Below are 57,671 nucleotides of genomic sequence, written 5' to 3'. Positions count from 1 at the left end.
TAAAATGGCTGATTTTTTTCTTATTAAAATAATTTGGACTCAGATAGGTTCACCAAAGAATATTTACTAAATGACCATAACCTTCTTGTAACATTAAATAGGATGAACTATAGAGCTGCACTGTTAATGCTCTTGTCTCTTGATTAACTCTAATTTTGAATATCACTAGTTGTCCACAATAAACCTATTTATTATAACTACTCACTTTCTATGAGTTTTAATGTTTCCCCGATTTTCAAAACATATAACCGTTGTTCATCCAAAGCATTTTTCTTCCATTCATTTAGTAAGCGATCAAGGGCTTCTTTTGGTGTGTCATCAGCTAAACGAAAAGCACCGTAATGCATAGGAATCATGACATTTGACCGGGTATCTAAGAATGCCTTTACAGCTTCTTCCGGATTGACATGCTGCATACCCATGAACCATTCAGGTTCGTATGCACCAATTGGCATGAGACAATAATCAATATTGTATTTATCCCCAATATCTTGAAAACCTTTGAAATAACCGCTATCCCCTACAAAGTAAAGTGTATAGCTAGTTTCTTGTATGACCCAACCACCCCAATGTGAGGTATTTGTATCTGTAAGTGTCCTTTTTGTCCAGTGCTGTGCAGGTACAAAAACGAATATTAGGCCATCTAGCTGTTTTTCATCCCACCAATTAAATTCAATGATTTGTTTAAAACCTTTACGTATGAAACCTTTTTTCAATCCTTCTGGTACAAGAAATTTCGGATTTCCCAGTAATTTTTTAATCGAAGTGTAATGGAGATGGTCGTAATGGCTATGTGAGATCAGTACATAGTCGATTGGTGGTAAATCTTTAATTGCTATTCCTGGAGGCATGAGACGCTTATCAGATCCAAGCCTATTCGCCCATACAGGATCAGTGAGGATATTGAGACCATTCAACTGAATCAGAAATGTAGAATGTCCAATCCAGGTAATCGTGGGAATTGACCGATTTGTTTGGAGAAAAGTTTCATCAATATCCTTTGCCACTGGAATTCTATATGATAAATCCTTCTTTTTTGATAATCTTTCTTTTCTCCACCGAATTAATTCTTTGAACGATGCTGTTGCAGTGATATTTATGTTTTCATAGCGTCTCTTTTTCAATATAAACCACCTCTTCGGTTTGGAAATGGGGAATTATGTTATACATAACTATAACTATAACTAATATTTACCGTACTACCAAGTTAAAGTCACATGGATAAAATTTATACATTTTCTGTAAGAGGAAACTAGTGAAATCATAAATGGACAATATAAAAAAGCGATTAGTCAGATATCAAAATGACTAATCGCTTTTTGTAGTATTTATTAATGCTTAAAGTTTGTTCTGCGATAACTCCATTGTTGGTATTGAAAACGTATAAAACAACCGATACAGAACCCTAGTATTGCAATAAGTGCGGCCAGACCAACCATGACTGTAGCAATATTAAATAACAAGGACCACTTTAATAGTGAACTAACACTTGCTATTATTAGGAATCCGACAGCCAGCCATTGGTTAAACCTTAATTGAGCATAGTCTTCTTGAACGTACTGATTTGCGGGTTTGGTGAGAAATCTTTTAACAATTACCAAAATAGGATGGAAGCCTGTCAATAAACTTGATAGATTCGCGATTAAAGGGATAAGTAGTATCCAAGCTGACTGTGTCAAAAGTGCAATAATTACCGCCAATACAATTGTCCATTGATTTACCATAACTAAAGGCTTCGGAATTGTTTTCATTTTAAACCTACTATTCTTATTGGATTTTATATAATTATATATCTAGTCAATCAAATTGTAAAACGTTCAAGCAACTAATCAGCATGTGAAATTGTGAGTTACTATGCATAATTCAGAGTCGGAAAGGACATATTGATAATTAAAAAAGAACTTGAAGTATTAAGCATAGGGGGATTTCCATGACAACTATAGTCAGGATAACCAATGTAGAAATATACAATCTAAAAAATGTGAAGAGAGGTGAATTTCATACAAATTCAACTTTCGATACTTTGGAAAAAGCTGATGTCATAGGATTTTATGGTCAAAATGGTTCTGGAAAAACAGCTGCGGTAGAAGCTTTCAACCTATTAAAAACGTTGTTATCAGCCCGGCACGATGCATCACTTCCTAAAATAACATTTAACTTGCTCTATTTTGGAGAAAAGACAATTCGTTTGGTTTTTCGATTTATTGTGGAAAACAGTTTTGGTGAATTTTACGTTAATTATTCCGTTTCCTTATCTGCAGGAAAAACAAAATATCAGGTGCTTGAAGAAGAATTGGTATACCGAAAAAACAAAGAAGAAGATCCATTCGAACTTTTGATTTCAAAGAAAGAAAACAATATCGTCATTGGAAATAGAAAAATTCATGAAATGAATGAATCGGAAAGAGTCTCCGTTATTGTTGCCAATCGGATGGCTGCTAGCAACGCAACTTCCCTAGTTTTTAGGGACGAATTGAAAGAGGTGTTTAGCAACGCCCTTGGTGACCATGAAATTGAAATTATAAAAAGTCTATCCTTCAACTTTAATCAAGATCTACATGTAATTGATACGATTCAATATGGTTTGTTAATCGCTAATCTTGTCATGCCATTTAGTGTTCACCTTGAAAAAAAGCGTGGTCATATACCATATGAGATGACAGACACAATGGTGTTGCCAATCGATTTATTTGAAACAATAGATCAAGTGGTTACCCAAACGAATATTGTTTTACAGACAATAATTCCAGGTCTTCGAATAATAGTTAGACAAATCAATAAACAGAAGTTAAGTGATGGCAATGAAGGGATTCGCTTTGAGTTTCTTGCGAGAAAAGGGGAGATTGAACTACCGCTACGAAGCGAGTCTGAAGGTACTTTGAAAATCATCTCAATTTTAAGTACATTAATAGCCGTTTACAATAGACCAAACGCTTGCGTAGTGATTGATGAGTTGGATGCGGGGATTTTTGAGTATCTACTTGGTGAAATATTGGAGGTATTGAATGAAAATGCACAAGGACAACTTATTTTCACTTCACATAATTTGCGTATATTAGAAGTTCTCCCCATTCGAAACTTATGGTTTACGACACTAAACGAAGAAGACAGGTACCATCAACTAAAAGGCGTTAAAGAATTGAGCAATGCGAGGGATGTCTATTTACGTGCTGTACAACTAGGAGGACAGGAAGAAGCAATATATGAAGAAACAAGTTTGTTCGATATTAAAACAGCATTCCGAAAAGCAGGAAAAGTACATGACGAATAGTAAAAAGAAAGTTGTAATATTAATTGTCGAAGGAAGTTGTGAAGAGGTTTTACTATATAATCGGTTACGCAGTCTCTTTGAGCAGCATAATATACGATTCCATATACAGCGTGGTGATATTTTATATGATTTAGACAAGCCGAAAGAACCAATCACGTCTGTAATTGATAATGCTGTGAAAGAGTTTATGATAAAAAGTAAATTTCGAATCGATGATATATTTTGTGTTGTGCATATTACTGATATGGATGGTTGTTTTATTCCAGAAGAGGCTATTATTATAGATGAAACACAAAAAGAACTAACAGTTTATCATACAGATCGAATTACTGTGCCCCATGATAAGCAGAAACAGCAAATAGCAGTTAGGAATGTGGATAGAAGCAGAAATATCAATGAGATGAAATCAACAGTTAAAATACTTTCTGGAGAAATCAATTATCGGATGTACTATTTTTCAAGAAATTTAGAGCATGTTTTATTTGAAAATCTGAATCCGGAAAAAGGCGGGAAATTTCCTGAAGTTGAACGTTTTATTGAACAGCTTGAGATTCCGATTGAAGAATTTCTGCAGGATTCAATGCCAGAATTGAAAGGAATCGATCCTTATTCGGAAAGCTGGAAAAGAGTAACTGTGGATACAGCATCACTGCAAAAATACAGTAATGTGCCTTTGTTATTTGAATTCATAAAATTACAATCTGAACAACTTTGAGGTTATTGAAAGTCGTGCGAGTAATCTACTGGAAATGCTCATAATTAGTGTCCATTATCATGAACATTAGCGTATAAAAGATGTGTAGTATGGCAATACTGATGTATCACTATGCGAATTTAGAAAGGAGAGTCTAATTTTGAGCGAGAAAAAACCTCAGCATGAACAGATGACGACTAAAAACAATGGTTTGAGTTCGATGCAAGAAGTGGTGTATCATGAAGAATTTAAAAAAGCAGATAAAGCTATTAAAAATGGAGAAAACAAGGATAAAGAGAATAAAAATTGATATAGTAAAATGAGCATCAAAAAACGATTGCAATATAACTGCAATCGTTTTTTGAATTGATAAAACTATTTCTGTTGACGATAATACTCATCGATTGGTACAAGTAGACCTACATTACCATATGTATCATCATTCGATGTAGCGAATACGATGCCAATCACTTTGCCATTACGATTAATAACCGGACTGCCGCTGTTCCCACGATAGACAGGGGCCTTCATCATAACGACAGGTACATCCCAATCTGGTAGTTTTAGATAATCAATAATCTTTCCTTGGTTTGCAATGCCAGTAAAGCTTAAAGGATTTCCAATGAAGTAAACGGATTCGTCATCTCCAAACTCCGTTTTTTCGGCGAGTTGTAGAAATGGGAAATTACTACCTTTCACTTTTACTACAGCGAGATCGACGGATGGATATGTATGTATGACTTCAGCATTGAAACGGCCCTCATTTGGAAATAGAACCGTTACAGAATCATTTCCTTCGACAACATGGTAATTTGTAAGGATTATTCCATCATTTGATATTGAAAAGCCGGTGCCTTTGCTGTCTTGTGTCTTAATAACAACAACAGACTTTTTATATTCCGTGATATTATCTTGTTGGGATAGTTTTGAGGATGTTATTAAAAAGTCAATAGCAGGAATCGAATAGATTTGAAAAATCATTCCAAAGGTATTGAAGAACAACACGATTGAGATAAGCCAGAAAAGCCATTTTGGAAAGGGGCGTTTAATTTTGTGTTTCTCTCTCTCTTCTGTCGCTCTTGTAAGGGCTTCATGTTGTGCTTCTAAAACGAGTACTTGTAATTCTTCATCATCTATTTCTTCCAAAATGTCTTTATCTTTCAAATCACTCTTATGGCTATCATTTAAGTCCACAAGTTCACACCCTAACCATTATCATTATAGACATTATACACATATGCATGAACTGCGATTTTCATATGGAGAAACTCTATTTCAATATCATTTTTCTTCGTTTTCAAAAAAGTGTTATTGAAACGTCATCAATTAATGATTCTCTCTGGATGAGTATACAGGTTGAAGGATTTTTGTCGAACAAAGCCGATAATGGTAATACCGAGTTCTTCCGCCAGTTCAAGCGCCAGTTCGGTAGGTGCTGACTTTGAAAGTACAATTTCACAGCCGATTTTTGCTACTTTCAATAAAATCTCAGATGAAATTCGACCGCTAAACACAATAACTTTGTCGCGTACTGGAATATTATTTTTCAAACAATGCCCATATATTTTATCCAATGCATTATGTCTACCAATATCCATCCTTGATAAAACAATACCGCTTGGTTCACACAAAGCAGCATTATGGACGCCGCCCGTTTGGTGGAAGAGGTCTGCAGTTCTATCCATCTCCTCCATCAAGAAGAAACAATCTGCGGGTGTTAGGTTAACATGGATTTCCGTCATCTTTTTTGCTGTCAATGCATCGTTGGCGAACACAAATCCTTGTCTACTCATACCGCAACAAGAGTTGATGTAGCGCTTGTTCAGTAGTTTTTCGTAAAAGGGATACATTTTGACAGTTTTGATATGAACGACGCCCAACTCTTCCTGCACCCAAATTTCTTTGATATCATCATACTTAGGAATGACGCCTTCAGAGACCAAAAACCCAACAGCCATATCTTCGATGTACTCAGGCGAGCAAACGATTGTGGCAAATTCTCGATCGTTGATTTTGATGGTGACTGGATGTTCGACTACAACTAAGTCTTCTTGTTTAGAAAATTGTTCGTTTGAATAACGAGAAACAGTCCGTTTCTTATCTAGTTTCAACTATCTTTCCTCCCTCATGGCCAATATTTCGGTCGAAAAGGAATACGGATACAGCAATGTCATCTTCAAATTTGATGTCCGAGAATAGGTGGACAAACTTAGCACCGACGAGCTCTTCCATGCCTTCAGGTGGTGATTTTTGATAAACTTCCTGGATCATTCGGGTCCTTGCGGTATGGACCATTTCTTTTCCTTCCTGTGTACCAGCAATAAAATTTTCGGTCGGTGTCAAATTCCCATAAAGTGTGGAAATTATCATATTATCGACAAAAACCGTATGGATTCTTTCAGGACCTTTACCAAATAAATCCTTTCTGAGTTTTCTGATGATATCGTTAAATTGATGTATCTTTTTCGACATTTATTTATTCCTCCTCTGTAAGTAAAAGTAAAATAGATTAATAGAAAAAGTATTGATTGATTATTCTTACATGTTCAAATATACTAGTATTAAAGAGGGCGGTACAGTATTAACTGCTGTGACGTTATTGAACGTTATGAAAAAAATGGATTGGTAATTTAACATGTCCTGTTAGAAGACTATTCCACTATGAAAGTGCACTTGTCAAGTTAGTGTATTTTTTCATGGTGGTTTTTTATTGATAAAATAGGAGGCGCCAATATGCCAATTAAGATTAACGGTTCCGAATATGACTTCGTGGAAGGCAAGACAATTCTTGAGGTAATCAATCATTATCAAATTTCTCATCCGCAAATATGTTACTTACCAGAAGTAGATCCAATTGAGACGTGTGATACGTGTATCTTGGAAGTGGATGGTCTTCTAGTGCGTGCTTGTTCAACAAAAGCAGTTTCTGGAATGAACATTGCGCTTTCTTCGACTCGAGCTAAAGAAGCCCAGACCGAGGCGATGGATCGGATTCTCGAAAACCATCTGCTGTATTGTACAGTATGTGATAACAACAATGGCAACTGTAAAATACATAATACAGTGGATATGATGGAGGTCGAACACCAAAAGTATCCTTATGAACCAAAGTGCACACAAGATAGTGTTGATTTTACGCATCCGTTTTACCGATACGATCCGAATCAATGTATTGCTTGTGGTCAGTGTGTGGAGGTATGCCAAAACTTGCAGGTAAATGAAACCTTGTCGATTGATTGGGAGAGGGACCGTCCAATAGTCCTGTGGGATGGGGGAGCGAAAATCAACGACTCATCCTGCGTTGGTTGTGGCCACTGTGTTACCGTATGCCCTTGTAATGCGCTAATGGAAACCTCAATGCTTGGCGAAGCTGGTTTCATGACTGGGCTGAAAGAGGAGCTTCTAACGCCGATGATTGAACTAGTTAAAGATGTTGAGCCAGGGTATAGCGGAATTATGGCAATCTCGGATGCAGAAGCAGCGATGCGCGATACAAGAACGAAAAAAACGAAAACAGTTTGTACATTTTGCGGTGTTGGGTGCTCATTTGAAGTGTGGACAAAAGACCGGGAAATTTTAAAAATACAGCCGGTTTCAGATGCACCGGCAAATGCGATTTCTACATGTGTTAAAGGGAAATTTGGATGGGATTTCGTTAATAGTGACAAACGCATTACGAAGCCACTTATCCGTAAAGATGATTCTTTTGTTGAAGCTACTTGGGAAGAGGCACTGAACCTGGTTGCACGGAGACTCGGAACAATCAAAAATGAGTATGGAAAAGACGCTGTTGGAATTATTTCTTCGTCGAAGATTACGAATGAGGAGAACTATGTGATTCAAAAGCTTGCTCGTCAAGTTTTTGAAACGAATAACGTCGACAACTGTTCACGTTATTGCCAATCCCCAGCAACGGACGGCTTGTTCCGTACAGTTGGCATGGGAGGGGACGCTGGAACAATTAAAGATATTGCTAATGCAGGTCTAGTGATTATTGTTGGGGCTAACCCAGCTGAAGGACATCCTGTACTTGCCACACGTGTAAAGCGAGCTCATAAATTACATGGGCAAAAACTAATTGTTGCTGATTTACGAAAACACGAAATGGCGGAACGCTCGGATATTTTCATTAGCCCGAAGCAGGGGACAGACCAAGTGTGGCTAATGGCAGTTACAAAATACATGATCGATAATGGATGGCATGACCAGTCATTTATTGATGAAAATGTCCATTACATGGAAGAATTCAAAGAAGTATTAGAAAAATATACACTTGACTATGCCGAAAAAATTACTGGCGTGTCGAAAGACATGCTCATTCAAACAGCTGAAATGATTCGTGATGCTGACGGTACTTGTATTCTTTGGGGAATGGGAGTGACACAAAATACTGGTGGATCGGACACTTCAGCTGCCATATCCAATTTGTTGCTTGCGACTGGTAACTATCGTCGATCCGGAGCAGGAGCATATCCTCTTCGCGGGCATAATAATGTACAGGGTGCATGTGATATGGGATCACTACCAGGATGGCTTCCAGGGTATCAGCACGTTACTGATGATACAGCGCGTCAGAAATTTGAGAAGGCTTACGGCGTTAAAATAGATAGTAAGCCAGGGCTCGATAATATTCAGATGCTACATTCCGTTGATGACGGAATTATGAAAGCGATGTATATTGTAGGTGAAGATATGGCGCTTGTCGATTCTAATGCGAACTACGTACATGACGTCTTGTCTAAACTCGACTTTCTCGTGGTACAGGATATCTTTTTCTCGAGAACAGCACAATATGCAGATGTCATTTTACCAGCGGTACCATCACTTGAAAAAGACGGTACATTTACAAATACAGAGAGACGCGTACAACGTTTATACAAAGCACTACCAGAACTTGGCGAAGCGCGAGCGGACTGGTGGATTGTTCAAGAAATCGCTAATCGACTAGGTGCAAAATGGAACTACAGTCATCCTAGCGAGATTTTTGCGGAAATGGCAAGTCTCTCACCATTATTCTCTCAAGCAGATTTTAGTGTGATGGAAGGCTGGGATAGTTTTTTATGGGGCAGTTTTGACGGTGCTAGCACACCACTCCTATATGTGGATGGTTTTAACTTCCCGGATAAAAAAGCACGTTTTGCTTTGTCAGACTGGGTTGAACCTGTAGAGTTTCCAGAGGAATATGATCTTCACATTAACAACGGACGTTTACTTGAACATTTTCACGAAGGTAATATGACAAATAAATCAGATGGGATACAAGAGAAATTGCCCGAGGTTTTCGTTGAAATTTCACCAGAGCTTGCGAAAGAACGCGGCGTGTTAAGTGGTTCTCTCGTCCGTCTAGTTTCTCCATATGGAGCATTGAAGTTGCCGGCTCTCGTGACGGACCGCGTCAAGAACAATGAATTATTCTTACCGATGAACTCGGTTGAAAAAGAATCAGCCATTAACTTCCTAACTGGTCCCGCTGTCGATCAGCGTACAAATACACCTGCTTATAAACAAACGAAGGTACGAATGGAATTACTTCAAAGAGGCGGTGAAAACCCATTGCCTAAGTCGAATCACCGTAATAAAAGTCGTCATCCACAAAATGGTGTAGAAGTGGAGCGTAAATGGGCACGTCCAGGATATGTTCAATTAACTGATAAAGAGTGAGGTGATGTTTAATGGCAGTACCCATTACTTCTATTCGTATAGAAGAACTACCACTAGAAGAAAACAAAAAGAAGAAATTAGATGAACTGCAATCATTGATTATCCAACAGGATCAAGCTCTTAATAAAATACTTGAAATTACCGGTGAATTGGACAATGCAGGAGTTTTTGATGCCGTGAAGGCAATGGTGAAAGCGAAAGATGATATTGCTAAAATTGCGGTAGACCAAGTGTCAAAGGAACCAGTGACTAATCTCATTAACCATATGCTTAATGCAATATCGGTGATTTCATCAATTGACCCTGAACTTACCGCAAAGCTGGGAGTTAGTATTAAAAGTGGTCTGCATGAAGCGGAACTTTATAAAGACAACGAACAGAAGGTGACTATTTTCCAGATAATGACGGCTTTAAACGATGCTGACATTAACCGAGCTGTTAAATTTGGTTTAGATTTTATGAAAGGAATGGGGAAGGAATTAGCCGGTGACGATTAAGCTGCATGTTTATAATACGATTAATTATTAGTGTCATTTGCATAAAAATAGCTCCTTCCAAACGACGACTCGTCGAGGAAGGAGTTTTTGGAGATATAATCTTGTTATTAAATGAAGATAAGTGTTTATACTAGTTAGTAATCAAAAAGATCCGCTTAATTTACTTTGGTACGAAAGTTTTACAATCCGTTTCTTCACTGCTTGAAGCTTGTTTACCCTTTTGACTGACAACATAAATTGAATTAGCTCTACATTTGTTTCCTGAACCCCAATATTTACAGTTATTCACTTCGCACAAAATTTCTTGTGACATCGTAACACACCTCCTTTTTGTTATGATGAACAGAATTGATAGGAACGATACCTTTTAAAAACTGTACTCTTTTTTAATAATTTATTTTCTGAAAACGTCGCAATTACAGATTTCTGAATGAGCACAGATATGGATTTAAAGCAGAACTTATCGTAAGTTAAATAAAAATCATTGCTTAGAAGGTATGTATGAAGCATAATATACACAAAGCGAAATTAACCATAGGAGTTGTTCATAAATGTCTATTGATAAAAAATCAAAATTACAACTTAAAAGTCAGGGAAAACAATCAGAGAACAGAGGCATCCTGTTGGTGAAATGTCCGGAGAAACCGGGAATTGTCTCAATGTTGTCGACGTTTATACATAATCACGATTCCAATATTATCGAATTGAATCAATATTCAAATGACCCGGAAAACGGTACTTTTTTCATCCGGATTGAGTTTTATTGTGAAAGTCTGGTTAATAAGTCATTAGAAATGGAAAAGGATTTTGAAACGGTGGCTGCTAATTATTCTATGAACTACCATTTTGTATATGGGAATGAACGCAAACGGACAGCTATCTTTGTTTCAAAAGAGACTCACTGTTTAATGGAGCTTTTATGGGAATGGCAAAATGGTGACCTGAACACAGACATAGTTGTTGTTATTAGTAACCATGAGCATGCGCGTGGAATCGTTGAGTCATTAGGTATACCATTTAAATATATTCCCGCAAACAAAGACATTCGAAAAGAAGTTGAACAAGAACAGATTCGCCTAATGGAAGAGTATGATGTTGATTTATTGATACTTGCTCGTTATATGCAAATTCTTACGACTGATTTCGTCAGCCGTTTTGAGAATCAGATTATTAATATTCATCATTCTTTCCTTCCTGCATTTATTGGTGCACGTCCATATGAGCGTGCATACGATCGTGGTGTGAAACTAATTGGGGCGACATCCCACTATGTAACGAATGATCTTGACGAAGGTCCCATAATTGAACAAGACATTGAACGGGTAGACCACCGTGATAGCATCATTGATTTGAAGAAAATAGGTAGTCGGATTGAGCGTCGTGTTCTTGCGAAAGCTGTAAAGTGGCATCTTGAAAATCGAATTATTGTAGAAGGTAACAAAACAATAGTATTTCATTAAAAAGTGATTGCAGCTCCTTATCCCCAAAATTAAATAGACCAGTTTCAAATTTAAACACGATAATAGTTAACTTCGTGTCCAATTAGAAACTGGTCGTTTTGTTGTTTAACTAATGTAACTTATGTGCATTGGAAAGTAACGATTTGGTCTAAATCTGTACCCCAAGGAATCCAGGAAAATCCATTCCACTTATATCCAGTTGTTGCTAAATAATCGATGTATGTTGGATGATACCAAAATGAACTGCGGTTTTTGAGTTTTATAAAGGTATCGTGATATAAGCAGCCGCGCAGTGCGCCTGGGTCCACTGTAAGTACTCCACCTTTATGCTGAGGCATCGTTGATGGTGGGGGATTAGTAGGTGCTGACCCTTTTTTTGTATCTTGAATGTGTTCATCGCTTTTCGGGTAATGTGGCTGTCCAAAAGGGAGTTCTGTATTATTCGGATTTAATGGCTCGGGAATTTGATTCTCATTCAATATTGAGTTCCTCCTTTAAGTTAGCTTCGTCTTAGTATATGTGAGTAAAGAAAATTAGGAACGTCAATCATTTTATGTATGTTTACCTGCGTTTCAATTCTCCAATAATTCTGGTTTTTTAAGGCCAGCCAGGTATGTTGTAAGCGATAGGAAATTGACATTTCCCGATATTGGCCCGTAATGAATGGGAACGAAAACTGTATGCAGTGAAATCTTAATAATTTAATACATAAAAACCGTCATTAAATTAAATCAGACGGTTTTTTGTCTATTTATTTAGAACGTCTAAACACCCAGCCGGCACAGACGAAGAAAAATCCTGATGTTGCAAGTAGAGGCATTTGTTCGTCCCAGACGCTGAAAAAGACAGTTGTAAGGGACAATACTGCAATGATTCCCGCAAACATACGTGTTTGTAAACGGGTGCGCTCAATCTCTCTCCTGGAATCCCGCGTTTGCATGTATTCGCGCATGCGTGTCGGTTCATCGAGGAACGTATTTAATTTATTTGGGAGTGTTCTCAAAGGTCCAATGAGTTTGAGTGCAATACGTTTTGCATCATCTTTTGAATATGAACCGTCTCCGATTGTTTGTTTCTTCGCCCACTCCACTATTCGCGGTCTTCCAATTGCAAGTAAATCAACCTGTGGATCCAAGACATGAAGAACACCTATGAAAATTGAGACAGCTCGCCCTAAAAAAGCGAACTCTGACGGAAGCTGTACCGGTTGTGTACGGATTATTTCTTTTAAATCATCGAGTAAACGGTCAATCAAAAAACTATTCATTTCATTTAAGTCATTCGATTCATAGGCGTTTACAACACTTTCAATTGCCTCTGCCAATATGCTTCGATCCGCATTTGGTAACAAGAATTTCAAAGCTTCCAATCCATCCAATACTTGATCATACTGTTTGAAAATAATCCCTTCAACTATTTCTAATATCGAACGGGCCTCGACAGGAGTAATGTTTACTATCATCCCAAAATCGATTAAAAAGAGCGTGCCATCCTGCTGAACTAAAATATTACCGCCATGTGGGTCAGCATGGAATTGACCACCTTCAAGTATTTGCTCTAGAAACAATCGGACAAGTCGTTCCGAAAGTTCACGGAGATTGATGTCATTCTGCTCAAGAAAAGCAATATCTGTAATGCGAGCCCCTTCAATCCATTCCATAACAAGAACGCGACGCGTGGAGAATTCATCATAGTAGACGGGAAAACGAACACCCGGCATACTCGTAAAGCGTTCTGAAAAGCTTCGTCCGTTTTTCATCTCCTGCAAAAAATTTAACTCTGCGCCAATTGTATCAACCATTTCTCCATACAATAAGTTGAAATCTATTTGTTTACTGAATGAAGTGAACCTTTTTATTAACCAAATAACAATTCTCATAGCACGAAAATCGACTCGTAGAATTCGTTCGATATTTGGTCTTTGAATTTTTACGGCAACGGCAGTTCCATCTTTTAATGTGGCCTTGTATACTTCGCCTATAGAGGCCGAAGCAATAGGTCCATCAGAAAGGGTTTCGAGATACCCATCGAAGCTCGTACCCCATTCATCCTCTAGGAGTCTAATCGCTTTTTCTTTAGGAACTGGTGTCACATGATCTGTTAAACCTTCCAATTCTGCAATAAACGATTGAGGCATAATGTCAGCCCGTGTTGACAAGAATTGACCCATTTTAATCATTAAACCGCCTAGCTCTAACGCGATTTCCTTATATTCTTTCGCTTGTTTCGTTACAAGAATTTCCCACTTTTTATTAACTGAAGGCGTAAAGCGGCCCCTATATCTACTTTGAAAAGCCATGATTTGGGTGAAGAATTTCACGGACATCCAAACAATTCGGAAAATCCGGTAAAATGCTAAATGATTCATATAATTTGCCTCCCGATGTATTCCATTATAGACAGTTAAGCTTTTATCGTCCAAAATGGTAGACTTAAAAGAGGTACTTATTATTCTGGAATAGACATGTTAGACTTAAATGTATTCTTATTTAATAAAAGGACGTGTTTTTTTTGATTGGACGTAATGACCCATGCCCATGTGGCAGTGGAAAGAAGTATAAAAAGTGTTGTGAATCGAATAAAGATTTTTCAGTAAAAGAAGCGCAATCGAGCGAATTAGAAATGATTTTGCAAGCTTTTTATGAAGAATACCCTGAAAAGAAAGACTTGAATCAATTTTTGAGTCTCGTGAAAAAGTGGAGTGAACCACTTCAGCAATATATAGCGGTAGAAATGATTGAAGCGATTGTAATGGATGAATTCTTTTTTCATGAAAAACCTGATATTTGGGAAAGCTATCTAGGCAAACTACAGAAGAAAGTTATCCGACCCTCAGTACTTAAAGTTATAGAAACATGGTCCAATCCCAGAGCATTTATTGGTCAGGTAGTGAATGTGGATGAAAACTATTTATCCGTAAAAAATATATTCGGACAAGAAACAATACGTTTAAGACGTGAAAGTGAAAAACCTGTTCCCATGGATGTACATGTATACTGTTTCATTCTGCCGGACGAATCATCTATTGATAATCACTATTTGGCGATTTCAAGTTTGATATTTTTCCCGACTGACCATGATAAAGTGTTTGACGAGTTCGTACAGCAATTTGAGATGCAACATGAACATTCAATTTCCTCTTTTCTTAAGGAAAATGGAATTTCGTTTTGGAAATTGCTTGGTGAAGATGGATATGATGGAAGTGAATTTACCGATTTTGAAGTAGGTGTCATCCAGGTAGTACTTGATTTTTTAGACAATAATGAACGAGAATCCGAAAGATTATTGGATCTACTAGAGGATTACTTAGTAGAGCAGCAGCCGAATGCACGTAAAGAAGTAGCTATAGCAGCTGGAGCAATTAGATTTGGTCAGGAGAATTCATTTTTTGAACCTCTAGACATGAATATAAAACAGATTGCAGAATGGTTTAAGGTATCCACTTCTTCATTGAACAGGTATTACAATGAATTAAACGAGTATTACCAAAGCAATAAATAAACAACAGGATAGGCTGGAGGAGAGATTCTCTAGCGTCATAAATAATAAATTTATCGAAATGAGATTCTAAAATCCTGAAATAGAAATCGGCCCCATGATGCGAGTAACAATCGTATCACGGGGCTTTTTTAGTAGTGATGTTTCTTCGGGGGAACTGTGTGAGCTGAAATTTTTATAAGCTGAATCCAATGTCTCATAAGAAGTTTTTTCATCATTTCACCAGCACATAAATCGACTTTCTTGTGGGAAGCTATCTTTATATGGAGGTGTGGAAATGGGTAAAAAAACGTCAGGTGATAAGGATGAAGCGGCAAACCTTACATGGTGGCAATTATCCCTAATTGGAGTAGGTTGCATTATTGGTACAGGGTTTTTCCTAGCTTCAAGTTTTGCGATTAAAATGACGGGACCTTCTGTTATCCTAGCCTTTATAATGGCTGCAACTGCAACGTATATTGTATTTGAAGCGCTTGCGAAAATGTCTGCAAAAGATCCACAGAAGGGGTCTTTTCGGACCTATGCAAAAAAAGCATATGGACGTTGGGCAGGTTTTTGTAGTGGCTGGGTTTACTGGTGTTCCGAAATACTCATTATTGGCAGTCAGCTTACTGCGATTTCAATCTTGTCTGGGTTTTGGTTCCCTAACGTAAAATTATGGATATTCGCATCGATTTATGCAGTTTGCGGTTTAATTGTTCTCTTTATTGGTGCAAAAGCGTTTGGGAAATTAGAGAGCGTATATGCTGTAATGAAAATCGCCGCTATTTTTATGTTTATCGTGATCGCTATTTTAGCGCTGACTGGGACAATTGAAGGCGACCAAAATGCAGGAATTCCAGAAACAGTAAATGAATTCTTTCCGAACGGTTTAACAGGGTTTTGGAGCGCACTGTTATTTGCCTTTTATGCTCACGGTGGTATTGAAGTAATGGGCGTGATGGCAATTCATCTGAAAAATAAGGAAGACGCTCCTAAATCAGGGAAAGTGATGTTGGGGTTGCTTGGAGTAATATACGTTACCGCATTATCCTTAGCACTATTACTAATGCCATACGATAAGTTCAGGGAGAACAAAAGCCCATTTGTTGAAGCATTATCAGGAGTTAGCAATATCGAATTTTTCCCGCATGTGTTTACCGCAGCAATTATTATTGCCGGTTTTTCAACGATGTCTGCGTCTCTTTTTTCGGTAACCACGATACTTGTGACAATATCAGAAGACGGGGATGCCCCTAAAATATTCAGTAAACAAACAAAAAAGAAGTTCAAAATGCCGTTATTTGCAATTGCTTTAACATCAACCGGTCTTGTTCTTTCTATAGTCACATCTTTATTATTGCCTGATAAAGTATATGAATATATAACCACTGCCGCAGCATTAATGCTCCTTTATAATTGGTTTTTCATTTTAACGATGTACCACAGATTAATCGAGACCACTACTGCAGATAAGGTGAAAAGAGTGATTGGAATGATTCTTGTTTTTGGAGCTGTAAGCGGAACATTATTTCATCAAACAAGTCGGCCTGGCTTTTTTATAAGCTTAGGATTTCTCGCGGTAATTGGAATAGTTGTCTTATTGTTGCGAAAGAGATGGAAGAGAGAAGAAGCTCAAAATAGCGCATGATAAGCTTGAATACCAAAGTAAATTCCAAATCCAATCATAGCTAGTGACGAAAAGATGGAAATGACTTTCAAAAGATTGGTGGATAAAAATCTGCGGGCGCCACTTGAGATAGTTGCCATTATAGTATCCCATAAAATGATACCGACTATGATGGCTATGCTATTGATAAGTATTTGATTGCCTGTGAAATTTTTGGCCGTTTCGGCAAGGACTGAACCATAAATCCCTAGCCAAAATAAAATTGTAAGGGGATTCAAAAGTGACATGAAGAAACCTGAAAATAAGGAACGTCTGAGGCGTGTTTTTTTACCAAATCTTAAAGCTAACTCAATTTTATGCAGTGAAAGTAAACTCTCAATTCCGGTATATGTAAGAACAAAACAACCAAATGACCAAAGAATGATCTTTACGAGAGGGAATTCAATAATTTGACCAACGCCGAAGTAAACCATGATCATATACAAGACATCGGCAACTAATGCTCCAATACCAAAAACCCAAGCATGAAAAAATCCGTTCTTTATCCCCGTATCCAGCTGCGCCGCATTAACAGGTCCTACAGGCGCAGCTAAAGATACGCCTAAGAAGATATAGGCAGCTATTGAATTCAAGCAATAATCCTCCCTTAAATTGATGTCTATGCATCCTATTCGAAAGGAGTGACCTGTACAACTATTATAAAGGAGAAATTATAGTGAAGGGAAAATGGTTATTTCATACCCTCGACTTGATTTATATAAGATATTACCTTAGATATATGATTTGTATTTGTTTGAAGAATGAAATAGTTATTGGATTTGTTGCATATAGTAGATATGAATAATAGCAGGGGGTGTGGTTCCATTTATTGAAAAGGCACTTTTTATTATCATTACTTTAAGAGTTATTTCAGGAAGTATTGAGATAACAGCTGCAGCGTTAATGTTTAAATTCAATGATTTAGAAAAAGCCTTTTATATCAATACGCTACTAGCCTTAGTGGGTCCCGTAATTCTAATTGTTACGACAGGAATTGCATTACTTGGTCTCGCTGAAAAAGTGTCATTGACGAGAATAGTATGCCTTTTTTGTGGAATATTTCTTATAATTTTTAGTTTAAAATCTGAATGAGAATGCAGCAATACATGTTATTTACATATTTTAATATAAAAGGACCCAATCAGCCATAATAGCTATTAGGTCCTTATTTTTATGTTGTTTTATTTGATTTTTCAATTTCCTCGACTTTGATGAACTTAAAGACAATGAACACAAGGATAATCCCTAATACACCTGCCGTAATGTAACTGACATTGAGAAAGTTTTTCATAGCGAGTGACATAATAGGTGGACCTGCTGCTACGCCGATAAACCTTGCCGAACTATAAAAAGAAGAAACGGTTCCTCTTAACTCTTTTTTTATATTTTCTGTAATAATCGCATCAAGTGCAGGTAATAATGCACCAATCGCAATTCCAACTATACTTGTTACGATTAACAGAAGGATAAGTTTTTCGCTTGTAAACCCGACGAATATGACGCTGGCGGACATCGCAATCAAGCAAATAATCATTACTTTTTTTATCGTCTTGAGATTACCTTTAATTTTACGACCGGAAATAAAGGAGGCAATACAAAGTAGCAGAAGTGGAATGGCCAAAACGAATCCTTTTTTAATACCCTTTATATCATGAACTTTTTCAAGGTTTTCTGATAAGAAAAATAACATGCTGAACAGTATAAGCATTACAAGGACTCCATTAAGGAATACAGTATACAACCATTTACCTTCCACTTTGAATACTTTTTTTGTGTTACTTAAAAATTGCTTGAACTTTACTGGCTCATCTTTTTCTTTAGGGACTTTAACGAAGAAAAAGATGAGGGCAAAGGAAATTAAACTAAGTGCTGAGATGGAGAAGAAAGGAAGAAACCATAAAATAGCAGCAAATACTGAACCTAAGATTGGACTTAATACTTTTCCAAACGTGTTCGACGTTTCAATAATACCTAAACAAGAACTCGTTTTTTCATCATCATCCTGGTAAAGGTCACCCACGAGTGGCAAAACGATTGGCATGGCTCCAGCTGCTCCTACTCCCTGCAGAATCCGTCCCACAATAATCATTGTGTATGGGTCATTCATTTTCCATGAAGCGAATCCGGCAATCAGACCACCGATTAAAGCGAAGATTAAACTCGGCAATATCACCATTTTCCTACCAAAGCGGTCTGATAAATAACCGGCTACTGGTATTAGAAAAATTGCCGCAACTGAGTAGCTTGTAATGATCATACTTGATTGAAATGATGTGATACCAACTTTTTCTTCCAGTATCGGGAGCACTGGAATAAGCATGGAATTCCCAAGCGTCATGATGAGAGGAATTGAAGCCATGCTTACAATGCACCATACACTTACTTTATCTGCACTTTTGTCCATTACCACACCTCGATAATTCCTAATTTTGATTAGTAAAGGTATGGTTTCCTTGCCTGTGCAATTTATGCGTTTAATGTTTATCTTTTGAATTATTCAAATAACTAGGGAAGATACTATGTAAAAATTAGAAATGATTCTTATGAAATTTTAAGATGGTTTATAAAAATAACGTTTGAAAAGCCTGAATACCAAAGTATATTCCGAATCCGATCATGGATACGGATGAAATAATGGAAACAATCTTCAAAAACTTGGTGGATAATAATTTACGAGCGCCACCAGATAAAAAGGACATTATTAAATCCACAAACATAATACCAACCAAAATTGCAATGCTATTTAAAATAATTTGATATTCTGTAGAAGCACTAACTGTTTTCGCGAGGATAGAACCATAGATTCCTAGCCAAAAGAGGATGGTAAGTGGATTCAACAACGACATGAAGAAACCTGATAGTATTGATTTTCTAAGTCTGACTCTTTTTCCAAATCTTAATTTCATCTCAATTTTATTTAGTGATAGTAAATTTTCTATACCCGTATACATAAGTACAAAACAGCCGAACGACCAAAGAATTATTTTCATTAAAGGTGAATCAATAAATTGACCCACTCCAAAATATACTATGAACATATACATGATGTCGGTTGTCAAAGCACCCAGACTAAAAAACCAAGCATGAAAAAATCCACTTTTAATACCCGTATTTAATAAGACGGATTTAACAGGTCCAATTGGTGCAGCCATAGATATGCCTAAAAAGATATAGGTGAATATAGAATTCATGAATAGCCCTCCAATAAAATGATGTCCTTGCATTTTATTCAAAGACAATTACTTATAGGACTATTTAAAGGGGAAATTCTAAAGTAATGTTTGTGGTTGAATTATATCCCTTTGGATTTTTAACATGAGCTTAAGTTGCGATAGCTTCGTATATCCGATTAAAGATTTTTTAAATAGCTGATTCGCTAAGTAATTTTTTGTCAAAAAAAAGGGTCATCGTCGTAGAGTGAAGCTATGAGAAGAAATGTGTAAGCAAGCTTGTCAATATGACAAGACTGTGGCAGTATATAAGCATATAAGGCACCCCTATATATTTTTAAAATTGTTGAGAGTAAATTGCTAGCAATATAAATCTCGTTGAAGTACCTATAATGAATGGAGGAAATGAAATAATGGTAAACCTACCAAATTGCCCAAAATGTAATTCAGAATACACTTATGAAGATGGGACACTTCTCATTTGTCCAGAATGTGCTCATGAATGGTCTTTTGAATCAGAATCCGAAAATAGTGAGCCGGAAAAGATTTATAAAGACAGCAATGGAAATGTTTTATCCGATGGTGATTCTGTGACAGTGATTAAAGATCTTAAAGTAAAAGGAAGTTCATTAGTCGTTAAAAAAGGAACCAAGGTAAAAGATATACGTTTGGTAGATGAGGATCATGATATTGATTGTAAAATTGATGGAATCGGAGCTATGAAACTTAAAACTGAATTTGTTAAAAAATTATAGAAAGCTATTCATGCAAGGGCTTCAATTTCTTTCATAAGTAAGTTCAGAAAACAACACCCATTAATTCACGTATTCGTTATGTCACGAAGTACTGCAAAGGAGAGACTCCATATACTTGAGAGTCTCTTTTTTTGGTACTTAATAGGGTATTATACGAGGAATGTTACACTTTCATATGCTGGTATATGATAACTTTGTGAATCTAAGGAGAATTATGAAATAACTTGAGTTTGACCGTGAAAATGCTGATATAATGAAGTTTAACTCTTTTAAGTAATTGGTTATTTTGTTTATAACACATATGATCTATCTGAAAAGATCGTATGTTCGTTTATAGAAAGGTGTAGAATACATGAAACTTCAATTTTATAATCATGCGTTTACTGAACTCATAGAAAACTATACATTAACCGACGAACAGCTACGATTTACGGGGACACCCAAGGATGCCATTGATCTATCGAATACAGAGCAGAATCGCTATTCGATTTTAGCTGTAAAAAACGAGCAACTCGTAACGTTCTTTAGCCTACATAAAGGTGAAGGGGTCAAGCCTTTTTCACCGAATGACAATGCAATATTAATTAGAAGTTTTTCAACGGATTTTCATCAACAAGGTAAAGGTTATGGGAAGAATGCTTTAATGCTTTTACCAGAGTTTGTTAGAAGTAATTTTAAAGATATTGATGAGATTGTACTAGCTGTAAATGTTAAAAATGAGAAAGCCCAGGCTTTGTATAAAAAATGTGGCTATATTGATGAAGGCGTACGAGAGATGGGGAGGAGCGGAGAACTTATTGTGATGAGTTACCACTTGTAAGAAAAGAATTAATTTTTCGATTAGCAAAGCAACTAATTGAGACGAAGGAAAAATTAATGAAATAGTCGGTAGATCATAATGAGAAAGGAATTGAAGAGGATGAAACAAGTTAACAGTTATATCGATACGGTTTTTACGAAGCAAGATGCTCTTTTGCAGGATGTGATTTCTTCTATTGAAGAAAACGGTATGCCTGCCATATCGGTATCCCCTTCTTCTGGCAAGCTGCTAACGATGCTAATCTCTATTTCAGGTGCTAAGAATATACTTGAAATTGGTGCACTTGGCGGCTATAGCGGAATTTGCCTTGCTAGAGGATTTGGAAGTGAAGGGAAACTAACCTCCCTTGAATTGGAAGAGGATTATGCAAATTTGGCCTCCAGTAATCTAGCTAAAGCTGGCTTTGGCGACCAAGTCTCCTATATGACAGGCGCTGCTTTGCATAACTTAGAGAAACTTGTCGACAATCATCAGCGATTTGATTTTTTCTTTATTGATGCAGATAAAGAAAACTATGAAAATTACTTGGAATATTGCATTCAGCTTGCAGATTCAGGTGCTTTAATCGTTATGGATAATGTGCTTGCTGGTGGTAGTGTAGTGGATCAAAGTGCAAAACCTAAACGCTATACCGAAATAATGAAGAAATTTAATGAAGCCGTAGCCAACCATCCTCAATTAGAATCGCTTCTTGTTCCAATCGGTGATGGACTGACGCTTTCAATAGTAAAGAAGTAATTGGAGAATGCCTTATTCTAATTTGTTCGAAAGCATCTGATTGAGGATGGAATCTTTATTTTTGACACGAGAAATCCGATATTCCACGAGTTGGGAGCTGTTGGTGAGTACGAGCAAAAGTATATTGATAAATATGGAAATCGGATCATTGAATTCCACCGTGATGAATATGATTCGATGACACAAATATTGCATTGTTATACTAATCGGCAAATTCAACAGGGAGACACTTTAATTGCTAAAGAGCAAGATGGTATTTCCTTGCGCTATTCATTTCCACTTGAAATGGAAAGAGTACTTAAGGATAATGGATTTGAGATCATTCAAGTATTCGGTGATTGGGATAAAAATGAGCTCAATGCAAAAAGTGTTTCTATGGTGTATGTATGTAAAGTTATAAAATAAAAGTAGCCAAGTTCTGAAATCACTCAGAACTTGGCTTTTCTTTAGACGGCGGATAAAACAAAGCTTAAGCATACAGCTATTTTGTATATGTTCGCTCAGAAACCTTTCTATGAATGAACTGAAAACACCAAATCGCACCAATCAGCCAAAAACTACCCACAAAAAAGCCTGCAATTACATCACTAGGGTAATGAACGCCTAAATATATGCGGCTAATTCCAATCAATAGAACCATGATTGTACTAAGGATGACTAAGAGCGTTCGGCCCCAATTTGAGGGAATACGAGACCATAGTAGGAATGAAATGATTCCATATAACGTTATGGCATTCATCGCATGGCCGCTTGGGAAACTGTACCCACCAATTTCAATAAGTTGATGCAATTCTGGGCGAGGCCTTTGAAATATTTGTTTTAACGCTTGAAAAATATAGTGAGAACCAATTATAACTACAGTAAACAATATAAGTTCAGATCGATATTTGAAAAAGAAGAAAAGGTCTATTATTGTAATCAGTGCAAGAACTTTAACTGAAGAACCCGACCCTATAAAAGAGAAAAATTTCATTATCGTGGTCAAACGTTCAGACTCCAGGCTATGAATAAAAGAGATGATTACATTGTCAAACTGAAAAATTTGATTTACTTTGACTAGGAAAGCTAGGAACCCAAAACCAAAGAGAGTTATTAGAAGGACAAGTACTACGAATAGAGTATTTAACCTAGTTTCCACTTGCAAAATCACCTCAATATAATACATATGCATTAATAGACAGACTAAAGAATGACCTTCCTTTAGTTTGACAGGCCAAGGTATTTTGTTTTTCCGCTCTCAGGTCAATTTTTATTGTTGGAACTGCTTATTACAATACCGCTAAATACACTTGCCTCATGCGGTCTTTTTAATATATCCTATTGCTTACGTAAGTATACCAAGCAAAAATCGTGATCAATTTTCCGACGGATGAAAAGTTAGAATTACTTTTAACACAGATTCGGCGGTAGTTGTTGGATGATTATCGTCATTTTTTTAGTAGTACTCGCCTAAATGCTGCGATGAAAGTGTTATATAGGTATGAATGACTTCATATTAGGATGAAATCGTTTTTTGTAGCCAAGCTTCATAGAAGTTTTGTTTAGTTACCAAGAAACATTGTCCGTCATCAATGGAGTAACCCGATTCAGAGCTACTGGGGAATATCCTACTGGCAAAACTAGACATAGCCCTTGATAACTCCTACCTGAGTTATCAAGGGCTCAAAAGTCTGTTATCTTGTTAAGGGAATTTTTTTCATCAATCTAAATTGAGCTATTGTATAGCAAAGGTTACATACCAACTTGAATTTATCAGTATATCTTCATATAACGTTCAACTTCCCAAGGATGCACAGTAATTCGGTAACTTTCCCATTCCAATTTCTTCTCTGCCATAAAGTTTGTGAAAATATGCTTGCCAAGAGCTTCTTGGATAATTTCATCTTTACCAAGTGCGATGAGTGCGTGATCAAGGTCAGTTGGTAAGGTACCGATTCCTAATTCTTGAAGCTCGGAATATTGCATTTCATAAATATTACGATCAACGGGCTTCGGTGTCTCAAGTTTACGTTTGATGCCGTCTAAGCCAGATTTTAAAATAGCCGCCATTGCAAGATATGGATTTGCTGCCGAGTCAACGGAACGGACTTCGATTCGAGTGCTTATGCCCCGGGAAGCAGGGATTCGGATAAGCGGACTGCGGTTTTGAGCGGACCAGGCGATGTAGCATGGTGCTTCGTAGCCAGGTACAAGTCGTTTGTAGGAGTTAACTGTCGGATTTGTCACTGCTGTAAAACCAGGAGCATGCTCAAGAACCCCAGCCATGAACTGATATGCTATTGTGCTCAATTGTAATTCACCATTTTCGTCAATAAAAGCATTTTTACCATCTTTAAATAGGGAAACATTGCAATGCATACCCGATCCGCTGACGCCGAATAGAGGTTTTGGCATGAAGGTTGCGTGTAAACCATGCTTTCGTGCAATCGTTTTGACTACGAGTTTGAATGTTTGGATATTGTCGCAAGCGTTTAGTACATCCGCATATTTGAAGTCGATTTCGTGTTGTCCTGGTGCACACTCATGGTGGGATGCTTCAATTTCGAAACCCATTTCCTCTAGCTCCAAAACGATGTCGCGTCGACAGTTTTCTCCAAGGTCCATTGGGGCAAGGTCGAAATAACCGCCGTTATCGTTTAGTTCCATTGTTGGTTGCATGTTCTCATCAAGCTTGAATAAGAAAAATTCTGGTTCAGGTCCGAGGTTGAAATCTGTGAATCCGAGCTCTTTCATCTCTTTTAATACACGTTTTAAATTGCCACGAGGATCACCTGTAAACGGAGAACCGCTAGCAAGAGAGATATCACAGATCAACCGTGCAACTCTGCCTTTACCTGAAGGCCAAGGGAATACCATCCACGTGTTAAGATCCGGTATGAGGTACATATCCGATTCCTCGATTCGTACAAATCCTTCGATTGAAGAGCCGTCGAACATCATCTTATTATCTAGTGCTTTTTCGAGCTGGCTGATGGGAATTTCCACATTTTTGATCATTCCTAAAATGTCGGTGAACTGAAGTCGAACGAAATTCACATTTTCTTCTCCTACAAATTTGCGAATATCTTCTTTTGTATAATTCCTCATCATGCCACTCTCCTTAAGTATCGTTAATTACGGATTACTCCATAACATTTTTCTATAATATAGCAAAAAGTTTCCATTAACAAGAAATTTTTTCAGTGACATCATTCCATGAAAAAGGCCAACGTTAAATGAGCTATTATTCAAAATCATATTTACCAAGCGTTTTTTTGTTTGCTCTCTATTATTAAAATAAAGGATCGACTTGCGCGAGGCAGTGCTAATGCGCCTACGCTCAATTTAATATATATATTCAATACTTCGTCTTATACAAGCTTTGCGAGTTATCAATTATATTAATTAAAACTTCCAGTAGTAGTGGAGTTTCGGGTATAATAGAAAGAAGTAAAAATACCATCATTCGATATAAAGGGGGATTTCTTATGACTGAAAATCATGAAACAAACGAGCAAGATGCTCCAAAGAAAAAAATCAGCTTAAAAGAAGCGATGCAAAAACAATTAGAAGCAAAGAAGAATCAAACCGCCGATAACAATAAAAAAGGTAATTCGATTCAAACTGCAAAAAAAATGCAAAGCCAACAAGCGAAAAAAGTTAGTAGCGCACGCAGAAAAATGGGTTCTTAATAATGAAACGCAAACCATCGGCTACCTTGGTTTGCGTTTTTTCAATACAATACTACAGTTACGTACCATGGGCTAAAACTCTAAACATGAATGTGTAAAAAGGGTATGTGTTTCTACAGATAATGGTACAATACATATTGAAGGATTATCATACGATATCCCCTTGCATAAACAGGATATTGAAACAGAAGGAGATTGGATTACTTGAATAATGGTATAAAAAACGAAATGCCTCCAAACTATGATGAATTAAGGAAGGCAGTAAACAGGACGTCGAATTGGAGAGTCCGTTTAGATGCTATCGAAGAATTGGGACAGTGGAAACATAAAAGGACTATCGATGTACTGCTGCATAGAATGAACAACGATGCCGTCTATAAAGTGGTAGAAGCGGCTTACCGTAATCTTGTGAAGTTTGGCGAAGATGTGCAGCTACCGCCAAGAAATAAATTTGAGTTAATTAAAGATGCTAATAAAGTCTTTTTCAGAATTAAGAAAAGTTTGCCGGCAGGCCATACGTACGAAGAGTACAAAGAAAAGTTAAAGAATATGAGACTTGATTTGTATGACACGTATGAAGGGGATAAGGGTGCAGAGTTTGATGAATGGCTCCAAAACACCTGGGAGACGACAAAGGGGAAATAGATTGTAGGATGGGCAATTAGAGAAGGTAGACAAGTCGGGCAACGGAAATGGCAAACAGATTATTACAAGGCAAGCGATGACAAACCTTTGTTTTATGAGGTTAGTTATACGAATAAATAAAAAATCAGTCCCGTGTATTAAGGGACTGATTTTTTTTAGTTGCTCATGTCCTGTATACCTGGACTATGTTCATTTGGCATGTCAGGCATTAAAGGAACCGGAAACCCTTTTGGAGGATCCGTTACTGAAAGTGTTCCATTGTTCCTGCTAGGAGATTGACCTTGGAATATTTCACCGATTCGGGTAGGGTCTAATCTAAAATTGAACTGTGCATTATGGTACCCCATCTCAACAAACTTTCTACATTCAGGATACTTATTTATATCATAGTTCGGTACAGGAAAGAGTTTGCCCCAATCCACACCCAATGTCTCTAACGCTTTAGCAAAAGCGTTTTGGTGCGCATTATCTCGTACGATGAGAAAAGCAAGCGTCTCTCGAAAAGTTTTATTAGAACTCATTTCGTAAATACGTGTCTTTTGAAGTACGCCAGTTGATTCAAGAACCAAGTTGTCAAGTAAATCAGCTATAAGATTTCCATGTGAATATACCCAAGAGCCATTCCAAGGGTTACCAGCAGCGTCAACAGGCAAAGAAGCTTGCGCCCCAACAATATAATGATGGGGGTTCGCGTGCCTAACAGCATCATCGAGAGGAGCATGATCGACGCCTGCATCCCCTGGAACCGCAGATTCTCCTGTATCATTTAATAACTGGTTAATTGTATTTTGCACGAGCTCTACATGTGCGATTTCTTCTAAGAAAACCCCTCGTAGCAAATCTCGATATTGAGTATCTTTACCCCTGAAATTAGAGCTTTGGAAAAAATATTGCATCATAGTTCTCATTTCTCCATAATGGCCACCCAGAATTTCTTGCAACACTCTTGCGGCTTCTGGATCTGGTTCATCAGGGGTGATTATATTAATGAGCTCTTCTTTGTAGTAATACAAATTTATTCAATCCTTTCAAATTATAATAAAGATTAGAATGCCACTGATAATAAAAATCATACATTCATATAGAGGTTCATTTCCGTTAGTATCCGACATTCGAAGGATGCATAATCTGCCTGGTCTATAAATACGTTAAAGGCACAGGATGGGAAGCTCCCAACAGTTATGCGGCAGTTTTAAATCAAACAGATAATAAAAATGCGATGCTCATATAGTCATTTCTTCTTTTAGTTGACTGAATCTTCATATAAGTCAATTGACCTCTGGTAACATTTGTTTTATAATGAAGGAATAGGAATAAAGTCAGATACGTAGAATAGTTGTATAGTAGCTGTTTGTATTTCTGTGATTTTAAAAGGGGGATATGAGATGAAGAGGAATATTATTTTGACGATTATCACCATTTTTATGATTACTATAATTGCAGGTTGCGGTTCAAATGAAGTGAAAAGCGAGAATACAGATGAAAATAAAGGTAAGGAAAGCGGCACTAAAAGCGTGATGGATCGCATTGAAAAATCCAATACATTGCATGTTGCTTTCGAAGGAACATATCCACCTTTTAACTTTTTAGATGACAAAGATGAGTTCCAGGGATTTGACGTTGATATTTCCAACGAAATCGCGAGAAAGTTAGGTGTTGAGGCAAAATTCATCGCAACAAAGTGGGATGGGTTAATTGGAGGTCTGAAGGCCGATAAATTCGACATTATCATTGGACAGATGACCGTTACTGAGGAACGTAAAAAAAGCGTTGATTTTACTGACCCTTATGTAATAACCGGATCTGTATTGGTTACCCGTGAAGAAACAGATGGTATTACGGAACTTGAAGATATTTCAGGAAAAAAAGTCGGTGTTGGGGGCGGAACTACATTTGAAGAGGTTGCGAATAGTGTAGATGGGGCCGATGTAAAGTTATACAAAGCTGTCAGTGACTACATTCAGGATTTGACGAACAAACGATTGGATGTCATTATAAACGACCAGTTATTAATGAGCTACAATATTAAAGAGAATAATCTTCCTTTAAAAATAACTAGTGGAATATTAAATAAAGACGAAATTGGAATGGCTGTCAATAAAGGAAATGAAGACTTTATTTCAAAAGTCAATGAAGCCCTGAGTGAAATGAAAGAAGATGGTACTTATAATGAAATATACAAAAAATGGTTCGGGACAGAACCTTTAGAAAAATAAGCGTACGCATAGAGTGATCAATAAGGATTATTGATCACTCTATGTTTTCTTTATCCTGCAACCGTAGATAAGGGAGGTATGTAAATTGCATATTATCATATTAGGAACGGGAATGATTGGAACTACAGTGGTCAGTGAAATCGCTAAGTTTTCCGAAGTAGATAAAGTTACAGCAGTTGATGGAAGACAAGATAGCATTGAGAAGTGTCTGGAAAATGCAAATAGTCCAAAAGTAAATGGGGTAGTAGCACCGTTGGAAACAGAAGAGGATATTTTCAATATCCTAAAAGGTGCCGATATAGCAGTAGCTTGTCTACCACATTCCTTAAGTTTAATAGCAGTGAAGGCAGCTATAAGAGCAAAATGCCACCTTGTAGATCTTGTCGGTTCAGACTTCATTGAAAAAATAGCATTACATGATGAGGCGCAAGAAGCAGGTGTTATTATCATTCCCGGGTGCGGTGTTGCACCAGGTATAACAAACTTTTTAGCGGCACAAGGTATAGAATTGCTGGATGAAGCTGACGAAGCAATTATGACTTGTGGTGGTATTCCAAGGTATCCTGTTCCACCTCTGTGGTATCAAGTAGTTTTCCGTTTAGAAAGTGTACTTGGTTTATACACAAAACCCGCGATGGCTGTAAAGGACGGAAAGCTTATAAAATTGCCCCCTTTATCGGGACTTGAAGAAGTTATTTTTTCAGACCCGGTAGGTGTTTGTGAAACGGTTATCACAGATGCACATAGCACAGCATTTGTGCTAAAGGAAAAAGTTAAAAATCTATATGAAAAAACAGCCCGCTATCCTGGTCATTGGGGGAAAATGGGCGTTTTAAGTGAATTGGGATTTTTAGACACAGAAGAAATATCCATAGAAGGAACAGTAACTACTCCACGAGCAGTTGCGGAAAAAATTCTTACAGCTAAAATGGTATCTGACTCAAATGAAGATATAACAATTGTGAGGGTAGAGGTCAGTGGGGTCAAAGATGGAAAATCTAAAAAGTATACATGGGAAATGATTGATCTTTTTGACCATGAACGGAATATTACATCGATGGCAAAAACGACTGCTCTTCCAGCAGCTCTTGTAGCTAAGTGGATTGCGTTAAAAATAATACCAGAGACAGGCGTAGTACCGATTGAAAATTTAATTATTAGGGATAGATTTCAGCCGTTTATAGATGAGTTGAATAGTGTTGGAATTGAAATTGAATGTAAGGAAGAAACAATAATGTAACTATATATCTTGAACAAATGTATACAGAGTAAGTGACTTACATGGGGGAGTCGGAGCAGTGAGGTTAGCGTCGATGCCTGCTTGGCTTTTTTGCCGCAGGCATCCCCTAGCGCTACAGCAGGTTCAATGGGATTCTTTATTTCATTATATATATATTAACTTATCAGATTAATTGTCAGACAGGAGGGGGATTTATGGACGCCGCAATTATTATTGATTCTTTGCCATCTCTGCTAAAAGCGACATTAATGACTATTCTCTTGGCGGCAATATCAATTGTTATCGCACTCATTATTGGGTTTTTCACTGCAATCATACGAATTGTAAAAGTTAGGATTTTGAATGGAATAGCAAGCACTTACATTTCCATCATAAGAGGAACACCGCTGTTGGTACAAATATTCGTTATTTACTATGGTTTGCCTCAAATAGGAATTACCCTAGACCCAATATCTTCCGGGATATTGGCTTTAAGTTTAAACGCTGGGGCTTACTTGTCTGAGTCTTTCCGGGCATCCATACTTGCCGTTGATAATGGGCAGATGGAGGCAGCTATGTCCATGGGAATGACTTATTCACAGGCATTAAAAAGAATAATATTACCACAGAGTATGCGTATAGCAATACCGACTTTGTCAAATACATTTATCGTGCTCATTAAGGATACATCACTGGTTTCAGTCATAACGGTAACAGAACTATTACAAATGTCGAGTTTAATAATAGCTAAAACGTTTGAGCCATTAACAATCTATTTAACGGCCGCAGCAATTTATTGGGTATTAATCACTTTCTTTACAACACTTTTAAATAGACTTGAAATTAAGACTTCTAAATACTTGGTTCGGTAAAAAATAGAATTGAAAATATGAATGTGGGGTGGTAAACCATGAGTATTATTCAAATTACTAATTTGAAAAAGAGCTTTGGATTAAATGAAGTATTGCAAGGAATCGATTTGACAATTGAAAAGAGCGAAGTGGTCGTACTAATGGGTCCGAGCGGTTCTGGAAAATCAACTTTGCTACGGTGTCTCACCTTTTTAGAAGAACCTACAGTTGGTGTTATTCAAATTGGTGAATTTCAAGTGCTTGCAGGCGGGAAATTAGAACGTAAACGAAAAAAAAACATTCGAGAGTTAAGAAAAAAGACTGGATTTGTCTTCCAATCGTTTAATCTGTTTCCCCATAAAACTGCAATTGAAAATGTCATGGAAGGGCCTATTGTCATTCATGGAACTAAACGAAATGAAGCAAAAAAGTTGGCTGAAGCCCTTCTAATAAAAGTTGGACTGGGTGATCGTTGCAACCACTATCCAGCGCAACTTTCGGGCGGACAACAGCAAAGAGTAGCAATTGCCAGGTCGCTCGCTTTAAATCCGCTTGTCATGCTATTTGACGAACCCACCTCCGCTCTTGACCCCGAGCTTGTACGAGAGGTACTGCAAGTAATTAAAGATCTGGCTTCTGAAGGAATGACAATGGTGATTGTGACACATGAAATGAATTTTGCCAAAGATGTAGCTGACAGGGTTGTATTTATGGATGATGGTTTAATTATTGAACAAGGAACATCCACAGAAATATTTCAAATGCCTAAAGAGGAAAGAACGAGAAAGTTCTTGTTGAATGTCGAATAACTATAAGGACATCTTTTATGACAATATGGTCGTAATAGGTGTTTTTTTGTCGTTGTAATCAAATTCGAACCTTCCATTCATAAAGTATTCGACATAATATTAAATTCTGTTGAAACAATGCCGTATTAAGGAGGTATACCATTTAATAAAAGTGTTATAAATTGCGTGTCTGAAAAGTGTGAAAATTGTATTGACAACTCTATTGATCATAAAGTATTATTCTTGTTAACGCTTACAAAACATTTACAAATGTAATAAAGGGGGGCTTCATGCTGGGACCTATACTGGAAATAGAAAATGTGTCTTTACAATTTGGTGGGGTAAAAGCTTTGGATAATGTCAGTTATCATATCGAAAAAGGAGAAATTTTTTCGCTTATAGGGCCGAATGGTGCAGGGAAAACGAGCATGCTAAACTGCATAAGTGGCTTATATCAACCAACTAACGGTTCAATACGATTTAATGGTCAAGAAATTGTAAATATGAAACCATATAATCGGACAACGCTGGGAATCGCCCGTGCTTTTCAGAATATAGCGTTATTTGCCCATATGTCCGTTCTCGATAATTTGAAGCTCGGCCGTCATACGTTAATGAGTTCTGGTGCGATAAGTGGTGGATTATATTTCGGGAAATCTTCCAACGAAGAAATTGAACATCGAAAAAAAGTTGAGGAAGTCATTGAGTTTTTAGAGCTTCAAGACATCCGGCATACGCCGGTTGGTACACTTCCATATGGTTTGCAAAAACGTGTCGAGGTTGGCAGGGCATTGGCACTGGGGCCAGAATTAATACTATTGGATGAACCAATGGCGGGGATGAATAATTCAGAAAAAGATTTGATGGCACGTTTCATTTTAGATATGCATGAGGTTATGGAAATAACCGTGGTATTAATAGAACATGATCTGAGTATCGTTATGAATTTATCTGACCATATCGCAGTATTAGATTTCGGGAAACGGATTGGTTTTGGAACTCCGGAAGAAATACAAAGAAATCCGGATGTTATCAAAGCCTATATCGGGGAAGAAACAGTTATTTAGAAGGGGGACCAAGCGATGAAATCAGAAATAACGTTACCTAATCTTTTAGCTAAACAGGCTTTAAAGGCAGAAAATGAAGTTGCTTTAAGGCAAAAACATCTAGGTATTTGGAATGAAATTACTTGGGGTCACTATTTTGAAAAAGTAGAGCAACTTGCAATTGGCTTATATGAAAAGTATGATTTCAAACGCGGCGAAAAACTAGCTATTATAGGAGAGAATAGACCCCAATGGCTTTATTCACAAATGGCAGCCCAAGTGTTAGGCGGTATTTCGGTTGGGATTTACCAGGAATCACTACCCGAACAGATTGTTTATTATTTAAACGATTGCAAAGCACGTATCGTTGTTGTTGAAGATCAAGAACAAGTCGATAAGTTACTTGAAATTGAACCACTGATACCGCTTGTAGAACATATCATTTTTTATAATAATCAAGGAATGAGACATTACAAACATCCAAAGTTAATAGACTTTGAGGATCTGTTGGTGACTGGTCAATCACTTAAAAAAGACAGAACTAATTTTTATCGCAATCAAACTGAGCGTTCGCTCGGGACAGATCATGCGATTATTGCATACAGCGCAGCAACAACCGGTAACCCAAAAGGTGTAGTACTGACACATAACAATTTAGTCGAAGCGGCGAAAAGCCTCATCTTGGTTGATAAAATGAGCAAGAAAGATGATTACTTTTCATTTTTACCACTTTCCTGGATTCATGAGCAGGAGTTAAGCATCGTAATACCTTTAACAACTGGAACAGTCGTTAATTTTCCCGAAAAGCCCCATACCGTTGTAGGTGATTTACGCGAGATTGGACCCCAAACACTTTTAGCGCCACCAAGAGTCTATCAAACGTTAATGTCAAATTTTACGTTACGTATTGAAGGGGCCAGTTGGTTAAAGAAAAAGGTCTTTACTATATTCAAGAAATACGGTGACAAAATGGCACAAGCGAGCCTTAATAAACAGCAAATGCCAATAGGCGATAAGTTAATGTACAAACTTGGCGATTGGTTTGTTTTTAGTGCGATTCGTGATCATCTTGGTTTATCTAGAACAAGAAGGGCATACGTGGCGGGGGCTGCACTTCAAACAGAAGCCTTTCTATTTTTTCATAGCATCGGAGTAAACTTGAAGCAGACATATGGTGGTACGGAGCTCGCGGGAATTGCATTTGTTCAGCGTGATGACGATATAAAAGCTGACAGTTCCGGTGTTCCACTTCCAAATACTGAAGTTAAAATTGGAGAAAATGGTGCTGTTTTTGTAAAAAATGCTGCTATCTTCGCAGAATACCTGAATGAAGAAGATCGTAAGTTAGTGGTAGATGGCTGGATTACGCTCGGTGATTGTGGACGCATAGATGAAGATGGACATCTGCATATTCTTGATCGACAAGAAGACATTATTACCACGCAAAAAGGAGAGCTTATTTATCCCAGAATATTAGAAAATAAATTGAAATCAAGTCCATTTATTCAAGAGGCTGTATGCTTTGGTAAAGATAGGCCATATATGACAGCTATTCTAAACATTGATTTAAAAAGTGTCGGTCATTGGGCGGATAAAAACCGTGTCGTTTACACTGAGTACTCAGATCTTTCAAGACATCCTCAAGTTGTAGATCTCATAGAAAAGCAAGTCACTGAATTAATGAATCTTGTTCCGTCGTATGCAAGAGTAAAGAAGTTTTCTATATTACACAAGCAGTTTTCTGGGGATGAAGGGGAACTTACACGAACACTAAAAGTAAGAAGAAAATTCATTGAAGAAAAATATCAGATGCTTATTGATGGAATGTATTCTGATACTCACGAAGTGGTAATTACCGCTTCGGAATTAGAATCTGTTGAGGAGATCAGTTTACAGGTCATTCAGTTAAAAATTAAGCAGGAGGTGGCATAAAATATGACATTTTTTCTTCAAATGCTTGTTACAGGAATAGTAGTTGGAAGTATTTATGGACTTGTTGCACTGGGTTTTGTCTTGATCTATAGGGCAAGTGGTGCATTGAATTTAGCGAATGGGGAATTCGTTATTATTGGACCTTATATCTGTTTAATCCTCATGACCGCTTATAAAATACCGTTCATTTTTGCATTAATAATTACCCTTATCTTTAGTGCCATTCTGGGATTGGTTATCGAAAGGTTAGTTATAAGACCTATTCAGAATGCGCCAGTTGTATCCGTTATCATGGCTACTATTGGCTTATCTAGTCTTTTGGGTGGAGCAGTGCATATGATTTGGGGACATCAAACAAGAACATTTCCACAAGTTTTCCCATCAACTCCAATTAATATTTCTGGTGTCATTATAACTCCCGTTTATCTTTGGTCATTTATAGTTGTCATTGGGCTTCTTGTTTTATTTTCAGTGTTCTTTAAATTTTCTAAAATGGGGATTGCCATGCGTGCAGTTGCTGACGATCGGCAAGCGGCACAGTCGATGGGAATCAGTGTGAAATATGTCTATGCGGCAACTTGGGCAATTGCATCCGTTGTTGCCGCTGTCGGGGGTGTCTTGCTTGGGAATATAAATGGACTAAGCCCTACAATGGCTGCTATAGGTCTAACCGTCTTACCCGTTGTTATTCTCGGGGGTCTTGACAGTGTTCTAGGAGCGATTGTAGGAGGCTTCATCATCGGTATTCTGCAAAATATGGCTGGAGGCTATTTGGATCCCCTGATAGGAGGAGGTTTGAAAGAAGTAGCTCCATTTATTGTTGTTCTGTTCATATTGATGTTAAAACCATATGGTTTGTTTGGCAGTCGAGGAATTGAAAGGGTGTGACGAAGTGCGAAATCCATTTGTGAGGGAAAGCGGGAACTATAAAACTACCTATAGTGATGATATGAAAATGTTTGGAACTACTGGAGCTAAAATTAAAGCACTACTCATCGTTCTATTCGTTCTTTCACTGCCACTTTTCACATCCAGTTATTGGATCGGGTTGTTAACACTGTGTGCAATCGCTTCTGTTGGAGCTATCGGGCTTAATATTTTGACCGGTTTTACAGGTCAAATCTCAATAGGTGTGGGAGCGTTTCTTGGTGTAGGCGGCTACACTTCAGCGATATTAACATCAACATATGGTTTAAGCTTTTGGATTTCGTTACCATTAGCGGGGATTGTGACAGCGCTTATAGGTGGTCTTTTTGGAATTCCATCTCTCCGCTTGAAGGGCTTGTACTTAGCAATCGCTACCTTGGCTGCTCAAGTCATAATTCTATTTGTTATCAGCAGATGGGATAGTTTGACGGGCGGTACAGCAGGCATGGTCTTGAGCCGTCCTACTATTGGGGAGTTTTCTTTATCTAGTAATACCGGTTATTACTATCTATGTGTCATCATCCTTCTAATTACTGTGATGTATGCAACAAATTTAATAAGAACTCGAACTGGAAGAGCTTTCTTGGCTGTCCGCGATCGTGATATTGCGGCACAAATTATGGGGATAAATTTATTTAAATATAAAGTCATGGCATTTGCAATTAGTTCGTTTTTTGTCGGGATTGCTGGTGCATTGTTGGCACACTACACAATGATTGTTAGCCCGGAACTTTATAATTTTCACGTTTCAATCGAATATTTGGCAATGATTTTAATCGGTGGTCTAGGCAGTGTATTTGGCTCGATTCTAGGAGCTGTATTTATTACACTCCTGCCTGTAAGTCTTGGGGTAATCATCGATGTTATGGCAGGTTTGATGCCTGATTTGTACCAACTATTTTCCGCTTTTAAAGACTTTACTTTTGGAGCAGTTATTATTTTGTTTTTAATATTTGAACCGGGAGGATTGGCTCATATCTGGCTCAATATTAAGAAGTACTTCAAATTGTGGCCATTTTCTTATTAAAACGAACGGGATTCCGAAACCTATCATCAAACAATGTATGCGGGTTTCTTTCCATATGATAAAAAAGGGGGAGTATTTTTGAAAAACAGAAAAAGTAAATTTATCGTTTCTTTAATCGGTATCATGTTGGTATTAATTCTTGGTGCATGTGCTGAAAAAGAGGGAGACGCGAGCGAAAAAGCTGCAGATGGAGAACGAACGGTTGTAATTGGTGGACTATACGATATTACAGGAGCAACTGGTGATGTTGGGACACCTTACGCCGAGGGAGAACAAGCATATTTCAAACATCTAAAGAATAAAGGCGGAGTTGAAGGGTTGAATATTGAACTGAACGGAAAAGATTATGCTTATGCTATTCCGGAAGCGCAAAAAATATATCAGGCACTCCGAGATAAAGAAAAAGTTTCAGCCGTACTCGGTTGGGGGACTGGTGATACGGAAGCGTTGCGTCAGCAAGTAGCAAATGATAAACTCCCGTTCTTCTCTGCTTCATACTCCGAGAGCTTGAAAGATCTTGGCGAAAGTCCATATAATTTCCTGGTAGCTGCATCGTACTCGGATCAAGGCCGTTCTGTATTGAAATGGATACAAGAGAATCATAAAGGATCTGATCCGACAGTAGCGTTATTATATAATGACACAGCGTTCGGACGGTCACCAATTGAAGATATTAAAGCCTATGCTGCCGAAATTGGTATTGAAATTGTTGATGAGCAAATAGTTGACGTTCAAGCAACAGAGGCTCAATCCCAATTATTAAATATGAAAAAGAAAAATCCTGACTATGCAATTATTCAGGAAACATGGGGAGCAACAGCAACAATCTTAAGAGATGCTAAAACACTTGATATTGAAACACAATTCATCGGTTTAAACTGGGCTTCTGGTGAAGGCGTTATAGCTATTGTAGGTGAAGAAATTGCTGAAGGATATATCGGAATCCTATCGCATGCACTGCCTTATGAAGACCTACCAGGTATGGCTGATGTGAAAGAGTATTTGGAAGCTGAAGGCAAGACGCTTGAGGATATTAACCAGAAGTTCATTCAAGGATGGACGACTGCGAAAATATTAGTAGCTGGGATTGAAGAGGCTGCAAAAGTACATCCAGATGGTGATCTTACAGGGGAGGAGATCCGTACAGGTATTGAATCTATTAAGGATTTAGACCTCGGTGGATTGGGTGCTCCGGTCAGTTTTAGTGCAGAAAGTCATATGGGTACTGAGCAGACACGTCTTGGTATCGTAAAAGACGGACAATGGGAACCGTTGACTGATTACTTTAGCTACAACGATTAATTAAAATGGACAACCCATACTAAACCAGCGCATCCAGAAACAAGAATGGGAAGAGTACTTGATATTGATATGCTTACCTTTTTGTTTTCTTTGGTGGAAGGAGGAATTAAATGCTCCATGTCAAAAATATTGAAGCAGTCTATTCGAAAAATATTCTTGCATTGAAAGGGATGTCACTTCATGTTCCTGAAGGTAATATAATTGCCTTACTGGGCAGCAACGGAGCAGGTAAGTCGACAACTTTAAAAGCGATTTCAGGTTTGCTTTCCGGTGATGAAGGACAGATAACTGATGGAACTATCCAATTTGAAGGTGAAAAAATAAACGATATCACACCTGACGTAATTGTTAGAAAGGGAATATTCCTATGCATGGAGGGAAGACGTGTCTTTAAAGATCTAACTGTTGAGGAAAATTTAATGGCTGGAGCTTATACACGGAAGGATCGTTCTAATATCAAGTCTGATATAGAAAAGATTTACACTTATTTCGCAAAACTTAAAGCTCTACAAAACCAAAAAGCGGGATTCCTGTCTGGTGGGGAGCAGCAAATGCTCGCAATTGGCAGAGGCATTATGGCAAAACCAAAGCTATTATTACTGGATGAACCTTCATTAGGGATTGCACCGCTGCTCGTTAAAGAGATTTTTCGAAATATTAAACAAATCAATCAAGAAGAGGGCACATCTATATTAGTTGTTGAGCAAAATGCCAATGTTGCACTGTCAATTTCTGACTATGGCTATATTATGGAAAGTGGGCGGGTTGTAATGCAAGGCGATGCAAACTACCTATTATCAAACGAAGAAGTACGTGAACATTATTTAGGTATGGGAAAAGAAGGAGAAAAGAATTATAAAGAAAATAAAGTTTATAGAAAACGCCAAAGGGTAGTGTGGTAACGGTCATTGAAAAGTGCTAAATCCAGTAAGAGTGAAATCTTGAAATATTAGAGTAACAGTTGATGATTGCTTAGCCCTCTTTTCTTTTTTGAAAAGAGGTTTTTTCTATTCAGATTTACGAATGATAAAGATGGAACGTTAAAAGGAGTGGTTAAAGAAGTTGTACGAGAAAGTGATAAAAATTAACCATAACGTCAAATCAAATTGAAGAACAAGTTTCTGTCTTGGTTCCGGAATTGATCGGAGAAGTGTTAACTGTGACGTAGAATATCGTGAATGAAGGAACAACCCAAGTAAGCATTCTATATCCTAAAGATCAAGGAACGCAAAATTTTTTAAAGCAAGTCTAGCCAAAGGATTTCACATATTCTATCTAACGATTTTTCCTTGGTGGAATGACTCATATTTAATTAATAATGAAATATAATTGAATTTTGTTTCAAACTGATTCATTATTAATATTAGACCGTCTTTTGGTGATCACTAGATTGAGGTTACTAATAAGAAATTAGTTCTACAAAGGATGTTTGTTCATGCAAGAAGACAATATTACGAGAATAAATTTAGATGGAAAAGAATTAATTCTTATTGGAACAGCCCACGTTTCAAAGCAAAGTGCAGATCAGGTAAAAGAAGTAATCGACAGAGAGAGACCTGATTCGGTTTGTATTGAATTGGATGAACAACGTTATCAATCTATCATGGAAGGAAGCAAGTGGAAGGAGACAGATATTTTTAAGGTAATAAAAGAAAAGAAAGCATCTTTACTTTTAATGAATCTGGCAATTTCCTCCTTTCAAAACCGTTTAGCAAAACAATTTAATATAAAGCCTGGGCAGGAAATGATTCAGGGGATTGAATCGGCAAATGAAGTTGGTGCAGAACTTGTGCTCGCCGATCGTAATATTCAAATAACGTTCTCCAGAATTTGGGGTAATATCGGTTTTATGGGGAAAAGCCAACTTCTCACGTCGGTCGTATATAGTATATTCAGCAAAGAAAGCATTTCAGAAGAAGACCTAGAAAAAATGAAATCAAAGGACACTTTAAATGCGGTATTAAACGATTTCACAGAAACTTTTCCGAAACTAAAGGAGCCTTTAATTGATGAACGTGATCAGTATTTAGCACAGAAAATTAAAGATGCACCGGGGAAAAAAGTAGTGGCTGTTTTAGGGGCGGCACATATTCCAGGGATTACCAAGGAAATTCATAATGAGCATGATTTACAAGCATTATCGCAAACGCCCGTCAAATCAAAACTACCTAAAATTATTGGGTGGGCAATTCCAGTGCTCCTTCTTTCTATAATTGCATATACTTTTATTTCAAATCCTTCCGCGGGTTTTGACCAAGCGCTAAGTTGGATATTGTGGACGGGTAGTCTTTCGGCAATTGGTGCGGCTGCGGCACTGGGACATCCACTAGCCATTTTGGCTGCCTTTGTTTCGGCTCCAATAACAACCCTACATCCTTTGATTGCAGCGGGGTGGGTATCCGGAATTGTTCAGGCATTTTTCCGTAGACCAAGCGTTGGCGATTTCGAAAGATTATCTGAAGATGTATTTTCGATTAAAGGTTTTTGGGCAAATAGGGTAACACGAGTCTTATTAGTTGTCGTCCTCACAAACCTAGGAGGTACATTAGGTACCTTTATAGGTGGGGCTGATGTCATACGTGTATTCTTTGAGAACTTTAAATGAAAAATAGATAGCTTTTTTGTTATCGACACAAGAAGGATATTTAAAACCAATTAAACCAATAGACTTTAATTTATTATCTGATAAGTCATTGACAATGTCTTTTTCATAATGTAATATTGGTCTCAACTTAATAGTTCATATCTTATCTAGAGAGGTTGAGGGACTGGCCCAATGAAACCTCGGCAACAGACTGTTTAGTACTGTGCCAATTCCATTAAACGAAAGTTTAGAAGATAAGAAGAGAAATTTTTTGTTCGATTAATTAACCTCTTCTTGCACTATTAAGAAGTGGTTTTTTATTTTCCACGTAATAGAATACATGCTAATTAGACAACTAAAGGCATCTTTTAATCGATTATTTGTATCGGTTTAAAAGTTGTCTTTTTTTGTAAACTAAATAGAGAAAATGGGGGAGAAAATAATGACAGAATCTACAAATATCGTTTGGCACGAATCAGAGGTAACAAAAGACAATCGCCAAGAAGCTAAGGGGCATAAAAGTGCAATTCTATGGTTTACAGGACTTTCAGGATCAGGAAAGTCGACGATTTCAGTAGCGTTAGAAACAGCGTTACATAAAAAAGGTATTCATACCTATCGGTTGGATGGGGATAATGTCCGGCATGGTTTAAATAAGAATTTAGGGTTTAGTCCAGATGACCGCACGGAAAATATTCGTAGAATCGGTGAAGTCTCAAAACTAATGATTGATGCAGGATTGTTCACGTTAACAGCGTTCATTTCTCCATACAAGGAAGATCGGGATACAGTGCGTGACCTCGTCGAACCAAATGAATTTATCGAGGTTTACGTGAAGGCTAGTTTAGAAACATGTGAAGAACGCGATACAAAGGGACTCTACAAGAAAGCCAGATTGGGAGAGTTGAAAAATTTCACAGGAATCGATGCTCCTTATGACGTACCTGTTGACCCAGAAATCACCATTGATACAAATAAGCTAAGCGTTGAAGAATCCGTTAAAGTCATCGTAAATTATTTAAACGAAAATAAATATATCTGAAAAAACCAATAGACATGTAACTTCTTGGAGTTGTAGGAATAGAATACCTTTAAACCGACTTGACACATAGGAATAATAAAGATATTGTTAATTTCAATCATAAATAGAACGGGAATTCTAATTGAACGTAAAATTCCGAACATATGAACAATAGATGGCTTTAACCATTGAATGGTTAACTTCGTCTTAAAAAGAGAAGTTAGATCATTAATTTTATGAGGGGAGAAGTTTCTATGGTGAAACTGACGTATGACACATGGTTTAAGCCTATTGAAACGTTTAACATTGACGACGAATCAAAGGGTGCTTTAAATGTTTTGAGATGGGCTTATGACGAATATGATGCTGATCTTGTCTATGCATGTAGCTTTGGTGTAGAAGGAATTGTGATGCTTGATTTGATTTCGAAAACAAAACCAACTGCAAAAGTGGTGTTTTTGGATACAGGGCTTCATTTTCAAGAAACGTATACTCTCATCGATGACATCAAAACGCGTTATCCACAGCTCGATATAGAAATGAAAAAGCCAGCCTTAACGGTTGAAGAACAGGCTGATGCGCATGGAGAAAAACTATGGGAAAGACAACCAGACCGTTGTTGCCATATGAGGAAAGTTGTTCCACTTCGAGAGGCACTAAGCAATGCGACTGCTTGGTTATCTGGGCTTCGACGAGAACAATCACCGTCTAGAAGTCTAACCGAATTTGTGAATAAAGATGAAACGTTCCAATCAGTTAAAGTTTGCCCATTGATCCATTGGACGTGGACCGATATTTGGGATTATGTTGATAAATATAAATTGCCCTATAATCCCCTTCATGATCAAGGATTTCCTAGTATCGGTTGCGTACCCTGTACGTCGCCAAGTGATACAACGTCAGGCTCAAGGTCTGGCCGGTGGGCAAATCAAATGAAAACAGAGTGTGGATTACACCAAAAAATCAACTTAAATGGAGGAAATTAATATGAGCTTAAGTCAACCGCACGGTGGTACATTAATTAATCGCTGGAATCCCGATTTTCAATTGGAAGGGTTAACTGAAACAGTTGAATTAGATGAGATTGCTAGCAGTGATCTAGACTTGATTGGTACTGGGGCGTATAGCCCTATAAGTGGATTCCTAACTGAAGCAGACTACAATTCTGTTGTCCATACGATGAGGTTAACAACGGGTGAGCCTTGGACCATTCCAATTACATTGCCTACGACAGAAAAGAATGCGGAAAAAATTACGATTGGCAACTTTGTGAAATTAGTGAGAGACGAAATCGTTTACGGTGTACTCGAAGTAACTGATATTTTCACGCCCGATAAGGAAGTAGAGGCTGAATTGGTCTATCAAACGACGGACCGTGAGCATCCAGGTGTGAAGAAGTTGTTTGAACGTCCGAATGTCTATCTTGGTGGAACGATAACGCTGATTCAACGGAGACCATTGAATGAGTTTTCGGAATATCTGTTTGACCCGATTGAAACAAGACAAAAGTTCCAAGATCTTGGCTGGAAAACAGTTGTTGGTTTCCAAACAAGAAATCCGGTTCACAGAGCACATGAATATATTCAAAAGACAGCTTTGGAGATTGTAGATGGTTTATTTTTAAACCCGCTTGTTGGTGAAACGAAATCCGATGATATTCCGGCAGATGTGCGCTTGGAAAGCTATGAAGTTTTACTAGAAAACTATTATGCGAAAGAGCATGTGTTTTTAGGTGTATTTACAGCGGCAATGCGTTATGCCGGACCAAGGGAAGCCGTTTTCCATGCGATGGTACGCAAGAATTTCGGTTGTACACACTTCATAGTCGGCCGTGATCATGCGGGGGTTGGTAATTATTACGGTACGTATGATGCTCAGAAAATCTTTAGTAATTTTACGCTAGGGGAACTTGGGATTACGTTATTGTTTTTTGAACATAGCTTTTATTGCAGTAAATGCGACAGTATGGCAACACCTAAAACATGTCCGCATGATGCCAGTCACCATGTAATCTTGTCTGGTACGAAAGTGAGAGAAATGCTCCGAAATGGAGAGAAGCTGCCAACGACATTTAGTAGACCCGAAGTGATCGATGTATTAATTGCAGGAATGCAAAAAGAAAAGATTCATTCATAACGTCAATCTTATTTTAGAACTAAGCGGTGAGAGGAGAGATAAGAATGGGAAAAGTATTTATAGTAGGAGCTGGACCTGGAGATGTTGATTTAATCACCGTTAAAGGGCTGAAATGTATTCAACAAGCTGATGTTATCTTGTACGATCGCTTAATAAATAAAGAGCTTCTTACTTATGCAAAACCGGGAGCGGACTTAATATATTGCGGGAAATTACCAAACTACCATGCAATGATCCAGGAAACGATTAATCACTTTTTAGTAAAATATGCGAAGCAAGGAAAAATCGTCACACGATTAAAGGGTGGAGATCCGTTCGTGTTCGGCAGAGGTGCTGAAGAAGCAGAAGTTCTTGCGGACAACGGAATCCCCTTTGAAGTGGTTCCTGGGATTACTGCTGGGATTGCAGCACCTGCTTATGCGGGTATCCCAGTGACACATCGCGAGTTAAGTTCGAGTTTTGCAATTGTAACAGGTCATATGCGTGCTGGAAAGAGCGACTCGATTCACTGGGAAAGTCTTGCGGTCGGAATTGATACCCTTGCGATTTATATGGGTGTCGGAAACTTACCTTATATTTGTGAGCAACTAACAAAGTACGGTCGACCTGAAAGTACGCCAGTGGCTCTTATTCATTGGGGAACAACAGAAGCGCAATATACGATTACGGGTACACTCTCTACAATCGTCGAGATTGCTAGACAGTCTGAAATTGAAAATCCAAGCATGATTATTGTCGGCGAAGTAGTGAAGCTGCGTGAGAAGATTCAGTGGTTCGAACAAACCGGATTGAACCAAAAAATGATTCAAGAAGTATCTGCATACTAACAATTCAAGTAGGGGGGATTAGCATGCAGGCAGTCTTATATGTTGCCCACGGTAGTCGGATTAAAGCAGGTGTCGAAGAAGCCATTCAGTTTATACAGAGCAGTCAAGCAATGATTGATGTTCCGATTCAGGAAATTTGTTTTTTAGAGCTTGCGGTTCCAAGCGTGGATGAAGGTATTACGAATTGTGTGGAACGTGGAGCCACTAGAATCGCTGTTATTCCTATACTTTTATTAACCGCAGCGCATGCAAATGAAGATATTCCCTTTGAAATTGAAGTGGGGAAAATCATGTATCCCGATATCGAATTTACATACGGAAAAGCATTGGGCATTCATCCGAAAATTATTGACAGCTTATTTGATCGAGTTAAAGAACAAAATGTAGCGATTACAGAAGATGCACAGGTGCTGCTCGTAGGCAGAGGAAGCAGTGATCCGGCAGTTAAGCATGATTTAAATGAAATTGCACAGCTTCTTGCCGACAAGTATTCGTTTAACAAAGTAAATGTCTGTTTTCTTTACGGGGCGGAACCTCATTTCGATGAAGCATTACTGCAGATACAGGAAGCAGCGCAAAAGCAAGTTTTCATTATTCCTTACTTATTATTTACAGGTATTTTAATGAATGGCATTGAAAAAAAGATTTCGGAACAGGCTACTGCTGGTCAGCAGCTTATTCTATGTGAAAATCTAGGTTATCACAAATATGTCCAGGATGTACTTGTAGAACGGGTGTATGAGTTACTTCCAAAAGAACAAATCAGTCAGCCTATTTAATAAAGAATCTTTGTCTGAAAGGAAGAATAGGGACTATGGAGAAACGGGATAAAAACCTTGAGCTAACCATTGAAAACGTAAAACAGATGCTGAGCACGATGAATTATGGCTCTATCACATTGGTTATTCAAGACAATGTTGTAGTTCAAATAGAGAGAAACGAGAAGATTAGATTGAAATAATCGCCAGTTCTTCTGTTAACTATATAAAATACAATTTTTGTGGGGTGGAAAATTTTGGCGCTTCAAGTGATAAATAGTCCTTTCAATCAGGAGCAGGTAGAACTCCTTAATCAACTTTTGCCAATACTGACGGATACACAACAAATCTGGTTGGGTGGATATCTGAGTGCAAATCATTTAACTGCACAATCAACCGCTTCAGGCAGCGTCGCAGTTCTGGAAGCTCCTGTAACACAAATAGATGTTGTTTCAAAAGAAGTGACAATTCTTTATGGATCTCAGACTGGCAACGGGCAAGCTTTGGCTGAAAAACTGTCGAAGAATTTGAAAGCACAAGAGTACCAAATAACGCTTTCGGCTATGAACGAATTTAAGCCAAATGCGCTCAAGAAGATCGGGAATTTACTACTAATTGTGAGTACACATGGTGAAGGTGATCCACCAGATAATGCATTGCCGTTCCATGAATTTCTTCATAGTAAAAGAGCTCCGAAATTGGATAATCTACAATTTTCGGTTCTGTCTTTGGGAGACAGTTCTTATGAGTTTTTCTGCGAGACAGGTAAACAGTTTGAAAAACGATTACTAGAGTTAGGCGCAAAACAGCTTAGTCCGCGTGTCGATTGTGATTTAGATTATGATGAGCCTGCTGAGGAATGGTTTTCGAACGTTTTAGCTACGTTAAATGAGCAACAAGGAAGCAGCGCTATTACTGCACAACAACCTGTCGAACAGGGAGTTGCAGAACTGCAAGAGTACTCTCGAACGAATCCGTTTAAAGCTGAAATTCTAGAGAATTTGAATTTAAACGGTCGTGGGTCTAACAAGGAAACGCGTCACCTTGAGTTATCACTTGAAGGGTCGAACCTTGAGTTTGAACCGGGAGACAGCTTGGGCGTTTACCCAGAAAATGATACTGTATTAGTAGATGCCTTGATTGCGGAGATGGGCTGGAATGCTAGCGAAACAGTTAAGGTCAATAAACAGGGTGAGCTTAAGCCGTTGCGCGATGCACTGATTTCTAACTTCGAAATCACTGTGTTGACCAAACCATTGCTACAAAAAGCGCAACTATTAACCGGTAATACTGAATTGAAGGAGCTCTTGGAACCTGAAAGAGAGCAAGAATGCAGGGAATATATCTATGGTCGTGATTTATTGGACTTTGTACGGGATTTTGCCCCTTGGGAAATCTCTGTAAGTGAGTTTGTCGCAATATTACGTAAAATACCGGCTCGACTCTATTCAATTGCCAGCAGTTCAAAAGCAAATCCAGATGAAGTACACCTCACGATTGGAACTGTGCGTTATGAGGCACACGGTCGAGACCGAGTAGGGGTCTGTTCTAATGAATGTGCTGTACGTGCACAACCAGGAGATCATTTACCTGTTTATGTTCAGCGTAACTCGAACTTTAAATTACCAGCAGATCCTAACACGCCATTGATAATGATTGGACCTGGTACTGGTATTGCTCCTTTTAGATCGTTCATGGAAGAACGCGAGGAGATTGGCGCTGAAGGAAAAACATGGTTGTTCTTTGGTGAACAACACTTCGTTACAGACTTCCTGTATCAGGTTGAATGGCAACAATGGCTCAAAGAAGGCGTATTGACACGAATGGATGTTGCATTTTCCCGCGATACGAAAGACAAAGTCTATGTCCAGCACCGAATGATAGAGAATAGCCAGGCTATTTTTAAGTGGTTGGAAGAGGGTGCTGTACTCTACGTTTGTGGTGATGAAAAGAATATGGCAGCGGATGTCCATGCTACTTTGGAAAGAATCCTTGAAGAAGAAGGGTCCATGACTTCTAAGGAAGCATCTGACTATTTGGCTGATATGCAACAACAAAAACGATATCAACGAGATGTCTATTGAAACAAGTGAGAGAGGAGCTAGTTACATGACTAAAAAAATAATTCTACCGCCACAACCTGGTCCACCTAGTGATGTTGAGCGGATTAAGAGTGAGAGTAACTATTTACGAGGAACGCTTGTGGAGACGCTTGAATATCCAATCAGTTCGGGGATACCTGATGATGATAATCGATTGATGAAACATCATGGGAGTTATCTGCAAGATGATCGGGATTTACGCAATGAGCGACAACGTCAAAAATTAGAGCCGGCATACCAGTTCATGGTCCGAGTTCGTGCTGCGGGCGGCGTTGCAACCTCGGCGCAATGGTTAATAATGGACGGAGTTGCCAATAAATTTGGCAATGGAACATTGAAATTGACTACCCGCCAAGCATTCCAAATGCATGGGATTTTAAAGTGGAATATGAAGGAAAATATTCAGGAAATTAATGCGGCATTGATGGATACGCTAGCGGCTTGCGGAGATGTGAACCGTAATGTGATGTGTAATCCAAACCCTTATCAATCAGAAATACATGCCGAGGTTTATGGCTGGGCTCAGAAACTTAGTGATTACCTATCGCCACGGACCAATGCTTACCATGAAATCTGGCTTGATGGTGAAAAAGTAGTCGACAGTCAAGAAACAGAGGTAGAAATTGAACCAATGTATGGTGCACTTTATTTACCAAGGAAATTTAAAATTGGTGTAGCAGTCCCACCTAATAATGATGTTGATGTCTTTTCACAGGATCTTGGTCTAATTGCCGTTTTAGAAGAAGATAAATTAGTCGGATTCAATATCGCTGTTGGAGGCGGCATGGGGATGACGCATGGTGATACGAAAACTTATCCTCAGTTGGCTCGGGTGATTGGATTCTGTACACCGGATCAGATTATCGAAGTAGCCGAAAAAATCATTACGATTCAACGTGATTACGGGAATCGTTCTGTGCGAAAGTATGCTCGTTTTAAATACACAATTGACGCTCGTGGACTTGATTGGATCGCAAAAGAACTCAATGAACGATTAGGTTGGGAGCTTGAAACTGCACGTGATTATCATTTTGAACATAATGGTGATCGTTACGGATGGGTGGAAGGAAGCGATGGGAATTGGCATTTCACGCTCTTTATCCAAAACGGTCGCGTCCAGGACTTGGATGATTATCCACTGATGACAGGGTTGCGAGAAATTGCCAAGATTCACACAGGGGATTTCCGACTTAGCCCAAATCAAAACCTGATTATCAGTAATGTTTCGAGTCAAAATAAGAAAAAGATTGTCGAACTGATTGAGCAATACGGATTGACGGATGGGCAGCAACATTCCGCATTGCGACGGAGTTCAATGGCTTGTGTTGCTTTTCCAACTTGTGGGTTAGCGATGGCTGAAGCCGAACGTTATCTGCCTTCACTACTAGATAAGATGGAACTGATCCTGGATGAAGCAGGATTGCGTGAAAAAGAGATTATTATTCGTATTTCGGGCTGTCCGAATGGTTGTTCTCGTCCATCTTTGGGGGAAATAGCCTTTATCGGTAAATCTCCTGGAAAATACAATATGTATCTAGGGGCTGGCTTCGTTGGAGATCGGCTGAATAAATTATACCGGGAAAATATCGGTGAAGAAGAAATTCTAGAAATGCTTAGACCATTATTTTTCCAATATGCAAAGGAAAGACATGAAGGCGAGCATTTTGGAGATTTTGTCATCCGTGCAGGGCATGTGAAAGCTGTTCAATCTGGATTGGACTTTCACGATTAATTAGAAATTCGCTGGAGTTTCGACACTAAGAAAAGCGCAAGCGCCTTGGTAGATCCGAAAAGCGCTGTATGACCTTAAGATAAAGGCGATTTTTGCCTTTAACTTAAGGGCTGAAGTGACTTGAGGGGCTAGGCGCTGGAGTCTCGACACTGCTCGAAGTGAAAAATATATGTTTTATTATTGTGAAAAAATAAGAAGGACCGCTAATTTTGCGGTTCTTTCCAGAATTACTAACAGCGGCAGGTGGTTGAAAAGATGGGGTCCTACCCAATTATGCTGAACATCAAAGATAAAGCTGTTGTAGTAGTTGGTGGAGGTCTGATTGCTTACCGTAAAATGGTTGGGTTGCTGCAAGCGGGTGCATGTGTAACTGTGATTAGCCCGATGATTCATTCGGAAATAGAAAAACTCTATGCTCAGAATCGAGTTGCTTGGAAGAATAAATTGTTCGAACCGGACGATCTCGATTCTGCGTTGATAGTTATCGCAGCAACAAACAGTGAAACGGTGAATAAGTACGTTGCATCTTCTGCTGGCAAGTTTAAACTTGTCAATATCGTTGATAATCCGGAGTTAAGCACCTTTCATGTCCCTGCAAAACTTACAAGGGGGGACTTAACGATAAGTGTTGCAACGGGAGGAGCTAGTCCGACACTTTCCAAAAGCATTCGTGACGAAATTGCCGTAATTTACGATGAATCTTATGGGGATTATCTTGAATTTCTAACGCAGTCAAGGGAAAAAGTGAAACAATCTATGTTAGATCAAACAACAAAAACCAAATTACTTAAAGCAATCACAGATGAAACGTACAGGCAATCTAACAAAATGCGAAAAGCTTTTCTAGAAATAATAGATGGGTACCAAGAGAAATCTTAAACGTAGTTGGAGGATGACAAACATGCGAGCCGTAAATAATATAGCTGAATTGATTGGGAACACTCCACTTGTAAGACTAAATAGACTTCCAGATTCACAAGGTGCTGCTGTATATGTGAAACTTGAATCATTTAATCCAAGCGGTAGTGTAAAAGACCGGGCCGCTTACAATATGATAGTTGAAGCGGAAAAAAGTGGAGAATTGGTAGTGGGAGCAACAATTATCGAACCAACTTCGGGGAATACAGGTATTGGTTTGGCTATGAATGCTGCCGCAAGAGGATATCGGGCAATATTCGTCATGCCAGATAATGCAACAACTGAACGCATTAACTTAATGAAAGCTTACGGTGCAGAGGTCGTTCTTACACCTAGTGAAGAAAGAATGCCTGGTGCAATTGCCAAGGCAAATGAACTAGCAAAAAACATCAAAGACAGTTTTATTCCAATGCAGTTTGAAAATGCAGCAAATCCGGATATTCACAGAACAACTACTGCCGTTGAAATTATTGATGCGCTGAAGTCAATTGGAAGAACGCTTAGTGCTTTTGTTTGTACTTCTGGAACTGGTGGAACGGTAACTGGAACTGGAGAAGCCCTAAAAGAACATGATAATAAGATAACGGTTCACGTTGTGGAACCCGCTGGATCACCTGTTTTATCTGGAGGAGAACCCGGAAAGCATAAACTAGTCGGCACTAGCCCAGGTTTTATTCCTTCGGTATTGAATACCGGTGTGTATGATGAAATCTTTCAGATAAAAGATGAGGAAGCATACGACACTGTACATATTGCGGCAGCGAATGAAGGAATCCTTCTGGGCCCATCAGGAGGTGCGTCCATATATGCAGCGTTAGCCGTGGCGAGACGCTTGACTCCAGCAGATACCGTGGTCTGTATTGCCCCAGATTCGGGTGAACGCTATCTATCAGGTGACTTGTTCGAGTTTAATTAAACAGCGAGATGTAGAACTATTTTATAAACAGGTCTGATGGAAGTTTCCTGAAAGGGGTATTTATATGTATTTAACGATAAATGGGATTGAAAAAAGTTTTCCCAATAAAGAAAAAGGTCATGTGAAAGTGTTAGACAATATATCGTTAGACGTGGAAAAAGGACAATTCGTTTCCATTGTGGGCCCATCAGGTTGCGGTAAATCTACACTGCTCTATCTTATAGCAGGTCTTGATAAGGCTGATAAGGGTGAAATCCGCATAGCTGGAAAAGCAGTGACCAGTCCAGGTCCCGATCGTGTCGTCGTCTTCCAAGAAGATGGATTATTTCCATGGCTTTCAGTCCTTGATAATGTTACATACGGTTTACTTTTGAAAGGTTTTTCGAAGAAAAAGGCAGAGGATAAAGCAAAAGAAATGTTGAAAATGGTACATTTGACGAACTTTATTGATGCTTATCCACATCAGTTGTCCGGGGGAATGAAGCAACGGGTTGCAATTGCTCGTGCTCTTGTAATGGAACCAACCATATTACTAATGGATGAACCATTTGCTGCACTGGATGAGCAAACGAGAATGGTATTGCACAACGAACTGCTGGAAATATGGGAAAAAACAAAAGTGACGATATTCTTCGTGACTCACAATATTCGTGAAGCCGTACTTTTATCCGAAAAAATAGTAGTTTTTGAAACACGTCCGGGTAAAATTAAAGCCATCTTTAATTCGAAAACCATGAAGGATGGGATTATGCCCAATGACTTCACACATCAGCTGGAAAAACAGATACTAGCATCACTGCAAGGTGAAATTGAGAAAGTGTTAAAGGAGGAAATGGGGGATGACTACATTTTTAAGACGAATCCTCTTCATAGGGATTCTAGCGGCGATATGGGAAGTCACATCTAGATTATCGAGTCTACCCGACTTTATGTTTCCTAGTCTAAGCCAAGTACTTCAAACACTTTATACGGGTATTGTAAATGGACAGATCACGAATGCAGTTTTTACAAGTATGATTCGGCTGCTAGTCGGTTTTTCATTTGCTACAGTTCTCGGTCTATTTTTAGGATATCTCATATGGCGTTCAAAGTTAGTTGAAGATACACTTGGATTTTTAATCACAGCTTTACAATCAATTCCAAGTATTGTATGGTTTCCACTTGCAATTATCTGGTTTGGTTTGAACGATTTTTCCATTCTTTTTATAGTTGCAATTGGAGCAACTTGGACAATGACAATTAATTCTGCGAGTGGATTTAAAAATGTCCCTAAGCTCTATCAACAAGTAGGTAAAACATTGGGGTCTGGTGGTTTTCACTTTTTACGAACAGTTATTATGCCGGCATCAGTACCTCAACTGATTACAGGTTTACGACTTGCCTGGGCATTCTCGTGGCGTGCACTAATGGCTGGTGAACTTCTCGGTGGAGGGGGAGGACTTGGACATCTCCTCGAAATGGGAAGGTCACTTGGACAAATGGATTTAGTCATATCAGTAATGATAATCATTGGAGTAATCGGTACAATCATGGATAATCTGGTCTTTTTACGATTGGAACGAAGTGTTCAAAAAAAATGGGGCATCAGTTAAGTAATAACAACTAATGGAAGATAAGGAGCGAATAGAATGAAACGTACTATATTATTAGGGCTTATTTCTTTAGTTGTATTGGTTTTCGGATCTGCTTGTGGAAAGACAGAAGGTAATGCACAAGACAGTAAAGAAGTGAATATCGGATATTTTCCAAATTTAACGCATATGTCCACAATTGTCGCGATGGAAAAAGGATACTTTAAAGAAGCCTTTGGAGAAGATACAAAAATTAACACAAAAATCGTCAGTAATGGCGGTTTGTTCATGGAAGCAATGGCAACTAAGTCAATTGATGTTGGGACAGTTGGACCTGGTCCAGTACTAAATTTTTACGTGAAAGATCCTAATTATCATATAATTTCAGGCGCAGTAAACGGTGGGGCAGTCCTTGTCGCTAGTGAACATAGTGATATAAAAGAACTTGCTGATTTGGATGGGAAAAAAGTAGCTATACCCGTAATTGGCAGTACGCAAGATGTCATGCTGCGTAAAGCGTTAAAAGATGTCGGTCTAACACCGAAGGCGAATGGTGGAACAGTAGAAATGTTTGCAGCAGCACCAGCTGATACACCGACGTTGTTTATCCAAAAGTCAATAGATGCCGCAGCAACGCAAGAACCTTGGGGCTATATTTTGGAAACACAGGCTAACGGGAAGTTGTTATTGGACTGGGAATCATTCGCATGGGGAAAAGAATCAACTAATACGGTTGTTGCAGCTAGCAAAAAGTTTACGGAAAACGAAGAACTTGTGAAATCCTATTTAACAGCTCATGTAAAAGCGGTTGAGTTTATTGAACAAAATCCAGAAGAGAGCCAAGCGCTTGTAATCAAGCATCTAAAAGATATAACAGGGAAAGAAATTGATAAAGCTGAACTCGAAGTTGCATTCAAACATATGAAAGTAACAACTGCAGTAAATGAAAACGTTCTTCAAGAGATGGCTGACATTAGCAAAGAGGCTGGATATGTACCTAATAATAACATTGAAGGATTAATTCAGTTGGAGCAATTGAATTCATTAAAAGAAATCAAATAATAGTATAATTTTTTAAAAAAGCATTAAGAACTATTGGGATTTAAAACATCAAAAGGATGTTTTAAATCCCTTTTTATTACTTTTATAAAAATGTCACAAAGCTTTCCTTTGTTTTAGTTGGAGACTAAGAGTAAAATGGAGTTAAGTATGCCAGTCACCGAATGAATTTTTGTAATCCATCAAATCGGGAAAGTACCTGGCTTTTTTGAGGAGAGAAGACTAAATGTCAAAAGTTATGAATCCTTCATGGCAGAAGGTTGAGGAACCAACATTATCAACTAAACAGAATATGGCAATCCTTTTTGCTGATTTAAAATCCCTTTTTAAAGCTATTGTTCTTATTTCTAACGTACTTCCTGTGCTTACTGGATTCTGGTTAGCACTCTATTTTACGAATTCAACTTTATTAGGTAACTTTGGCATCTTTTTATTGACGATTTCAGGAAGTACACTTGTAATGGCTGGAGCACTAATCCTAAATAATTGGTATGATGTTGACATTGATACATTAATGGAAAGGACTAAAAATCGACCTACGGTTACAGGGCATTTCTCCCTAAAGTTTGTCTTAACTCTGGGAATTGCATTATCAATAGTCGGTTTAGTACTTTTAGCCTTAACTACAATCGAAGCAGCTATTTACGCATTCATTGGTTGGTTTACATATGTTATCTTGTATACTATGTGGTCAAAACGTAGATATACATTAAACACAATTATTGGAAGTGTCTCGGGCGCAGTGACGCCACTAATTGGTTGGACGGCAATCGCACCCGGTTATCACATCGTACCGATTGTACTAGCGCTCATCCTATTCATATGGCAAATGCCGCATACATTTGCAATTGCCATTAAAAAGGTCGAAGAATATAGTCTAGCTAAAGTCGCTATGCTTCCAGTCATTCATGGATTTGATTTTACTAAACGTCAAATGGTTATCTATGTTGCCTGTTTATTACCTTTACCGTTCTTTTTGGATTCACTTGGAATTGTTTTCATAGTAATCGCTTCACTATTGAACATTGGTTGGCTACTCGCGAGTATTAGCGGGTTTTTCAGTAAAGATGATATGAAATGGGCACATCTCATGTTTATGTGTTCCGTGAATTATATCGCTATCTTATTTACTCTGATGATTCTAGTTACATTACCCATTTTCAATTGACACAAAAGTGAAATGCCAGCATATGAAACGATTTTACATCGTTTCGTATGCTGGCATTTTTTGTTATTTAAAATAGGGAGAAACCTTTTTTGTCGTTTCTTCGGGAACTTTCATACAAAGCGGTTCGCCGTGTAAAAAGTTGAAAACATTCATGTCACTCGTTTGAAGTGCACCGATAGTCAGACGAGGAACAACTCTAACATGAACACGATCAAATGGATTCTTTGTTACGGGTATAAATAGGGCCAAGTTAAAGCTAGAGATACCTATTTCTTCAAAGTAAGGGAACAGATTAGTCATACTTTCAGCGAGGTCATTCCAATTATTTTCGTTCAATTCATTGAGTGAGGCGGCATCCATAATACCTATAAAATCAGCATGGCTTTTTGGTGCAAATGCATGGACCCAATTAATGGATCCTATCGTCCCTATAAAACGCTCATCAATCTCCCGTTCACGTTCAATTAACGCATCGTAAAAGCTACTTTGTGTCTCTTGGTAAAATTGTTCACTGCTTGCCGATGCTGTTAATTGATAATTTGTAGGAAGTTCAGAAGCCAATACATGAATATGTGGATGTAAAATACTTCCTCCAGACGGAGGTAAGTAGTTCCAGTTGATAGATGCATATGCGGTTTTTGGATCATGCACAATAACTTTTTTTAAATAATTATGTGCTGCAGAGAATGAATTAGCAATCAAAGGCGCTGTAAATTCATCAAGTTTGACGTAATGCTGATCACACATTCGTACAACAGCATTATGCTTACTGTAAGGAAAAAGGTTTGGAAAAACGACAGCTTCACCTTGTATTAGTCGACCACCATCTATTAAGTCAGTTGGAAATTTTGGAGTCAAGGTTTGGACATTTTCGGAACAGAATGGACATTTACTACCAGAAGTTGCTATAGCGAGTTCTGAATAATCGTTTGGAATGAAAGGAGCTCCTGGATCAAAAATGATTCTGGAAGTTTCTCCTGTCAACGGATCAAGCCGGATTTCAGTTTTTCGGTCAACGAGTTTACCATCTTGCATTGGATCATGTAACGAAAACAGTTCTTGTTTTACGGTGAAAGTAATAGACATATAGTTTCCTCCTTTAATAGTGTTGACAGCTCTCTCTATTCTAACTTCAATTGTTGAATAAGTCAGTATAATCGAGTCTGAATTTTATACGTTTGAACAAGCAGGTGAGTTTAAAGAAAACACGTCTGTTGATTAACCATTTTCGTGCAAATAATACTAGCGTGAAAAGTTTGGAACTGTCATTTTTACTGGATTAGCTTCGGATTGCTTTCGCCGAAATAAATACGATACTATTACCGAGGGATAAATGCTTTCTAATTATGCTGATTCTTGTAGTCTATTATTGTGATAGAATAGTCATAGTTGAGTAAACTTTAGGGGGGTTAAGATTTGTTTAAGAAAAGGTTATTACTAATCGTAATGTCGGTGTTGTTGTTGATTGGAACGCTCTTTACTCCTGCTCTGGGGCAAGGTAATACGTATGCGAAATCGCCATATAAAGATTTGGAAAATGCAATTAATACAATTATGTCAGACAGCAGAATGCAAAAGGCGGTCAGCAGTGTAACGGTACGTAAAGCCTCTGATGGAGAAATTATCTATCAAAGTCATGGAGACAAAGGAATTACTCCTGCATCCACTTTGAAAATACTAACTGCAGCCTCGGCTCTTGAGACACTGGGTGAAAATTTTCGTTTTTCGACAGATGTATTAACGAATGGGAAAGTGGAAAATGGAACATTGAACGGAAATCTATATTTGCGTGGGACAGGCGATCCTACGTTGTTAAAGAAGGATTTTGATAATTTCGCTATGAAATTGGCTAGCAGTGGAGTAAAAAGAGTTTCCGGAAATTTGGTAGGAGATGACACATGGTTTGATGCAATTCGTCTATCACCAGGTATACATAAAAATGATGAATCCTATTATTATGCAGCTCAGGTTTCAGCATTAACAGTCGCTCCAAACACCGATTATGACGCCGGAACAGTTATAGTCGATGCAAGGCCAAGTGCTAGAGGAAAAGTAGCAAAAGTGACTCTAACACCTGAAACGAATGTAGTCAAAGTGGTCAATAAATCTATAACAGTGCCAAAAGGGAATAAAAATACGTCGCGTATTGTACGCCAATATGGAACAAATAACATAGTTATTACAGGGAATGCGCCTCTTGGATCGACAGGTAAAAAGGAATGGATAACTGTGTCCAACCCGACTGCCTATGCACTTGATATCTTTAAAAAATCATTAACATCAAAAGGAATAAAGTTTGCGCCATCATCTAAAGTCGTACGTGGTAAAACTGCTGCGGGATCAAAGGTTCTCGTGTCCAAGAGTTCCATGCCTTTGAAGAGTTTGATGAAGCCGTTTTTAAAGTTAAGCAATAACTCACATGCAGAAGTATTAGCGAAGGCAATGGGTAAAGAAAAATACGGACAAGGTAGTTGGAAGACTGGCCTTCAAGTCATGCGGAATTATGCCGAGTCTATTGGGTTAGATGGCAACAAGTGGTTATTTGAAGATGCTTCGGGCATGTCCCACGCGAATAAAGTGACATCCATCCAGTTAACTGAGTTATTATACAAGGTACGAACAGCGCCGTGGTATTCAACTTTTGCTCAAGGACTTCCGATTGCGGGGGCTCCAGAAAGGTTTATGGGTGGTACTCTAAGAAATCGTATGAAAACTGGTTCTGCTAAAGGCAATGTAGTTGCCAAAACCGGAAGTTTGACTAACGTTAGCGCTCTTGCAGGTTATGCAAAAACTAGAGACGGTGAAACATTAATATTTAGTGTCTTGACGCAGAATCATAAATCAAGTACTGTCCCTGTACTTGACCGGATTGCTACAACCATTTCAAATTCATCAGCTAAATAAACATGTAAAACAAGTAGCAGAATCATTTGCTACTTTTTTTTATGAGTGCGCCCAGCATGGGCGTAGTCTATAGGGTGCAAGTCCCGAACTGTGAAGGCAGAAGTAACAGTTAGCTTAACGCAAGGGTGTCCATGGCGAC

The 57,671-nt window shown here is 38.2% G+C and carries 56 protein-coding genes and 1 riboswitch; of the genes, 41 read left to right on the top strand and 15 right to left on the bottom strand.

What is annotated here, in order from left to right:
* Positions 1-197 precede the first annotated feature (197 nt).
* Together AC1TO4_RS10110 and AC1TO4_RS10105 are read right to left on the bottom strand one after the other, a co-directional pair.
* Complete coding sequence (locus AC1TO4_RS10110; RefSeq protein ID WP_482105214.1) at positions 198-1,124, bottom strand: MBL fold metallo-hydrolase; 927 nt, start codon at positions 1,122-1,124, stop codon at positions 198-200.
* Between the two features lie 207 nt (positions 1,125-1,331).
* Positions 1,332-1,751, bottom strand: a complete 420-nt coding sequence (locus tag AC1TO4_RS10105) for a DUF4395 domain-containing protein (protein WP_482100699.1) — start codon at positions 1,749-1,751, stop codon at positions 1,332-1,334.
* 179 nt (positions 1,752-1,930) lie between these two features.
* Here AC1TO4_RS10105 and AC1TO4_RS10100 point away from each other — a divergent pair, with 179 nt between their 5' ends.
* From AC1TO4_RS10100 to AC1TO4_RS10090, 3 genes are all read left to right on the top strand, one after another.
* Positions 1,931-3,271, top strand: coding sequence for an AAA family ATPase (locus AC1TO4_RS10100; RefSeq protein ID WP_482105213.1), 1,341 nt, complete (start codon positions 1,931-1,933; stop codon positions 3,269-3,271).
* A complete protein-coding gene (locus tag AC1TO4_RS10095) occupies positions 3,261-3,986 on the top strand; it encodes a hypothetical protein (RefSeq protein ID WP_482105212.1) in 726 nt (241 codons plus the stop codon). Before AC1TO4_RS10100 ends, AC1TO4_RS10095 begins: the two co-directional genes overlap by 11 nt.
* Before the next feature lie 139 nt (positions 3,987-4,125).
* The gene (locus AC1TO4_RS10090; RefSeq protein WP_482100696.1) at positions 4,126-4,275 is read left to right on the top strand and encodes a YfhE family protein; all 150 of its coding nucleotides are present in this window, start codon (positions 4,126-4,128) and stop codon (positions 4,273-4,275) included.
* 65 nt (positions 4,276-4,340) lie between these two features.
* Here the strand turns inward: AC1TO4_RS10090 and AC1TO4_RS10085 are convergent, their stop codons facing one another.
* The 3 genes from AC1TO4_RS10085 to AC1TO4_RS10075 form a co-directional block, all read right to left on the bottom strand.
* Positions 4,341-5,159 carry a S1C family serine protease gene (locus tag AC1TO4_RS10085; RefSeq protein ID WP_482105211.1) on the bottom strand — a complete coding sequence of 273 codons (819 nt, stop codon included), beginning with the start codon at positions 5,157-5,159 and terminating at the stop codon, positions 4,341-4,343.
* Positions 5,160-5,287: 128 nt separating this feature from the next.
* A complete protein-coding gene (gene fdhD, locus AC1TO4_RS10080; protein ID WP_482105210.1) occupies positions 5,288-6,076 on the bottom strand; it encodes a formate dehydrogenase accessory sulfurtransferase FdhD in 789 nt (262 codons plus the stop codon).
* A complete protein-coding gene (locus tag AC1TO4_RS10075; RefSeq protein WP_482105209.1) occupies positions 6,063-6,437 on the bottom strand; it encodes a Na-translocating system protein MpsC family protein in 375 nt (124 codons plus the stop codon). The genes fdhD and AC1TO4_RS10075 overlap by 14 nt, the downstream gene beginning before the upstream one ends.
* Before the next feature lie 261 nt (positions 6,438-6,698).
* Between AC1TO4_RS10075 and fdhF the strand changes: the two genes are divergently transcribed.
* Entirely contained in the window at positions 6,699-9,626 is a 2,928-nt protein-coding gene (gene fdhF / locus AC1TO4_RS10070) for a formate dehydrogenase subunit alpha (protein ID WP_482100691.1), read from the top strand.
* A gap of 11 nt (positions 9,627-9,637) precedes the next feature.
* On the top strand, positions 9,638-10,123 hold the full coding sequence (locus AC1TO4_RS10065; RefSeq protein WP_482105208.1) for a helical membrane plugin domain-containing protein: 486 nt from the start codon (positions 9,638-9,640) through the stop codon (positions 10,121-10,123).
* Positions 10,124-10,283: 160 nt separating this feature from the next.
* On the opposite strand, the gene AC1TO4_RS10060 is transcribed toward AC1TO4_RS10065, so the two are convergent.
* Positions 10,284-10,436 carry a DUF1540 domain-containing protein gene (locus AC1TO4_RS10060; protein ID WP_482100689.1) on the bottom strand — a complete coding sequence of 51 codons (153 nt, stop codon included), beginning with the start codon at positions 10,434-10,436 and terminating at the stop codon, positions 10,284-10,286.
* Between the two features lie 238 nt (positions 10,437-10,674).
* On the opposite strand from AC1TO4_RS10060, the gene purU reads away from it, so the two are divergent.
* Entirely contained in the window at positions 10,675-11,583 is a 909-nt protein-coding gene (gene purU / locus AC1TO4_RS10055) for a formyltetrahydrofolate deformylase (protein WP_482105207.1), read from the top strand.
* Between the two features lie 119 nt (positions 11,584-11,702).
* Here purU and AC1TO4_RS10050 read toward each other — a convergent pair whose 3' ends face one another.
* Positions 11,703-12,062, bottom strand: a complete 360-nt coding sequence (locus AC1TO4_RS10050; protein WP_482105206.1) for a hypothetical protein — start codon at positions 12,060-12,062, stop codon at positions 11,703-11,705.
* A 272-nt stretch (positions 12,063-12,334) separates the two neighbouring features.
* The gene (locus tag AC1TO4_RS10045) at positions 12,335-13,951 is read right to left on the bottom strand and encodes an ABC1 kinase family protein (protein WP_482105205.1); all 1,617 of its coding nucleotides are present in this window, start codon (positions 13,949-13,951) and stop codon (positions 12,335-12,337) included.
* 143 nt (positions 13,952-14,094) lie between these two features.
* On the opposite strand from AC1TO4_RS10045, the gene AC1TO4_RS10040 reads away from it, so the two are divergent.
* Together AC1TO4_RS10040 and AC1TO4_RS10035 are read left to right on the top strand one after the other, a co-directional pair.
* Positions 14,095-15,084 (top strand): YecA family protein, encoded by a 990-nt coding sequence (locus AC1TO4_RS10040; RefSeq protein ID WP_482105204.1) that lies wholly within the window; start codon positions 14,095-14,097, stop codon positions 15,082-15,084.
* Positions 15,085-15,358: 274 nt separating this feature from the next.
* Positions 15,359-16,711 carry an amino acid permease gene (locus tag AC1TO4_RS10035; protein ID WP_482105203.1) on the top strand — a complete coding sequence of 451 codons (1,353 nt, stop codon included), beginning with the start codon at positions 15,359-15,361 and terminating at the stop codon, positions 16,709-16,711.
* On the opposite strand, the gene AC1TO4_RS10030 is transcribed toward AC1TO4_RS10035, so the two are convergent.
* Positions 16,696-17,322 carry a LysE family transporter gene (locus tag AC1TO4_RS10030; RefSeq protein ID WP_482105202.1) on the bottom strand — a complete coding sequence of 209 codons (627 nt, stop codon included), beginning with the start codon at positions 17,320-17,322 and terminating at the stop codon, positions 16,696-16,698. The genes AC1TO4_RS10035 and AC1TO4_RS10030 overlap by 16 nt on opposite strands.
* Positions 17,323-17,545: 223 nt before the next feature.
* On the opposite strand from AC1TO4_RS10030, the gene AC1TO4_RS10025 reads away from it, so the two are divergent.
* Complete coding sequence (locus AC1TO4_RS10025) at positions 17,546-17,821, top strand: YqhV family protein (RefSeq protein ID WP_482105201.1); 276 nt, start codon at positions 17,546-17,548, stop codon at positions 17,819-17,821.
* 79 nt (positions 17,822-17,900) lie between these two features.
* On the opposite strand, the gene AC1TO4_RS10020 is transcribed toward AC1TO4_RS10025, so the two are convergent.
* Both AC1TO4_RS10020 and AC1TO4_RS10015 read right to left on the bottom strand, forming a co-directional pair.
* The gene (locus tag AC1TO4_RS10020) at positions 17,901-19,133 is read right to left on the bottom strand and encodes an MFS transporter (protein ID WP_482100681.1); all 1,233 of its coding nucleotides are present in this window, start codon (positions 19,131-19,133) and stop codon (positions 17,901-17,903) included.
* Positions 19,134-19,290: 157 nt separating this feature from the next.
* Complete coding sequence (locus AC1TO4_RS10015; protein WP_482100680.1) at positions 19,291-19,920, bottom strand: LysE family transporter; 630 nt, start codon at positions 19,918-19,920, stop codon at positions 19,291-19,293.
* Between the two features lie 392 nt (positions 19,921-20,312).
* Here AC1TO4_RS10015 and AC1TO4_RS10010 point away from each other — a divergent pair, with 392 nt between their 5' ends.
* The 4 genes from AC1TO4_RS10010 (at position 20,313) to AC1TO4_RS09995 (ending at position 22,617) form a co-directional block, all read left to right on the top strand.
* Positions 20,313-20,654 carry a zinc ribbon domain-containing protein YjdM gene (locus tag AC1TO4_RS10010; protein ID WP_482105368.1) on the top strand — a complete coding sequence of 114 codons (342 nt, stop codon included), beginning with the start codon at positions 20,313-20,315 and terminating at the stop codon, positions 20,652-20,654.
* Positions 20,655-21,006: 352 nt separating this feature from the next.
* Positions 21,007-21,474 carry a GNAT family N-acetyltransferase gene (locus AC1TO4_RS10005; protein ID WP_482100678.1) on the top strand — a complete coding sequence of 156 codons (468 nt, stop codon included), beginning with the start codon at positions 21,007-21,009 and terminating at the stop codon, positions 21,472-21,474.
* Positions 21,475-21,573: 99 nt separating this feature from the next.
* Complete coding sequence (locus tag AC1TO4_RS10000; RefSeq protein ID WP_482105200.1) at positions 21,574-22,212, top strand: O-methyltransferase; 639 nt, start codon at positions 21,574-21,576, stop codon at positions 22,210-22,212.
* Positions 22,213-22,302: 90 nt separating this feature from the next.
* Positions 22,303-22,617 (top strand): hypothetical protein, encoded by a 315-nt coding sequence (locus tag AC1TO4_RS09995; RefSeq protein WP_482105199.1) that lies wholly within the window; start codon positions 22,303-22,305, stop codon positions 22,615-22,617.
* Positions 22,618-22,693: 76 nt separating this feature from the next.
* Here AC1TO4_RS09995 and AC1TO4_RS09990 read toward each other — a convergent pair whose 3' ends face one another.
* The gene (locus AC1TO4_RS09990) at positions 22,694-23,197 is read right to left on the bottom strand and encodes a phosphatase PAP2 family protein (RefSeq protein WP_482105198.1); all 504 of its coding nucleotides are present in this window, start codon (positions 23,195-23,197) and stop codon (positions 22,694-22,696) included.
* Between the two features lie 767 nt (positions 23,198-23,964).
* Entirely contained in the window at positions 23,965-25,299 is a 1,335-nt protein-coding gene (glnA, locus tag AC1TO4_RS09985) for a type I glutamate--ammonia ligase (protein ID WP_482105197.1), read from the bottom strand.
* 380 nt (positions 25,300-25,679) lie between these two features.
* Between glnA and AC1TO4_RS09980 the strand changes: the two genes are divergently transcribed.
* A complete protein-coding gene (locus AC1TO4_RS09980) occupies positions 25,680-25,883 on the top strand; it encodes a hypothetical protein (RefSeq protein WP_482105196.1) in 204 nt (67 codons plus the stop codon).
* A 228-nt stretch (positions 25,884-26,111) separates the two neighbouring features.
* On the top strand, positions 26,112-26,528 hold the full coding sequence (locus AC1TO4_RS09975; protein WP_482101002.1) for a HEAT repeat domain-containing protein: 417 nt from the start codon (positions 26,112-26,114) through the stop codon (positions 26,526-26,528).
* A gap of 155 nt (positions 26,529-26,683) precedes the next feature.
* Here AC1TO4_RS09975 and AC1TO4_RS09970 read toward each other — a convergent pair whose 3' ends face one another.
* Entirely contained in the window at positions 26,684-27,541 is an 858-nt protein-coding gene (locus AC1TO4_RS09970; RefSeq protein ID WP_482105195.1) for a manganese catalase family protein, read from the bottom strand.
* Positions 27,542-27,913: 372 nt separating this feature from the next.
* Here AC1TO4_RS09970 and AC1TO4_RS09965 point away from each other — a divergent pair, with 372 nt between their 5' ends.
* From AC1TO4_RS09965 to cyoE, 25 genes are all read left to right on the top strand, one after another.
* A complete protein-coding gene (locus AC1TO4_RS09965; protein ID WP_482105194.1) occupies positions 27,914-28,744 on the top strand; it encodes a transporter substrate-binding domain-containing protein in 831 nt (276 codons plus the stop codon).
* Between the two features lie 85 nt (positions 28,745-28,829).
* On the top strand, positions 28,830-29,984 hold the full coding sequence (locus AC1TO4_RS09960) for a saccharopine dehydrogenase family protein (protein WP_482105193.1): 1,155 nt from the start codon (positions 28,830-28,832) through the stop codon (positions 29,982-29,984).
* 194 nt (positions 29,985-30,178) lie between these two features.
* Positions 30,179-30,835, top strand: coding sequence for an amino acid ABC transporter permease (locus AC1TO4_RS09955; RefSeq protein ID WP_482100669.1), 657 nt, complete (start codon positions 30,179-30,181; stop codon positions 30,833-30,835).
* 44 nt (positions 30,836-30,879) lie between these two features.
* On the top strand, positions 30,880-31,623 hold the full coding sequence (locus AC1TO4_RS09950; RefSeq protein ID WP_482105367.1) for an amino acid ABC transporter ATP-binding protein: 744 nt from the start codon (positions 30,880-30,882) through the stop codon (positions 31,621-31,623).
* Between the two features lie 269 nt (positions 31,624-31,892).
* Positions 31,893-32,669: an ABC transporter ATP-binding protein gene (locus AC1TO4_RS09945; protein WP_482105192.1), complete on the top strand. Its 777-nt coding sequence runs from the start codon at positions 31,893-31,895 to the stop codon at positions 32,667-32,669.
* A gap of 15 nt (positions 32,670-32,684) precedes the next feature.
* Entirely contained in the window at positions 32,685-34,580 is a 1,896-nt protein-coding gene (locus AC1TO4_RS09940) for an AMP-binding protein (protein WP_482105191.1), read from the top strand.
* Between the two features lie 3 nt (positions 34,581-34,583).
* Positions 34,584-35,468: a branched-chain amino acid ABC transporter permease gene (locus AC1TO4_RS09935; RefSeq protein WP_482105190.1), complete on the top strand. Its 885-nt coding sequence runs from the start codon at positions 34,584-34,586 to the stop codon at positions 35,466-35,468.
* Between the two features lie 4 nt (positions 35,469-35,472).
* Positions 35,473-36,534, top strand: a complete 1,062-nt coding sequence (locus AC1TO4_RS09930) for a branched-chain amino acid ABC transporter permease (protein WP_482105189.1) — start codon at positions 35,473-35,475, stop codon at positions 36,532-36,534.
* Positions 36,535-36,612: 78 nt separating this feature from the next.
* Entirely contained in the window at positions 36,613-37,836 is a 1,224-nt protein-coding gene (locus AC1TO4_RS09925) for an ABC transporter substrate-binding protein (protein ID WP_482105188.1), read from the top strand.
* A 110-nt stretch (positions 37,837-37,946) separates the two neighbouring features.
* Complete coding sequence (locus tag AC1TO4_RS09920; RefSeq protein ID WP_482105187.1) at positions 37,947-38,738, top strand: ABC transporter ATP-binding protein; 792 nt, start codon at positions 37,947-37,949, stop codon at positions 38,736-38,738.
* 533 nt (positions 38,739-39,271) lie between these two features.
* Positions 39,272-40,441 carry a TraB/GumN family protein gene (locus AC1TO4_RS09915; protein WP_482105186.1) on the top strand — a complete coding sequence of 390 codons (1,170 nt, stop codon included), beginning with the start codon at positions 39,272-39,274 and terminating at the stop codon, positions 40,439-40,441.
* Positions 40,442-40,580: 139 nt separating this feature from the next.
* Positions 40,581-40,681, top strand: a riboswitch (SAM riboswitch).
* Positions 40,682-40,862: 181 nt separating this feature from the next.
* Entirely contained in the window at positions 40,863-41,462 is a 600-nt protein-coding gene (gene cysC, locus AC1TO4_RS09910) for an adenylyl-sulfate kinase (protein ID WP_482105185.1), read from the top strand.
* A 233-nt stretch (positions 41,463-41,695) separates the two neighbouring features.
* On the top strand, positions 41,696-42,427 hold the full coding sequence (locus AC1TO4_RS09905) for a phosphoadenylyl-sulfate reductase (protein WP_482105184.1): 732 nt from the start codon (positions 41,696-41,698) through the stop codon (positions 42,425-42,427).
* Position 42,428: 1 nt separating this feature from the next.
* Positions 42,429-43,577 carry a sulfate adenylyltransferase gene (gene sat, locus AC1TO4_RS09900; RefSeq protein WP_482105183.1) on the top strand — a complete coding sequence of 383 codons (1,149 nt, stop codon included), beginning with the start codon at positions 42,429-42,431 and terminating at the stop codon, positions 43,575-43,577.
* Positions 43,578-43,621: 44 nt separating this feature from the next.
* Entirely contained in the window at positions 43,622-44,404 is a 783-nt protein-coding gene (gene cobA, locus AC1TO4_RS09895; protein WP_482105182.1) for a uroporphyrinogen-III C-methyltransferase, read from the top strand.
* Positions 44,405-44,427: 23 nt separating this feature from the next.
* The gene (locus tag AC1TO4_RS09890) at positions 44,428-45,183 is read left to right on the top strand and encodes a sirohydrochlorin chelatase (RefSeq protein ID WP_482105181.1); all 756 of its coding nucleotides are present in this window, start codon (positions 44,428-44,430) and stop codon (positions 45,181-45,183) included.
* Positions 45,184-45,218: 35 nt separating this feature from the next.
* On the top strand, positions 45,219-45,365 hold the full coding sequence (locus AC1TO4_RS09885; RefSeq protein ID WP_482100661.1) for a YezD family protein: 147 nt from the start codon (positions 45,219-45,221) through the stop codon (positions 45,363-45,365).
* 54 nt (positions 45,366-45,419) lie between these two features.
* Positions 45,420-47,246, top strand: a complete 1,827-nt coding sequence (locus AC1TO4_RS09880) for an assimilatory sulfite reductase (NADPH) flavoprotein subunit (protein WP_482105180.1) — start codon at positions 45,420-45,422, stop codon at positions 47,244-47,246.
* A 25-nt stretch (positions 47,247-47,271) separates the two neighbouring features.
* Positions 47,272-48,996 carry an assimilatory sulfite reductase (NADPH) hemoprotein subunit gene (gene cysI / locus AC1TO4_RS09875; RefSeq protein ID WP_482105179.1) on the top strand — a complete coding sequence of 575 codons (1,725 nt, stop codon included), beginning with the start codon at positions 47,272-47,274 and terminating at the stop codon, positions 48,994-48,996.
* Between the two features lie 273 nt (positions 48,997-49,269).
* Positions 49,270-49,875: an NAD(P)-binding protein gene (locus tag AC1TO4_RS09870; RefSeq protein WP_482105178.1), complete on the top strand. Its 606-nt coding sequence runs from the start codon at positions 49,270-49,272 to the stop codon at positions 49,873-49,875.
* Positions 49,876-49,897: 22 nt separating this feature from the next.
* On the top strand, positions 49,898-50,830 hold the full coding sequence (gene cysK, locus AC1TO4_RS09865) for a cysteine synthase A (RefSeq protein WP_482100657.1): 933 nt from the start codon (positions 49,898-49,900) through the stop codon (positions 50,828-50,830).
* 64 nt (positions 50,831-50,894) lie between these two features.
* Complete coding sequence (locus AC1TO4_RS09860) at positions 50,895-51,737, top strand: ABC transporter ATP-binding protein (protein WP_482105177.1); 843 nt, start codon at positions 50,895-50,897, stop codon at positions 51,735-51,737.
* Positions 51,670-52,422 carry an ABC transporter permease gene (locus AC1TO4_RS09855; protein ID WP_482105176.1) on the top strand — a complete coding sequence of 251 codons (753 nt, stop codon included), beginning with the start codon at positions 51,670-51,672 and terminating at the stop codon, positions 52,420-52,422. Before AC1TO4_RS09860 ends, AC1TO4_RS09855 begins: the two co-directional genes overlap by 68 nt.
* 36 nt (positions 52,423-52,458) lie before the next feature.
* A complete protein-coding gene (locus tag AC1TO4_RS09850; RefSeq protein ID WP_482105175.1) occupies positions 52,459-53,463 on the top strand; it encodes an aliphatic sulfonate ABC transporter substrate-binding protein in 1,005 nt (334 codons plus the stop codon).
* Positions 53,464-53,698: 235 nt separating this feature from the next.
* Entirely contained in the window at positions 53,699-54,628 is a 930-nt protein-coding gene (gene cyoE, locus AC1TO4_RS09845; protein WP_482105366.1) for a heme o synthase, read from the top strand.
* 63 nt (positions 54,629-54,691) lie between these two features.
* Here cyoE and AC1TO4_RS09840 read toward each other — a convergent pair whose 3' ends face one another.
* Positions 54,692-55,714, bottom strand: coding sequence for a hypothetical protein (locus AC1TO4_RS09840; protein WP_482105174.1), 1,023 nt, complete (start codon positions 55,712-55,714; stop codon positions 54,692-54,694).
* Between the two features lie 330 nt (positions 55,715-56,044).
* On the opposite strand from AC1TO4_RS09840, the gene dacB reads away from it, so the two are divergent.
* Entirely contained in the window at positions 56,045-57,532 is a 1,488-nt protein-coding gene (gene dacB, locus AC1TO4_RS09835) for a D-alanyl-D-alanine carboxypeptidase/D-alanyl-D-alanine endopeptidase (RefSeq protein ID WP_482105173.1), read from the top strand.
* Positions 57,533-57,671 lie beyond the last annotated feature (139 nt).

Source organism: Sporosarcina sp. Y838 (genome assembly GCF_056786515.1).
This window is presented reverse-complemented; position numbering and strand designations above follow the sequence as displayed.

Bases quoted from the DNA above. Each gene is read 5' to 3' on its own strand.
- AC1TO4_RS10105 (WP_482100699.1), bottom strand. From the start codon at position 1,751: ATGAAAACAATTCCGAAGCCTTTAGTTATGGTAAATCAATGGACAATT.
- AC1TO4_RS10100 (WP_482105213.1), top strand. From the start codon at position 1,931: ATGACAACTATAGTCAGGATAACCAATGTAGAAATATACAATCTAAAA.
- AC1TO4_RS10095 (WP_482105212.1), top strand. From the start codon at position 3,261: ATGACGAATAGTAAAAAGAAAGTTGTAATATTAATTGTCGAAGGAAGT.
- AC1TO4_RS10075 (WP_482105209.1), bottom strand. From the start codon at position 6,437: ATGTCGAAAAAGATACATCAATTTAACGATATCATCAGAAAACTCAGA.
- fdhF (WP_482100691.1), top strand. From the start codon at position 6,699: ATGCCAATTAAGATTAACGGTTCCGAATATGACTTCGTGGAAGGCAAG.
- AC1TO4_RS10065 (WP_482105208.1), top strand. From the start codon at position 9,638: ATGGCAGTACCCATTACTTCTATTCGTATAGAAGAACTACCACTAGAA.
- AC1TO4_RS10060 (WP_482100689.1), bottom strand. From the start codon at position 10,436: ATGTCACAAGAAATTTTGTGCGAAGTGAATAACTGTAAATATTGGGGT.
- purU (WP_482105207.1), top strand. From the start codon at position 10,675: ATGTCTATTGATAAAAAATCAAAATTACAACTTAAAAGTCAGGGAAAA.
- AC1TO4_RS10045 (WP_482105205.1), bottom strand. From the start codon at position 13,951: ATGAATCATTTAGCATTTTACCGGATTTTCCGAATTGTTTGGATGTCC.
- AC1TO4_RS10035 (WP_482105203.1), top strand. From the start codon at position 15,359: ATGGGTAAAAAAACGTCAGGTGATAAGGATGAAGCGGCAAACCTTACA.
- AC1TO4_RS10020 (WP_482100681.1), bottom strand. From the start codon at position 19,133: ATGGACAAAAGTGCAGATAAAGTAAGTGTATGGTGCATTGTAAGCATG.
- AC1TO4_RS10015 (WP_482100680.1), bottom strand. From the start codon at position 19,920: ATGAATTCTATATTCACCTATATCTTTTTAGGCATATCTATGGCTGCA.
- AC1TO4_RS10010 (WP_482105368.1), top strand. From the start codon at position 20,313: ATGGTAAACCTACCAAATTGCCCAAAATGTAATTCAGAATACACTTAT.
- AC1TO4_RS10005 (WP_482100678.1), top strand. From the start codon at position 21,007: ATGAAACTTCAATTTTATAATCATGCGTTTACTGAACTCATAGAAAAC.
- AC1TO4_RS10000 (WP_482105200.1), top strand. From the start codon at position 21,574: ATGAAACAAGTTAACAGTTATATCGATACGGTTTTTACGAAGCAAGAT.
- glnA (WP_482105197.1), bottom strand. From the start codon at position 25,299: ATGAGGAATTATACAAAAGAAGATATTCGCAAATTTGTAGGAGAAGAA.
- AC1TO4_RS09980 (WP_482105196.1), top strand. From the start codon at position 25,680: ATGACTGAAAATCATGAAACAAACGAGCAAGATGCTCCAAAGAAAAAA.
- AC1TO4_RS09975 (WP_482101002.1), top strand. From the start codon at position 26,112: ATGCCTCCAAACTATGATGAATTAAGGAAGGCAGTAAACAGGACGTCG.
- AC1TO4_RS09965 (WP_482105194.1), top strand. From the start codon at position 27,914: ATGAAGAGGAATATTATTTTGACGATTATCACCATTTTTATGATTACT.
- AC1TO4_RS09955 (WP_482100669.1), top strand. From the start codon at position 30,179: ATGGACGCCGCAATTATTATTGATTCTTTGCCATCTCTGCTAAAAGCG.
- AC1TO4_RS09945 (WP_482105192.1), top strand. From the start codon at position 31,893: ATGCTGGGACCTATACTGGAAATAGAAAATGTGTCTTTACAATTTGGT.
- AC1TO4_RS09940 (WP_482105191.1), top strand. From the start codon at position 32,685: ATGAAATCAGAAATAACGTTACCTAATCTTTTAGCTAAACAGGCTTTA.
- AC1TO4_RS09935 (WP_482105190.1), top strand. From the start codon at position 34,584: ATGACATTTTTTCTTCAAATGCTTGTTACAGGAATAGTAGTTGGAAGT.
- AC1TO4_RS09920 (WP_482105187.1), top strand. From the start codon at position 37,947: ATGCTCCATGTCAAAAATATTGAAGCAGTCTATTCGAAAAATATTCTT.
- AC1TO4_RS09915 (WP_482105186.1), top strand. From the start codon at position 39,272: ATGCAAGAAGACAATATTACGAGAATAAATTTAGATGGAAAAGAATTA.
- cysC (WP_482105185.1), top strand. From the start codon at position 40,863: ATGACAGAATCTACAAATATCGTTTGGCACGAATCAGAGGTAACAAAA.
- AC1TO4_RS09905 (WP_482105184.1), top strand. From the start codon at position 41,696: ATGGTGAAACTGACGTATGACACATGGTTTAAGCCTATTGAAACGTTT.
- sat (WP_482105183.1), top strand. From the start codon at position 42,429: ATGAGCTTAAGTCAACCGCACGGTGGTACATTAATTAATCGCTGGAAT.
- cobA (WP_482105182.1), top strand. From the start codon at position 43,622: ATGGGAAAAGTATTTATAGTAGGAGCTGGACCTGGAGATGTTGATTTA.
- AC1TO4_RS09890 (WP_482105181.1), top strand. From the start codon at position 44,428: ATGCAGGCAGTCTTATATGTTGCCCACGGTAGTCGGATTAAAGCAGGT.
- AC1TO4_RS09885 (WP_482100661.1), top strand. From the start codon at position 45,219: ATGGAGAAACGGGATAAAAACCTTGAGCTAACCATTGAAAACGTAAAA.
- cysI (WP_482105179.1), top strand. From the start codon at position 47,272: ATGACTAAAAAAATAATTCTACCGCCACAACCTGGTCCACCTAGTGAT.
- AC1TO4_RS09870 (WP_482105178.1), top strand. From the start codon at position 49,270: ATGCTGAACATCAAAGATAAAGCTGTTGTAGTAGTTGGTGGAGGTCTG.
- cysK (WP_482100657.1), top strand. From the start codon at position 49,898: ATGCGAGCCGTAAATAATATAGCTGAATTGATTGGGAACACTCCACTT.
- AC1TO4_RS09860 (WP_482105177.1), top strand. From the start codon at position 50,895: ATGTATTTAACGATAAATGGGATTGAAAAAAGTTTTCCCAATAAAGAA.
- AC1TO4_RS09855 (WP_482105176.1), top strand. From the start codon at position 51,670: ATGACTACATTTTTAAGACGAATCCTCTTCATAGGGATTCTAGCGGCG.
- AC1TO4_RS09850 (WP_482105175.1), top strand. From the start codon at position 52,459: ATGAAACGTACTATATTATTAGGGCTTATTTCTTTAGTTGTATTGGTT.
- cyoE (WP_482105366.1), top strand. From the start codon at position 53,699: ATGAATCCTTCATGGCAGAAGGTTGAGGAACCAACATTATCAACTAAA.
- AC1TO4_RS09840 (WP_482105174.1), bottom strand. From the start codon at position 55,714: ATGTCTATTACTTTCACCGTAAAACAAGAACTGTTTTCGTTACATGAT.